Origin of the sequence: Psychrobacter sp. M13, assembly GCF_030718935.1 — a bacterium.
Taxonomy (GTDB): domain Bacteria; phylum Pseudomonadota; class Gammaproteobacteria; order Pseudomonadales; family Moraxellaceae; genus Psychrobacter; species Psychrobacter immobilis_G.
This window is the reverse complement of sequence record NZ_CP132194.1, coordinates 921,818-979,488: the sequence shown is the minus strand read 5'-3', so window position 1 is coordinate 979,488 and position 57,671 is coordinate 921,818. Positions and strand designations below refer to the sequence as shown.

28 protein-coding genes and 2 tRNA genes (2 of these 30 running past the window's edge) are annotated in these 57,671 nt (G+C 43.6%); 5 read left to right on the top strand and 25 right to left on the bottom strand.

Features of this window, described 5'->3' with window-relative positions; all coding sequences use genetic code 11:
• The 3 genes from Q9G97_RS04160 to Q9G97_RS04150 all read left to right on the top strand — a co-directional run.
• Positions 1-19,856 carry the 3' portion of an ESPR-type extended signal peptide-containing protein gene (locus tag Q9G97_RS04160; protein ID WP_305899832.1) on the top strand. Its footprint begins 2,521 nt before the window's first position, so only the last 19,856 of its 22,377 coding nucleotides appear in the window; its start codon lies beyond the left edge, outside the window; its stop codon occupies positions 19,854-19,856.
• Positions 19,857-19,971: 115 nt separating this feature from the next.
• Positions 19,972-20,862 (top strand): OmpA family protein, encoded by an 891-nt coding sequence (locus tag Q9G97_RS04155; protein ID WP_305899831.1) that lies wholly within the window; start codon positions 19,972-19,974, stop codon positions 20,860-20,862.
• A 239-nt stretch (positions 20,863-21,101) separates the two neighbouring features.
• A complete protein-coding gene (locus Q9G97_RS04150) occupies positions 21,102-22,421 on the top strand; it encodes a lytic murein transglycosylase (RefSeq protein ID WP_371747905.1) in 1,320 nt (439 codons plus the stop codon).
• Positions 22,422-22,579: 158 nt separating this feature from the next.
• Here Q9G97_RS04150 and Q9G97_RS04145 read toward each other — a convergent pair whose 3' ends face one another.
• A complete protein-coding gene (locus tag Q9G97_RS04145; protein ID WP_305899830.1) occupies positions 22,580-23,317 on the bottom strand; it encodes a hypothetical protein in 738 nt (245 codons plus the stop codon).
• Positions 23,318-23,565: 248 nt separating this feature from the next.
• Between Q9G97_RS04145 and Q9G97_RS04140 the strand changes: the two genes are divergently transcribed.
• Positions 23,566-23,835, top strand: coding sequence for a DUF4031 domain-containing protein (locus tag Q9G97_RS04140; RefSeq protein WP_305899829.1), 270 nt, complete (start codon positions 23,566-23,568; stop codon positions 23,833-23,835).
• Between the two features lie 111 nt (positions 23,836-23,946).
• Here Q9G97_RS04140 and Q9G97_RS04135 read toward each other — a convergent pair whose 3' ends face one another.
• From Q9G97_RS04135 to Q9G97_RS04060, 15 genes are all read right to left on the bottom strand, one after another.
• Positions 23,947-24,621: a DsbA family oxidoreductase gene (locus tag Q9G97_RS04135; protein ID WP_305899828.1), complete on the bottom strand. Its 675-nt coding sequence runs from the start codon at positions 24,619-24,621 to the stop codon at positions 23,947-23,949.
• Positions 24,622-24,849: 228 nt separating this feature from the next.
• On the bottom strand, positions 24,850-25,533 hold the full coding sequence (locus Q9G97_RS04130) for an Imm49 family immunity protein (protein ID WP_305899827.1): 684 nt from the start codon (positions 25,531-25,533) through the stop codon (positions 24,850-24,852).
• Positions 25,534-25,615: 82 nt separating this feature from the next.
• A protein-coding gene (locus Q9G97_RS04125) for an IS3 family transposase (RefSeq protein ID WP_371747904.1) occupies positions 25,616-26,805 on the bottom strand; the annotation gives its coding sequence in 2 pieces (ribosomal slippage) (positions 25,616-26,535 and positions 26,535-26,805; 1,191 coding nt in all).
• Between the two features lie 106 nt (positions 26,806-26,911).
• Complete coding sequence (locus tag Q9G97_RS04115) at positions 26,912-27,274, bottom strand: hypothetical protein (protein WP_305899825.1); 363 nt, start codon at positions 27,272-27,274, stop codon at positions 26,912-26,914.
• A 164-nt stretch (positions 27,275-27,438) separates the two neighbouring features.
• On the bottom strand, positions 27,439-27,726 hold the full coding sequence (locus Q9G97_RS04110) for a hypothetical protein (protein WP_305899824.1): 288 nt from the start codon (positions 27,724-27,726) through the stop codon (positions 27,439-27,441).
• A 16-nt stretch (positions 27,727-27,742) separates the two neighbouring features.
• On the bottom strand, positions 27,743-28,234 hold the full coding sequence (locus tag Q9G97_RS04105; protein WP_305899823.1) for a hypothetical protein: 492 nt from the start codon (positions 28,232-28,234) through the stop codon (positions 27,743-27,745).
• Positions 28,231-29,910: a hypothetical protein gene (locus Q9G97_RS04100; RefSeq protein ID WP_305899822.1), complete on the bottom strand. Its 1,680-nt coding sequence runs from the start codon at positions 29,908-29,910 to the stop codon at positions 28,231-28,233. The genes Q9G97_RS04105 and Q9G97_RS04100 overlap by 4 nt, the downstream gene beginning before the upstream one ends.
• A gap of 227 nt (positions 29,911-30,137) precedes the next feature.
• Positions 30,138-30,827 carry a hypothetical protein gene (locus tag Q9G97_RS04095; protein WP_305899821.1) on the bottom strand — a complete coding sequence of 230 codons (690 nt, stop codon included), beginning with the start codon at positions 30,825-30,827 and terminating at the stop codon, positions 30,138-30,140.
• A 188-nt stretch (positions 30,828-31,015) separates the two neighbouring features.
• On the bottom strand, positions 31,016-32,629 hold the full coding sequence (locus tag Q9G97_RS04090) for a polymorphic toxin-type HINT domain-containing protein (protein WP_305899820.1): 1,614 nt from the start codon (positions 32,627-32,629) through the stop codon (positions 31,016-31,018).
• 102 nt (positions 32,630-32,731) lie between these two features.
• On the bottom strand, positions 32,732-33,370 hold the full coding sequence (locus tag Q9G97_RS04085) for a hypothetical protein (RefSeq protein ID WP_305899819.1): 639 nt from the start codon (positions 33,368-33,370) through the stop codon (positions 32,732-32,734).
• Positions 33,357-33,818 (bottom strand): glycohydrolase toxin TNT-related protein, encoded by a 462-nt coding sequence (locus tag Q9G97_RS04080; protein ID WP_305899818.1) that lies wholly within the window; start codon positions 33,816-33,818, stop codon positions 33,357-33,359. Before Q9G97_RS04080 ends, Q9G97_RS04085 begins: the two co-directional genes overlap by 14 nt.
• Before the next feature lie 126 nt (positions 33,819-33,944).
• Positions 33,945-34,589 carry a hypothetical protein gene (locus Q9G97_RS04075; RefSeq protein WP_305899817.1) on the bottom strand — a complete coding sequence of 215 codons (645 nt, stop codon included), beginning with the start codon at positions 34,587-34,589 and terminating at the stop codon, positions 33,945-33,947.
• Between the two features lie 165 nt (positions 34,590-34,754).
• Positions 34,755-38,603 carry a beta strand repeat-containing protein gene (locus Q9G97_RS04070; RefSeq protein WP_371747927.1) on the bottom strand — a complete coding sequence of 1,283 codons (3,849 nt, stop codon included), beginning with the start codon at positions 38,601-38,603 and terminating at the stop codon, positions 34,755-34,757.
• A 370-nt stretch (positions 38,604-38,973) separates the two neighbouring features.
• Positions 38,974-39,831, bottom strand: a complete 858-nt coding sequence (locus Q9G97_RS04065) for a hypothetical protein (protein WP_305899816.1) — start codon at positions 39,829-39,831, stop codon at positions 38,974-38,976.
• 1 nt (position 39,832) lies between these two features.
• Positions 39,833-41,332, bottom strand: a complete 1,500-nt coding sequence (locus tag Q9G97_RS04060) for a polymorphic toxin-type HINT domain-containing protein (RefSeq protein WP_305899815.1) — start codon at positions 41,330-41,332, stop codon at positions 39,833-39,835.
• On the opposite strand from Q9G97_RS04060, the gene Q9G97_RS04055 reads away from it, so the two are divergent.
• On the top strand, positions 41,324-41,590 hold the full coding sequence (locus Q9G97_RS04055; RefSeq protein WP_305899814.1) for a hypothetical protein: 267 nt from the start codon (positions 41,324-41,326) through the stop codon (positions 41,588-41,590). The genes Q9G97_RS04060 and Q9G97_RS04055 overlap by 9 nt on opposite strands.
• 213 nt (positions 41,591-41,803) lie before the next feature.
• Here the strand turns inward: Q9G97_RS04055 and Q9G97_RS04050 are convergent, their stop codons facing one another.
• The 9 genes from Q9G97_RS04050 to msrB all read right to left on the bottom strand — a co-directional run.
• The gene (locus Q9G97_RS04050; protein WP_305899813.1) at positions 41,804-42,310 is read right to left on the bottom strand and encodes a hypothetical protein; all 507 of its coding nucleotides are present in this window, start codon (positions 42,308-42,310) and stop codon (positions 41,804-41,806) included.
• A gap of 12 nt (positions 42,311-42,322) precedes the next feature.
• Positions 42,323-44,131: a putative adhesin gene (locus Q9G97_RS04045; protein WP_305899812.1), complete on the bottom strand. Its 1,809-nt coding sequence runs from the start codon at positions 44,129-44,131 to the stop codon at positions 42,323-42,325.
• Positions 44,132-44,793: 662 nt separating this feature from the next.
• Entirely contained in the window at positions 44,794-45,279 is a 486-nt protein-coding gene (locus Q9G97_RS04040; RefSeq protein WP_305899811.1) for a hypothetical protein, read from the bottom strand.
• Positions 45,266-53,770, bottom strand: coding sequence for a filamentous hemagglutinin N-terminal domain-containing protein (locus tag Q9G97_RS04035; RefSeq protein WP_305899810.1), 8,505 nt, complete (start codon positions 53,768-53,770; stop codon positions 45,266-45,268). The genes Q9G97_RS04040 and Q9G97_RS04035 overlap by 14 nt, the downstream gene beginning before the upstream one ends.
• 143 nt (positions 53,771-53,913) lie before the next feature.
• Positions 53,914-55,647, bottom strand: coding sequence for a ShlB/FhaC/HecB family hemolysin secretion/activation protein (locus tag Q9G97_RS04030; RefSeq protein ID WP_305899809.1), 1,734 nt, complete (start codon positions 55,645-55,647; stop codon positions 53,914-53,916).
• Positions 55,648-56,040: 393 nt separating this feature from the next.
• Positions 56,041-56,117: transfer RNA gene (locus tag Q9G97_RS04025), tRNA-Asp, on the bottom strand.
• Between the two features lie 61 nt (positions 56,118-56,178).
• A tRNA-Val gene (locus Q9G97_RS04020) sits at positions 56,179-56,254 on the bottom strand.
• A gap of 466 nt (positions 56,255-56,720) precedes the next feature.
• Positions 56,721-57,206, bottom strand: coding sequence for a glutathione peroxidase (locus tag Q9G97_RS04015; protein WP_305899808.1), 486 nt, complete (start codon positions 57,204-57,206; stop codon positions 56,721-56,723).
• A gap of 140 nt (positions 57,207-57,346) precedes the next feature.
• Positions 57,347-57,671: the 3' portion of a peptide-methionine (R)-S-oxide reductase MsrB gene (gene msrB, locus Q9G97_RS04010; RefSeq protein WP_305899807.1), read on the bottom strand. 101 nt of this gene lie beyond the right edge of the window; 325 of the gene's 426 nt are visible here — the last part of the coding sequence; its start codon lies beyond the right edge, outside the window; its stop codon occupies positions 57,347-57,349.

Here is a 57,671-nt window from a genome sequence, read left to right as displayed (position 1 = left end):
CTTATTTGACTAAAAACGGCTTGCCTACTGGTGGTATCCCAGGAAGCAGTGAGCCTAACGCTGTCGTATATGATGGACCTAGTCAAGAAAGCATTACTTTAGCAAACACACAAATTCGCAGAGTCGCTGATGGCATTAGTGATACTGATGCCGTCAACGTCAGACAGCTCAAAGAAGCTGGTCCACATTTTATTAGCGTCAATACAACAGAAAATGATACTAACTACACTAATAACGGTGCCAGCGGTACGGATGCTATTGCTATTGGTCCAACGCAAGGAGCGATTGGTGATTATAGTCTAGCCATTGGTCGACTATCCGTTGCAGAAGGGAACGATAGCTTAGCGATAGGTAGACAGTCTAGAAGTTTAAGCGAAAGCGCAACTGCCATCGGTCTAAAAGCACAAGCTGATGCTAAGCAGTCTATTGCTATTGGTCAGGACTCAAGAGTTGAGAGTCAAGCAGGTAACCCTGAAGCTAATAGTGGTATTGCTATTGGCTATGGAGCTCGAGTAACTAGAGAGCACGGCACTTCTATCGGACAGAATGCACTAAGTGAATCTGCGCAAGGACAGGCGTTTGGTTACCAATCCTACGTGCATCAAAATTCTAAGAACTCTAATGCTATTGGCAACCTTGCCGAGGTTGAAGAGGGTTCAGAAAGTGCCAACGCCATTGGTAATAATGCCAAGGTTAATAAAAACGCACAAAGTGCCAACGCTTTCGGTGATCGTGCGACAGTCAATGCGGGCGCTACTAGCTCTACGGCGATCGGTACTGGGGCAACGACTAGCGCTTCCAATGCCTATGCATTAGGTACAAACGCTCAGTCTAGTGGCACTAATGCTTATGCTCAAGGTAGTCAAGCAAAAGCCTTTGCAACCGATGCCTATGCTATAGGTAATAGCACGGAGTCTAGCGCAAACAGAGCTTATGCTATTGGCTCTGGTGCTAGAGCGACTCAAGCAACACCTGTTAGCGGTAAAGATGCTTTTGCCATTGGTACACAAGCTTCTGTCAATGAAGACAGTGCCTATGCTATAGGTAAAAATGCGACCTCTACCGCTGACAGCGGTTATGCTATCGGTAACACGGCGGCTTCTAGAAAGGCGAATTCGTTCGCTATTGGTTCAAATGCTAATACGAATGGCATCAATGCTTACGCGCTGGGTAATACGGCAAGTGCTACCGATGAAAGCGCAGTTGCTATAGGAACCAGTGCTGCTGCTAGTAAGCAAGATACCACCGCGATTGGTAGTAACGCTGCTGCTAGTGCACAAGATGCTATAGCTTTTGGCCGTGGATCAATAGCTAGCGAACAAGGTGCCATAGCATTTGGCCAGGGCGCTAAAGCCACTGCCAATGCCAATGATGTCGCACTAGGCACAGGGTCAAGAACTGATGCGGTAGTCAATACTGCAAATGCTACGATAGACAAAAATACCTATATCTACGCAGGCACTAATGCGAGTAGCACTGTTAGCGTAGGCACAGCAACAAATAAACGTACTGTTACTAATGTCGCAGCTGGTCGTGTGTCGGTAGATAGTACCGATGCTATCAATGGCTCTCAGCTCTTTGGCACGAATCAAGCAGTCAACGCACTGGCTAACAATCTAGACACTGCAGGACAAAGCGTTGCTAACTCTCTAGGTGGTACTTCAGCCTATAATGCAACTACTCATCAAGTCACTGCAGGTTTGAGAGCTAATGGTAATACTTATACTACCGTCGAAAGTGCCGTCCAATATGCCGCACAAGGTTGGGGAGTAAAAGTTAACACTAGCGCAGCGGATACCGTTTTACCGGGTGAAACGGTTCAGTTTGTTGATGGCAAAAACATCAAAGTCACTCGTGACAGTGACCAAGTCATTAAGGTTTCTACTGGTGATGAAGTTGAATTTACTAAGGTTACACTAGGTAGTGCTGTTCTGAACAATGCCGGCCTAACCTTAGGTACTGGCAACCCAAGCATCACCACATCTGGCATCAATGCCGGTAATAAAGTCATCTCAGGTGTCCTTGCAGGTGTTAATGCAACAGATGGGGTCAACGTCTCTCAGTTGAATGCAACTAATGCCGCTACTAGAACCATCGTAGCCGCAGGTACTAACGTTGCTAGTGTTACCGAAGCCACAAATACAACGACTGGTCAGAAGACTTATACCGTCAATGCTAATGGCGCTAAAACAGTTGCAGGCTCTGCTGCGCTTACCGTAGCTGAGACAGCACTTGCAGGTAACGTCACTCAAGCCTCTGTTGATCTAAGCGCTGCTACTAAAGCAAGCTTAGTCAAAGCAGATAACGCTGTACTGTATGACACTGCTGCTAAAGACCGTGTCACCCTTGGCAACGCTGGTACACCTGTCACTATCACTAACGTCGCGGCAGGTGCATTAAATACGACCTCTAAAGATGCGGTGAATGGTAGTCAGTTAAACGCTACTAACGATAATGTCACGACTAACGCGGGTAATATCACAACCCTACAGGGCGGCTTCACCTTACAAAGTAATGGTGCTAACGGCGCCGCTATCAAAGCAGGTGATACGGTTGATATTGGTACTGCGACCGGTGAAACTAACATCACTGTTAGCAAGATAGACAACGTCGTTGACTTTGCCTTAAATAAAAACCTAGATCTGAGTAATACAGGTAGCGTCACCGTAGGCAACAGCTTACTGAACACCAATGGACTGACCATCGCTGGTGGTCCAAGTATTACTACAGCGGGCATCAACGCAGGTGGCAAACAAATCACAGGCGTAGCCAGTGGTATTGGTAGCGACACTAACGCGGCAAACATTGGTGACCTAAATAACGCCGTGACAGGCGTCACCAACGCCGGCCTCAACTTCAAAGGTGACCGTGGCACTGCCATCAACCGTAAACTAGGTGACACTCTCAACATCACAGGCGGTGCAGCAACAGGAGCTGCCCTGACAACAGGTAACATCGGTATTCGTAACGATGGTAGCGAGGGTCTGATTGTCGAGCTAGCTCAAAAGCTCGATCTTGGCACAGATGGTAGCGTCAAAACTGGCAACAGCTTACTGAACAACATAGGCCTCACCATCGCTGGTGGTCCAAGTGTGACCACAGCGGGCATCAACGCAGGTAATCAAGTCATTACCGGTGTCGCAAATGGATCAGTGGCTGCCAACAGCAAAGAAGCCATCAATGGTGGACAGCTCAGTAGTGCAGCAGCAGCTGCCAAAACAGAAGTGGCTGCAGGGACTAATGTTGTTAATGCAGTCAAAACGACAGGCACTAACGGACAAGATATCTATACGATCAATGCTAAAGGTGCTAGCACCACAGCAGGATCAGGCGCAGTAACCGTCATCAACACGACAGACTCCGCTACTAACGTGACTAATGCAGCCGTCGACTTAAGTGACGCCAGTAAAGCAAGCTTAGTCAAAGCAGATAACGCTGTACTGTATGACACTGCTACTAAAGACCGTGTCACCCTTGGCAACGCTGGTACACCTGTCACTATCACTAACGTCGCGGCAGGTGCATTAAATACGACCTCTAAAGATGCGGTGAATGGTAGTCAGTTAAACGCTACTAACGATAATGTCACGACTAACGCAGGTAATATCACAACCCTACAGGGCGGCTTCACCTTACAAAGTAATGGTGCTAACGGCGCCGCTATCAAAGCAGGTGATACGGTTGATATTGGTACTGCGACAGGTGAAACTAACCTTACCGTTGCTAAAAACGGCAATGTCGTTGACTTTGCTCTCAACCCCGTTCTTACCGGTTTAACAAGCGTTACTGCTGGTAACAGCGTATTGAACACCAATGGCCTAACCTTAGGTACTGGCAACCCAAGCATCACCACATCTGGCATCAATGCCGGTAATAAAGTCATCACAGGTGTCCTTGCAGGTGTTAATGATACTGATGCGGTCAACGTCAACCAGCTAAGCGCTGCTAATACCGTTAATGCTGCAGCAAGAACCGCCGTAGCCGCAGGTACTAACGTTGCTAGTGTTACCGAAGCCACAAATACAACGACTGGTCAGAAGACTTATACCGTCAATGCTAATGGCGCTAAAACAGTTGCAGGCTCTGCTGCGCTTACCGTAGCTGAGACAGCACTTGCAGGTAACGTCACTCAAGCCTCTGTTGATCTAAGCGCTGCTACTAAAGCAAGCTTAGTCAAAGCAGATAACGCTGTACTGTATGACACTGCTGCTAAAGACCGTGTCACCCTTGGCAACGCTGGTACACCTGTCACTATCACTAACGTCGCGGCAGGTGCATTAAATACGACCTCTAAAGATGCGGTGAATGGTAGTCAGTTAAACGCTACTAACGATAATGTCACGACTAACGCAGGTAATATCACAACCCTACAGGGCGGCTTCACCTTACAAAGTAATGGTGCTAACGGCGCCGCTATCAAAGCAGGTGATACGGTTGATATTGGTACTGCGACAGGTGAAACTAACCTTACCGTTGCTAAAAACGGCAATGTCGTTGACTTTGCTCTCAACCCCGTTCTTACCGGTTTAACAAGCGTTACTGCTGGTAACAGCGTATTGAACACCAATGGCCTAACCTTAGGTACTGGCAACCCAAGCATCACCACATCTGGCATCAATGCCGGTAATAAAGTCATCTCAGGTGTCCTTGCAGGTGTTAATGCAACAGATGGGGTCAACGTCTCTCAGTTGAATGCAACTAATGCCGCTACTAGAACCATCGTAGCCGCAGGTACTAACGTTGCTAGTGTTACCGAAGCCACAAATACAACGACTGGTCAGAAGACTTATACCGTCAATGCTAATGGCGCTAAAACAGTTGCAGGCTCTGCTGCGCTTACCGTAGCTGAGACAGCACTTGCAGGTAACGTCACTCAAGCCTCTGTTGATCTAAGCGCTGCTACTAAAGCAAGCTTAGTCAAAGCAGATAACGCTGTACTGTATGACACTGCTGCTAAAGACCGTGTCACCCTTGGCAACGCTGGTACACCTGTCACTATCACTAACGTCGCGGCTGGCACCACTCCTACAGATGCAGTGAACTTTGGGCAGCTGACCACAACTAACAATAATGTCACGACTAACGCAGGTAATATCACAACCTTACAGGGCGGCTTCACCTTACAAAGTAATGGTGCTAACGGCGCCGCTATCAAAGCAGGTGATACGGTTGATATTGGTACTGCGACCGGTGAAACTAACATCACTGTTAGCAAGATAGACAACGTCGTTGACTTTGCCTTAAATAAAAACCTAGATCTGAGTAATACAGGTAGCGTCACCGTAGGCAACAGCTTACTGAACACCAATGGACTGACCATCGCTGGTGGTCCAAGTATTACTACAGCGGGCATCAACGCAGGTGGCAAACAAATCACAGGCGTAGCCAGTGGTATTGGTAGCGACACTAACGCGGCAAACATTGGTGACCTAAATAACGCCGTGACAGGCGTCACCAACGCCGGCCTCAACTTCAAAGGTGACCGTGGCACTGCCATCAACCGTAAACTAGGTGACACTCTCAACATCACAGGCGGTGCAGCAACAGGAGCTGCCCTGACAACAGGTAACATCGGTATTCGTAACGATGGTAGCGAGGGTCTGATTGTCGAGCTAGCTCAAAAGCTCGATCTTGGCACAGATGGTAGCGTCAAAACTGGCAACAGCTTACTGAACAACATAGGCCTCACCATCGCTGGTGGTCCAAGTGTGACCACAGCGGGCATCAACGCAGGTAATCAAGTCATTACCGGTGTCGCAAATGGATCAGTGGCTGCCAACAGCAAAGAAGCCATCAATGGTGGACAGCTCAGTAGTGCAGCAGCAGCTGCCAAAACAGAAGTGGCTGCAGGGACTAATGTTGTTAATGCAGTCAAAACGACAGGCACTAACGGACAAGATATCTATACGATCAATGCTAAAGGTGCTAGCACCACAGCAGGATCAGGTGCAGTAACCGTCATCAACACGACAGACTCCGCTACTAACGTGACTAATGCAGCCGTCGACTTAAGTGACGCCAGTAAAGCAAGCTTAGTCAAAGCAGATAACGCTGTACTGTATGACACTGCTACTAAAGACCGTGTCACCCTTGGCAACGCTGGTACACCTGTCACTATCACTAACGTCGCGGCAGGTGCATTAAATACGACCTCTAAAGATGCGGTGAATGGTAGTCAGTTAAACGCTACTAACGATAATGTCACGACTAACGCAGGTAATATCACAACCCTACAGGGCGGCTTCACCTTACAAAGTAATGGTGCTAACGGCGCCGCTATCAAAGCAGGTGATACGGTTGATATTGGTACTGCGACAGGTGAAACTAACCTTACCGTTGCTAAAAACGGCAATGTCGTTGACTTTGCTCTCAACCCCGTTCTTACCGGTTTAACAAGCGTTACTGCTGGTAACAGCGTATTGAACACCAATGGCCTAACCTTAGGTACTGGCAACCCAAGCATCACCACATCTGGCATCAATGCCGGTAATAAAGTCATCTCAGGTGTCCTTGCAGGTGTTAATGCAACAGATGGGGTCAACGTCTCTCAGTTGAATGCAACTAATGCCGCTACTAGAACCATCGTAGCCGCAGGTACTAACGTTGCTAGTGTTACCGAAGCCACAAATACAACGACTGGTCAGAAGACTTATACCGTCAATGCTAATGGCGCTAAAACAGTTGCAGGCTCTGCTGCGCTTACCGTAGCTGAGACAGCACTTGCAGGTAACGTCACTCAAGCCTCTGTTGATCTAAGCGCTGCTACTAAAGCAAGCTTAGTCAAAGCAGATAACGCTGTACTGTATGACACTGCTGCTAAAGACCGTGTCACCCTTGGCAACGCTGGTACACCTGTCACTATCACTAACGTCGCGGCAGGTGCATTAAATACGACCTCTAAAGATGCGGTGAATGGTAGTCAGTTAAACGCTACTAACGATAATGTCACGACTAACGCAGGTAATATCACAACCTTACAGGGCGGCTTCACCTTACAAAGTAATGGTGCTAACGGCGCCGCTATCAAAGCAGGTGATACGGTTGATATTGGTACTGCGACAGGTGAAACTAACCTTACCGTTGCTAAAAACGGCAATGTCGTTGACTTTGCTCTCAACCCCGTTCTTACCGGTTTAACAAGCGTTACTGCTGGTAACAGCGTATTGAACACCAATGGCCTAACCTTAGGTACTGGCAACCCAAGCATCACCACATCTGGCATCAATGCCGGTAATAAAGTCATCACAGGTGTCCTTGCAGGTGTTAATGATACTGATGCGGTCAACGTCAACCAGCTAAGCGCTGCTAATACCGCTAATGCTGCAGCAAGAACCGCCGTAGCCGCAGGTACTAACGTTGCTAGTGTTACCGAAGCCACAAATACAACGACTGGTCAGAAGACTTATACCGTCAATGCTAATGGCGCTAAAACAGTTGCAGGCTCTGCTGCGCTTACCGTAGCTGAGACAGCACTTGCAGGTAACGTCACTCAAGCCTCTGTTGATCTAAGCGCTGCTACTAAAGCAAGCTTAGTCAAAGCAGATAACGCTGTACTGTATGACACTGCTACTAAAGACCGTGTCACCCTTGGCAACGCTGGTACACCTGTCACTATCACTAACGTCGCGGCAGGTGCATTAAATACGACCTCTAAAGATGCGGTGAATGGTAGTCAGTTAAACGCTACTAACGATAATGTCACGACTAACGCAGGTAATATCACAACCCTACAGGGCGGCTTCACCTTACAAAGTAATGGTGCTAACGGCGCCGCTATCAAAGCAGGTGATACGGTTGATATTGGTACTGCGACAGGTGAAACTAACCTTACCGTTGCTAAAAACGGCAATGTCGTTGACTTTGCTCTCAACCCCGTTCTTACCGGTTTAACAAGCGTTACTGCTGGTAACAGCGTATTGAACACCAATGGCCTAACCTTAGGTACTGGCAACCCAAGCATCACCACATCTGGCATCAATGCCGGTAATAAAGTCATCTCAGGTGTCCTTGCAGGTGTTAATGCAACAGATGGGGTCAACGTCTCTCAGTTGAATGCAACTAATGCCGCTACTAGAACCATCGTAGCCGCAGGTACTAACGTTGCTAGTGTTACCGAAGCCACAAATACAACGACTGGTCAGAAGACTTATACCGTCAATGCTAATGGCGCTAAAACAGTTGCAGGCTCTGCTGCGCTTACCGTAGCTGAGACAGCACTTGCAGGTAACGTCACTCAAGCCTCTGTTGATCTAAGCGCTGCTACTAAAGCAAGCTTAGTCAAAGCAGATAACGCTGTACTGTATGACACTGCTGCTAAAGACCGTGTCACCCTTGGCAACGCTGGTACACCTGTCACTATCACTAACGTCGCGGCAGGTGCATTAAATACGACCTCTAAAGATGCGGTGAATGGTAGTCAGTTAAACGCTACTAACGATAATGTCACGACTAACGCAGGTAATATCACAACCCTACAGGGCGGCTTCACCTTACAAAGTAATGGTGCTAACGGCGCCGCTATCAAAGCAGGTGATACGGTTGATATTGGTACTGCGACAGGTGAAACTAACCTTACCGTTGCTAAAAACGGCAATGTCGTTGACTTTGCTCTCAACCCCGTTCTTACCGGTTTAACAAGCGTTACTGCTGGTAACAGCGTATTGAACACCAATGGCCTAACCTTAGGTACTGGCAACCCAAGCATCACCACATCTGGCATCAATGCCGGTAATAAAGTCATCACAGGTGTCCTTGCAGGTGTTAATGATACTGATGCGGTCAACGTCAACCAGCTAAGCGCTGCTAATACCGCTAATGCTGCAGCAAGAACCGCCGTAGCCGCAGGTACTAACGTTGCTAGTGTTACCGAAGCCACAAATACAACGACTGGTCAGAAGACTTATACCGTCAATGCTAATGGCGCTAAAACAGTTGCAGGCTCTGCTGCGCTTACCGTAGCTGAGACAGCACTTGCAGGTAACGTCACTCAAGCCTCTGTTGATCTAAGCGCTGCTACTAAAGCAAGCTTAGTCAAAGCAGATAACGCTGTACTGTATGACACTGCTGCTAAAGACCGTGTCACCCTTGGCAACGCTGGTACACCTGTCACTATCACTAACGTCGCGGCAGGTGCATTAAATACGACCTCTAAAGATGCGGTGAATGGTAGTCAGTTAAACGCTACTAACGATAATGTCACGACTAACGCAGGTAATATCACAACCCTACAGGGCGGCTTCACCTTACAAAGTAATGGTGCTAACGGCGCCGCTATCAAAGCAGGTGATACGGTTGATATTGGTACTGCGACAGGTGAAACTAACCTTACCGTTGCTAAAAACGGCAATGTCGTTGACTTTGCTCTCAACCCCGTTCTTACCGGTTTAACAAGCGTTACTGCTGGTAACAGCGTATTGAACACCAATGGCCTAACCTTAGGTACTGGCAACCCAAGCATCACCACATCTGGCATCAATGCCGGTAATAAAGTCATCTCAGGTGTCCTTGCAGGTGTTAATGCAACAGATGGGGTCAACGTCTCTCAGTTGAATGCAACTAATGCCGCTACTAGAACCATCGTAGCCGCAGGTACTAACGTTGCTAGTGTTACCGAAGCCACAAATACAACGACTGGTCAGAAGACTTATACCGTCAATGCTAATGGCGCTAAAACAGTTGCAGGCTCTGCTGCGCTTACCGTAGCTGAGACAGCACTTGCAGGTAACGTCACTCAAGCCTCTGTTGATCTAAGCGCTGCTACTAAAGCAAGCTTAGTCAAAGCAGATAACGCTGTACTGTATGACACTGCTGCTAAAGACCGTGTCACCCTTGGCAACGCTGGTACACCTGTCACTATCACTAACGTCGCGGCAGGTGCATTAAATACGACCTCTAAAGATGCGGTGAATGGTAGTCAGTTAAACGCTACTAACGATAATGTCACGACTAACGCGGGTAATATCACAACCCTACAGGGCGGCTTCACCTTACAAAGTAATGGTGCTAACGGCGCCGCTATCAAAGCAGGTGATACGGTTGATATTGGTACTGCGACCGGTGAAACTAACATCACTGTTAGCAAGATAGACAACGTCGTTGACTTTGCCTTAAATAAAAACCTAGATCTGAGTAATACAGGTAGCGTCACCGTAGGCAACAGCTTACTGAACACCAATGGACTGACCATCGCTGGTGGTCCAAGTATTACTACAGCGGGCATCAACGCAGGTGGCAAACAAATCACAGGCGTAGCCAGTGGTATTGGTAGCGACACTAACGCGGCAAACATTGGTGACCTAAATAACGCCGTGACAGGCGTCACCAACGCCGGCCTCAACTTCAAAGGTGACCGTGGCACTGCCATCAACCGTAAACTAGGTGACACTCTCAACATCACAGGCGGTGCAGCAACAGGAGCTGCCCTGACAACAGGTAACATCGGTATTCGTAACGATGGTAGCGAGGGTCTGATTGTCGAGCTAGCTCAAAAGCTCGATCTTGGCACAGATGGTAGCGTCAAAACTGGCAACAGCTTACTGAACAACATAGGCCTCACCATCGCTGGTGGTCCAAGTGTGACCACAGCGGGCATCAACGCAGGTAATCAAGTCATTACCGGTGTCGCAAATGGATCAGTGGCTGCCAACAGCAAAGAAGCCATCAATGGTGGACAGCTCAGTAGTGCAGCAGCAGCTGCCAAAACAGAAGTGGCTGCAGGGACTAATGTTGTTAATGCAGTCAAAACGACAGGCACTAACGGACAAGATATCTATACGATCAATGCTAAAGGTGCTAGCACCACAGCAGGATCAGGCGCAGTAACCGTCATCAACACGACAGACTCCGCTACTAACGTGACTAATGCAGCCGTCGACTTAAGTGACGCCAGTAAAGCAAGCTTAGTCAAAGCAGATAACGCTGTACTGTATGACACTGCTACTAAAGACCGTGTCACCCTTGGCAACGCTGGTACACCTGTCACTATCACTAACGTCGCGGCAGGTGCATTAAATACGACCTCTAAAGATGCGGTGAATGGTAGTCAGTTAAACGCTACTAACGATAATGTCACGACTAACGCAGGTAATATCACAACCCTACAGGGCGGCTTCACCTTACAAAGTAATGGTGCTAACGGCGCCGCTATCAAAGCAGGTGATACGGTTGATATTGGTACTGCGACAGGTGAAACTAACCTTACCGTTGCTAAAAACGGCAATGTCGTTGACTTTGCTCTCAACCCCGTTCTTACCGGTTTAACAAGCGTTACTGCTGGTAACAGCGTATTGAACACCAATGGCCTAACCTTAGGTACTGGCAACCCAAGCATCACCACATCTGGCATCAATGCCGGTAATAAAGTCATCACAGGTGTCCTTGCAGGTGTTAATGATACTGATGCGGTCAACGTCAACCAGCTAAGCGCTGCTAATACCGCTAATGCTGCAGCAAGAACCGCCGTAGCCGCAGGTACTAACGTTGCTAGTGTTACCGAAGCCACAAATACAACGACTGGTCAGAAGACTTATACCGTCAATGCTAATGGCGCTAAAACAGTTGCAGGCTCTGCTGCGCTTACCGTAGCTGAGACAGCACTTGCAGGTAACGTCACTCAAGCCTCTGTTGATCTAAGCGCTGCTACTAAAGCAAGCTTAGTCAAAGCAGATAACGCTGTACTGTATGACACTGCTGCTAAAGACCGTGTCACCCTTGGCAACGCTGGTACACCTGTCACTATCACTAACGTCGCGGCTGGCACCACTCCTACAGATGCAGTGAACTTTGGGCAGCTGACCACAACTAACAATAATGTCACGACTAACGCAGGTAATATCACAACCTTACAGGGCGGCTTCACCTTACAAAGTAATGGTGCTAACGGCGCCGCTATCAAAGCAGGTGATACGGTTGATATTGGTACTGCGACCGGTGAAACTAACATCACTGTTAGCAAGATAGACAACGTCGTTGACTTTGCCTTAAATAAAAACCTAGATCTGAGTAATACAGGTAGCGTCACCGTAGGCAACAGCTTACTGAACACCAATGGACTGACCATCGCTGGTGGTCCAAGTATTACTACAGCGGGCATCAACGCAGGTGGCAAACAAATCACAGGCGTAGCCAGTGGTATTGGTAGCGACACTAACGCGGCAAACATTGGTGACCTAAATAACGCCGTGACAGGCGTCACCAACGCCGGCCTCAACTTCAAAGGTGACCGTGGCACTGCCATCAACCGTAAACTAGGTGACACTCTCAACATCACAGGCGGTGCAGCAACAGGAGCTGCCCTGACAACAGGTAACATCGGTATTCGTAACGATGGTAGCGAGGGTCTGATTGTCGAGCTAGCTCAAAAGCTCGATCTTGGCACAGATGGTAGCGTCAAAACTGGCAACAGCTTACTGAACAACATAGGCCTCACCATCGCTGGTGGTCCAAGTGTGACCACAGCGGGCATCAACGCAGGTAATCAAGTCATTACCGGTGTCGCAAATGGATCAGTGGCTGCCAACAGCAAAGAAGCCATCAATGGTGGACAGCTCAGTAGTGCAGCAGCAGCTGCCAAAACAGAAGTGGCTGCAGGGACTAATGTTGTTAATGCAGTCAAAACGACAGGCACTAACGGACAAGATATCTATACGATCAATGCTAAAGGTGCTAGCACCACAGCAGGATCAGGTGCAGTAACCGTCATCAACACGACAGACTCCGCTACTAACGTGACTAATGCAGCCGTCGACTTAAGTGACGCCAGTAAAGCAAGCTTAGTCAAAGCAGATAACGCTGTACTGTATGACACTGCTACTAAAGACCGTGTCACCCTTGGCAACGCTGGTACACCTGTCACTATCACTAACGTCGCGGCAGGTGCATTAAATACGACCTCTAAAGATGCGGTGAATGGTAGTCAGTTAAACGCTACTAACGATAATGTCACGACTAACGCAGGTAATATCACAACCCTACAGGGCGGCTTCACCTTACAAAGTAATGGTGCTAACGGCGCCGCTATCAAAGCAGGTGATACGGTTGATATTGGTACTGCGACAGGTGAAACTAACCTTACCGTTGCTAAAAACGGCAATGTCGTTGACTTTGCTCTCAACCCCGTTCTTACCGGTTTAACAAGCGTTACTGCTGGTAACAGCGTATTGAACACCAATGGCCTAACCTTAGGTACTGGCAACCCAAGCATCACCACATCTGGCATCAATGCCGGTAATAAAGTCATCTCAGGTGTCCTTGCAGGTGTTAATGCAACAGATGGGGTCAACGTCTCTCAGTTGAATGCAACTAATGCCGCTACTAGAACCATCGTAGCCGCAGGTACTAACGTTGCTAGTGTTACCGAAGCCACAAATACAACGACTGGTCAGAAGACTTATACCGTCAATGCTAATGGCGCTAAAACAGTTGCAGGCTCTGCTGCGCTTACCGTAGCTGAGACAGCACTTGCAGGTAACGTCACTCAAGCCTCTGTTGATCTAAGCGCTGCTACTAAAGCAAGCTTAGTCAAAGCAGATAACGCTGTACTGTATGACACTGCTGCTAAAGACCGTGTCACCCTTGGCAACGCTGGTACACCTGTCACTATCACTAACGTCGCGGCAGGTGCATTAAATACGACCTCTAAAGATGCGGTGAATGGTAGTCAGTTAAACGCTACTAACGATAATGTCACGACTAACGCGGGTAATATCACAACCCTACAGGGCGGCTTCACCTTACAAAGTAATGGTGCTAACGGCGCCGCTATCAAAGCAGGTGATACGGTTGATATTGGTACTGCGACCGGTGAAACTAACATCACTGTTAGCAAGATAGACAACGTCGTTGACTTTGCCTTAAATAAAAACCTAGATCTGAGTAATACAGGTAGCGTCACCGTAGGCAACAGCTTACTGAACACCAATGGACTGACCATCGCTGGTGGTCCAAGTATTACTACAGCGGGCATCAACGCAGGTGGCAAACAAATCACAGGCGTAGCCAGTGGTATTGGTAGCGACACTAACGCGGCAAACATTGGTGACCTAAATAACGCCGTGACAGGCGTCACCAACGCCGGCCTCAACTTCAAAGGTGACCGTGGCACTGCCATCAACCGTAAACTAGGTGACACTCTCAACATCACAGGCGGTGCAGCAACAGGAGCTGCCCTGACAACAGGTAACATCGGTATTCGTAACGATGGTAGCGAGGGTCTGATTGTCGAGCTAGCTCAAAAGCTCGATCTTGGCACAGATGGTAGCGTCAAAACTGGCAACAGCTTACTGAACAACATAGGCCTCACCATCGCTGGTGGTCCAAGTGTGACCACAGCGGGCATCAACGCAGGTAATCAAGTCATTACCGGTGTCGCAAATGGATCAGTGGCTGCCAACAGCAAAGAAGCCATCAATGGTGGACAGCTCAGTAGTGCAGCAGCAGCTGCCAAAACAGAAGTGGCTGCAGGGACTAATGTTGTTAATGCAGTCAAAACGACAGGCACTAACGGACAAGATATCTATACGATCAATGCTAAAGGTGCTAGCACCACAGCAGGATCAGGCGCAGTAACCGTCATCAACACGACAGACTCCGCTACTAACGTGACTAATGCAGCCGTCGACTTAAGTGACGCCAGTAAAGCAAGCTTAGTCAAAGCAGATAACGCTGTACTGTATGACACTGCTACTAAAGACCGTGTCACCCTTGGCAACGCTGGTACACCTGTCACTATCACTAACGTCGCGGCAGGTGCATTAAATACGACCTCTAAAGATGCGGTGAATGGTAGTCAGTTAAACGCTACTAACGATAATGTCACGACTAACGCAGGTAATATCACAACCCTACAGGGCGGCTTCACCTTACAAAGTAATGGTGCTAACGGCGCCGCTATCAAAGCAGGTGATACGGTTGATATTGGTACTGCGACAGGTGAAACTAACCTTACCGTTGCTAAAAACGGCAATGTCGTTGACTTTGCTCTCAACCCCGTTCTTACCGGTTTAACAAGCGTTACTGCTGGTAACAGCGTATTGAACACCAATGGCCTAACCTTAGGTACTGGCAACCCAAGCATCACCACATCTGGCATCAATGCCGGTAATAAAGTCATCACAGGTGTCCTTGCAGGTGTTAATGATACTGATGCGGTCAACGTCAACCAGCTAAGCGCTGCTAATACCGCTAATGCTGCAGCAAGAACCGCCGTAGCCGCAGGTACTAACGTTGCTAGTGTTACCGAAGCCACAAATACAACGACTGGTCAGAAGACTTATACCGTCAATGCTAATGGCGCTAAAACAGTTGCAGGCTCTGCTGCGCTTACCGTAGCTGAGACAGCACTTGCAGGTAACGTCACTCAAGCCTCTGTTGATCTAAGCGCTGCTACTAAAGCAAGCTTAGTCAAAGCAGATAACGCTGTACTGTATGACACTGCTGCTAAAGACCGTGTCACCCTTGGCAACGCTGGTACACCTGTCACTATCACTAACGTCGCGGCTGGCACCACTCCTACAGATGCAGTGAACTTTGGGCAGCTGACCACAACTAACAATAATGTCACGACTAACGCAGGTAATATCACAACCTTACAGGGCGGCTTCACCTTACAAAGTAATGGTGCTAACGGCGCCGCTATCAAAGCAGGTGATACGGTTGATATTGGTACTGCGACCGGTGAAACTAACATCACTGTTAGCAAGATAGACAACGTCGTTGACTTTGCCTTAAATAAAAACCTAGATCTGAGTAATACAGGTAGCGTCACCGTAGGCAACAGCTTACTGAACACCAATGGACTGACCATCGCTGGTGGTCCAAGTATTACTACAGCGGGCATCAACGCAGGTGGCAAACAAATCACAGGCGTAGCCAGTGGTATTGGTAGCGACACTAACGCGGCAAACATTGGTGACCTAAATAACGCCGTGACAGGCGTCACCAACGCCGGCCTCAACTTCAAAGGTGACCGTGGCACTGCCATCAACCGTAAACTAGGTGACACTCTCAACATCACAGGCGGTGCAGCAACAGGAGCTGCCCTGACAACAGGTAACATCGGTATTCGTAACGATGGTAGCGAGGGTCTGATTGTCGAGCTAGCTCAAAAGCTCGATCTTGGCACAGATGGTAGCGTCAAAACTGGCAACAGCTTACTGAACAACATAGGCCTCACCATCGCTGGTGGTCCAAGTGTGACCACAGCGGGCATCAACGCAGGTAATCAAGTCATTACCGGTGTCGCAAATGGATCAGTGGCTGCCAACAGCAAAGAAGCCATCAATGGTGGACAGCTCAGTAGTGCAGCAGCAGCTGCCAAAACAGAAGTGGCTGCAGGGACTAATGTTGTTAATGCAGTCAAAACGACAGGCACTAACGGACAAGATATCTATACGATCAATGCTAAAGGTGCTAGCACCACAGCAGGATCAGGTGCAGTAACCGTCATCAACACGACAGACTCCGCTACTAACGTGACTAATGCAGCCGTCGACTTAAGTGACGCCAGTAAAGCAAGCTTAGTCAAAGCAGATAACGCTGTACTGTATGACACTGCTACTAAAGACCGTGTCACCCTTGGCAACGCTGGTACACCTGTCACTATCACTAACGTCGCGGCAGGTGCATTAAATACGACCTCTAAAGATGCGGTGAATGGTAGTCAGTTAAACGCTACTAACGATAATGTCACGACTAACGCAGGTAATATCACAACCCTACAGGGCGGCTTCACCTTACAAAGTAATGGTGCTAACGGCGCCGCTATCAAAGCAGGTGATACGGTTGATATTGGTACTGCGACAGGTGAAACTAACCTTACCGTTGCTAAAAACGGCAATGTCGTTGACTTTGCTCTCAACCCCGTTCTTACCGGTTTAACAAGCGTTACTGCTGGTAACAGCGTATTGAACACCAATGGCCTAACCTTAGGTACTGGCAACCCAAGCATCACCACATCTGGCATCAATGCCGGTAATAAAGTCATCTCAGGTGTCCTTGCAGGTGTTAATGCAACAGATGGGGTCAACGTCTCTCAGTTGAATGCAACTAATGCCGCTACTAGAACCATCGTAGCCGCAGGTACTAACGTTGCTAGTGTTACCGAAGCCACAAATACAACGACTGGTCAGAAGACTTATACTGTCAATGCTGATGCTACGACAGTATCTAGTACCACGCCTAGCGCTATCACAGTCACCCCTGGCACCAAAAGTACTGCCAATGTGACAGACTTCGCGGTTGATCTAAGCGCTGCTACTAAAGCAAGCTTAGTCAAAGCAGATAACGCTGTACTGTATGACACTGCTGCTAAAGACCGTGTCACCCTTGGCAACGCTGGTACACCTGTCACTATCACTAACGTCGCGGCTGGCACCACTCCTACAGATGCAGTGAACTTTGGGCAGCTGACCACAACTAACAATAATGTCACGACTAACGCAGGTAATATCACAACCTTACAGGGCGGCTTCACCTTACAAAGTAATGGTGCTAACGGCGCCGCTATCAAAGCAGGTGATACGGTTGATATTGGTACTGCGACCGGTGAAACTAACATCACTGTTAGCAAGATAGACAACGTCGTTGACTTTGCCTTAAATAAAAACCTAGATCTGAGTAATACAGGTAGCGTCACCGTAGGCAACAGCTTACTGAACACCAATGGACTGACCATCGCTGGTGGTCCAAGTATTACTACAGCGGGCATCAACGCAGGTGGCAAACAAATCACAGGCGTAGCCAGTGGTATTGGTAGCGACACTAACGCGGCAAACATTGGTGACCTAAATAACGCCGTGACAGGCGTCACCAACGCCGGCCTCAACTTCAAAGGTGACCGTGGCACTGCCATCAACCGTAAACTAGGTGACACTCTCAACATCACAGGCGGTGCAGCAACAGGAGCTGCCCTGACAACAGGTAACATCGGTATTCGTAACGATGGTAGCGAGGGTCTGATTGTCGAGCTAGCTCAAAAGCTCGATCTTGGCACAGATGGTAGCGTCAAAACTGGCAACAGCTTACTGAACAACATAGGCCTCACCATCGCTGGTGGTCCAAGTGTGACCACAGCGGGCATCAACGCAGGTAATCAAGTCATTACCGGTGTCGCAAATGGATCAGTGGCTGCCAACAGCAAAGAAGCCATCAATGGTGGACAGCTGTTTAATCAAGGTACAGGCGTCAACACTATTATTGGTGGCGATACCATCTATGACCCAACGACTGGTACATTTACCAATAAAAATATTGGCAACACTGGTAAAAATAACATCAATGATGCTATTCAATCTGTCGGACAAGCGGCTACTGCTGCCAAAACCACAGTGACTCAAGGTAAAAACATCACTGTTACTAAGACCACAGATTTAACTACTGGTGCCGACAACTATGAAGTGACGACTGCTAAAGACCTTGTTGTCGATAGCGTCACTACAGGTAATACAGTGACTAATAATAATGGTGTCAAAGTTAACGATGGTGCAGGTAATAGCAGCACTATGACTACTGCAGGTACTACCGTTACTAATGCTGCTGGCAATTCTGCTAACTATGGTGCAAATGGTATCGTTGCTGGCAACAATAACGATCGCAAGAGCACTATCGTCAACCAAGATGGCATAAGTTTTACAGATGCCAATGGCGATGCGACTGGACCGACGATCACTACAGGTGGGATCAATGCAGGCAACACCGTTATCACTAATATTGCAAAAGGTACCGTTGCTAATAACAGCAAAGACGCGGTGAACGGTGGTCAGCTCAATGCTACCGCAGGCTCTATTACCAACGTCATTGGCGGTAATGCAACCAATGTAGGTGGTATCGTAACCACTACTGACATTGGCGGTACAGGTAAAGACACCATCGATGACGCTATCAAAGCTATTAACACCAAAGCCGCTCAAGCCAAATCAACCGTGACCGAAGGTGACAATATTCTTGTCACTAAGTCTACTAATGCAGATGGCTCTACTGACTATAAGGTTGCAACATCAAAAGACCTTAACGTTGATAGCGTGACCGCAGGCGATAACGTGCTAAATGGTGACGGCCTAACCGTAGGTGACACCACAGTCAAGAAGGACGGTCTAACCATCACCGGCGGTGACAAAGGTGATGTGACTCTAGGCAATGCAGGTCTTAATAATGGCGGCAATGTCATCACAGGTGTCGGTGCTGGTAAAAATGACACCGATGCCGTTAACGTCGGTCAGCTAAATAATGTCGTTGCAGGCGCTAACAAAGGCTTCAATGTCACCGTTCAAGGGGACAACTCCTCGAATGTGGCCAATGGCGGCACCGTTGACTTTAACAATCAAGATGGCAACATCAAAGTCACAAAACCTGCTAATGGTAATGAGATCAGCTTTGACTTAAATGGCGATATCAAAGTAGACAGCGTCACAACGGGTAATACAGTCGTTAATAACGACGGTGTGACTATCAAAGACGGTCCAAGCATCACTGCTACTAATGGCATTAATGCAGGTGGTAAAGTGGTGACTGGCGTTGCTGATGGTATCGCACCCACAGATGCTGTTAACGTTGGTCAGTTAACGACTCTAGGTAATAATCTTGGCGGCGCAATCAACGATTTAGGTAATAGAATTGGCGAAGTAGAAGATGACGCTAATGCTGGTACATCAGCTGCTATGGCAATGTCGTCAATACCTCAAGCATTCTTACCAGGTCGCTCCATGATTGGTGGTGGTATTGCAACCTACAACGGTCAAAGCGCAGTCGCTGTGGGTCTATCGAAAGTCTCTGACAACGGTCGTTGGGTGATGAAATTGAATGGTACAGCAGATACCCAAGGTAATGCTGGCGGCTCAGTAGGCGCAGGCTTCCACTTCTAAGATCAGTATTAATGCTCTGCTAAACCTCTTCATCTTGTATTCATATGAGATGAAGAGCCATTTTAATAACTGATGTACTTACATTGAACTTAAATTGCATCTAAAAGGAAGTCACATGAAGAATCACATAAGTAAAGTTGCTAGTATTAGCGCCTTGGGTTTAGCAGTACTTGGCATGAGCGGCTGTCTAGGTACCACCCATCTAAGCGATGGCATCACCGATCAGGGTCAAGTGCAGGTGCAAGACATCGTCTTTCCAGATCTAGACAAAGCTTGGCAGGATCAAGGCCAGTTCCCTAATAGAGAGAACTTATCAAAGATGCGTCCTGGCGTTGGTAAGGATGATGTCTATCAGCTGCTTGGTCGTCCCCATTTTAGCGAAGGGCAGTATGCCCGCGAATGGGACTATATTATGAAATTCTATATGCCAGATAACTCAGTCAAAATCTGCCAATACAAAATAATCTTCGATAAGCAGTTTAAGGGTCAAGAGTTCTATTGGAGTCCTGCTGATTGTCCGCCGCCAGTGGCAGAGCCGCAAGTGGTGACGCAAACCATCATCCAGCAGATGCCTGCTCCTGCCCCAGTTGCAGTTCCAGCTCCGCCAGCGCCTATCAAAGAGCGCATTAACTTAGGCGCTGATGCGCTGTTTAGATTTGATAAGTCAGATACCCAAGATATGCTGGATCAAGGTCGCCGAGAGCTTGACGAGCTGGCTTCAAAGCTTAGACAGTATCAAGATATGGGTGATAGCAGAATCATTGTGACCGGTCATACCGATCGCAAAGGCGATGATGGCTATAACATGAACTTATCCATCAAACGCGCGCAAACAGTACGCAGCTATCTGATCAATCAAGGCGTGAATGCCAATACTATCATTGCAACAGGGGCAGGTGAGACTCAGCCTGTCCAGCAGTGTTCAACCACACTACCTCGCCAACAAGAGATTGACTGCTTGCAGCCAAACCGCCGTGTCACGCTTGATGTGACGGTTATTCAATAAAACACTACAAACCTATCGTTATCAAAAGCTGCTAATTATTGATTGGCAGCTTTTTTGTTAGGTCTATTGTGAGCTAAGATAGTTAGTTATCGACTTTATAGATATTTATTGCTACCCTAATTTTAACTTTGCTAGATGGCAGAGCCTAATGTTAAATCTTTACCTTTACCTTGCTGTAAATCTGATCGACTTCTATAGCGCCTAGCTTATAGTCCTTATTGATATCTGAGACCTTCATTATGTTAAAAAAGCAATACATCGCTATTTTCCCTGTTTTGCTAGCTGCTGGTTGTACCGGTCAGCAGGCAATGCAACAGACCAATAAACCTATACGTCAGGGTAATGTTGACATTACTCAAACCCAAACCATCACCGTCAAACCTCAGCCAGCGCCTATCATCGTAAAGCCTACTGTCGTTACGCCAGTGCCCGCGCCGCAACCAAGTTATCGCAGCTTTAATGATTGGAAATCGGACTTTTCTATGCGCGCGATCGCCACTGGTAAGAGCAGCTATGATGTTCGGCGTTTGCTTGATTCAACTTATCTGAATCAGCAAGTTATCTCTTTAGACTCAAGTCAGCCTGAATTCTCAAAAATGCCTTGGGATTATGCAGACTCCGCCGTATCGAGTGGTCGAGTCAGTACAGGCAAAAGCAAATACTCCGAGCAGCGCTCTTACTTATCTGGGCTACAGTCGCAGTATGGCGTTAATAGTGAAATCATCGCCGCGATTTGGGGTATGGAGTCCTCTTTTGGCGCGGTAACGGGTAATAGCTATATTCCAAGCTCGCTTGCCAGCCTTGCCTTTGATGGTCGCCGTCAAGAGTTCGCTGAGACTCAACTGCTCTCCTTAGTTGAGCTATTGCAGCGCGGCGATTTGTCTTGGTCACAGCTCGACGGCTCTTGGGCAGGTGGTATGGGACAAACGCAATTTATCCCTGACACTTGGATGAAGTTTGGCGTTGATGGCGATGGTAACGGTCATCGCAACCCTTGGGCGACCGCGGATGCCCTCGCCTCTACCGCCAATTATCTGAGCCAATCAGGTTGGGTACGTGGTCTTGCACCCTTTTATGAGGCCACTTTGCCAAGCTCTTTTGATTACTCAACCGTCGGTAGCAAGCAGTCTGCTGCGCGCTGGGCGGCTATGGGTGTCGATACTATTGAAGATGTGTTTTTGGATGCTAATACTCAAATGGAGCTGTGGCTACCTGCAGGTAAAGACGGTCCAGTGCTATTACTAAGCCCTAACTTTGATGTGATTAAGATCTATAACAATTCATCAAGCTACGCGCTTGGCGTGAGCTTATTGGGCAAAGCTATCGCAGGACAGAGCGGTCTACGTAAGTCTTGGCCGCGCTATGAGCGTCCGCTATCGACCTCACAAGTGACGCGCTTGCAACAGCGCTTAACTAGCTCAGGCTACGATACTAAAGGCGCTGATGGCATTATCGGTACTAACACTCGTAAAGCGTTCCAGCTATGGCAGGCTAACAATGGTCAGACACCAGATGGCTTTATCACTCAGAACAGTGCCTCATCCTTAGCGTCGTGGTGAGACGCGTGGACAAAGCCGTTTTTTGGAAGTAAATACTGGCAGCAGGTTTTGAATAACGGTTACTAATTAACTTTTATCAGAAATCGAAAAATAAAAAGCACTCAATATTGAGTGCTTTTTTTTAGTCATAAACTTATCTATGGATTGTATATCTTTACTTAATTGGCGACCGTGCCTAATATTTGCAAAGGCAAGGTTACTACATCAAAGGCTAAAGCAAACGGTAATAATACTAGCTTTTGACCTGTGCTCGCACCACTAGTTGTCGTTTGAGTTTGCTGGGTTTTACCATAAAAAGTCACAGTATAAGGCTTGCTTAGCGCTTTGTACTGCGACTGAATCATACTAAGATTGCTAACTTGTGGATAGATAGCGCCTTGTACGGGCACATCAAAACAAAAGCGCTGAGCGTTAATACGTAAGTCACTATCTGAGCTACAGTCTTGACCACCGTTTTGTAAAAAGAACTGGTAGTCACTACGCGCAAATTCATCTTTGAGCTTGGCATAAGACATTTTCATCCGTCCCTGAAAGTAGCCATCATTGTTTGGCACCGTAAAGCTCATAGCATTTTCAACGTTGATATTTTTTGGATCGAGTTTAGTCAATAGGCTTATCATTTCAGTACCACCTTGGGTGAGCACGTAGCTATTCTTTTCCCCAACGATGACCATAGTGGCATTAGGCGTTTTTGGCAAAGCACTTGCAGGACGACCAAAGGCGACAATTTGATCTTGCGAGAGGACACTATTGACCGTGTTGGTAGTCGTTCTAGTATTACTCTCTAGTAGCTCATTGGTGGCACAACCAGAGCTTGCCAATAGTGCGCTGAGTGCTGCTCCAGCTATTAAGGTTTTGGTAGCGCTAATAGAGATTTTTTGACTATTGATACTCATGATGCTAATCCTTGTTTGACTATAATTAAATATGATTAAAAGGAATTAACCCTTAAAATGACTATTTTTGCTAGTGTCCTATAACGGTCAGCTTTAGTCCATCTTTTTATCATTTTAATGATCGACTTTAACTAACTTATACGATTGTAGTCGAGTAAAATATTTAATTGTCGCCTATAATCGTAGCGTGGCCACTTGTAGAAATTATAATTGTATTAAGTCAATAGACTGAGAAAGGGTGCGAAAACATGGCGATATACGTGGATTTTATGTGTATAGAGCATAGAGGCTATAAATGGTGTCATATGCTTGCTGATAGCTTGCAAGAGCTGCATGATTTTGCGGAGCTTATCGACGTTGATAAACGCTTATTTCATCGTAATGCCAGCTACCCCCATTATGATATTACAGTCGCGATGCGCTTGATAGCGCTCGATAATGGCGCTATCGCTGCCGATAGAAGAACTATTATTAGCTGTGCCAAGAAGTTAAAAGTTGAATTAAATCGTTTTGAGTAGTAATCCTTTGGTTTAGCCTATTGCATCTCAATTTGTATAAAAAAGAAGAGACTCTATTTAGAGTCTCTTCTTTTTTATAGTTTCATAATATATCATTTAAATACAACTGATCTACTGCTGTAACTGCTGTAACTGCTGTAACTGCTGCAAAATACTTTTAAAATTATCCACCCCTTGTGCACCAGTGACTAGATGACGATCATTAAATATCACCGCTGGTACACCCTGTATGCCTTGTTGTTGCGCCCACTGTTCAGCGGCACGCACCTCATTAGCAAAACGCTGATCCTTCAGCACTGCTACTGCCTCTTCACGATCTAAACCAATTTGGGCAGCAATATCTGCCAATACTGCACTATCAGAGATATTACGATTATTAGTGAAATGCGCTGTAAATAAAGCCTGCTTCAGATCATGCATACGCCCTTGACCATTGGCCCAGTGCAATAGTTGATGCAAGTCAAAAGTATTGTGCATGCGAGTGTCATCGCTAAAATTGAAGTCAAAGCCGACCGCCTCTCCCGCTTCAGTCATACGGACTCTACTCTCCTTCGACTCTTGCTCACTGCTGCCATATTTTTGCGCCACATGCTCGCGCAAGTTTTGACCTTCTGCTGGCATGTTAGGGTTTAATTCAAATGGGTGCCAGTGAATCTCATACTCAGTATTAGTTTCTGCTAATGCTTGTGCCAATTGTCTATAGCCAATGACGCACCAAGGACAAACAACATCTGATACGATGTCGATTTTTAACGGTTGTTGCGGTGTTTGATTTAGCTCACTCATAATAGGTCTCATTATTAATTAATCTATGTTTTTGACAATCATACCTATATTAGCTGTGGCTTATGTTATTGACTGGTTATTATTTTATATAGATTTGAGTTTTTTAATGGTTGTGAAATATACGGGGCATGGGCTAGATATCTTTAATAGTTAGCTTCGTGCTTCGTCCCTCGGCAGGGGCATACTAAATAGTTTGACAAGATAGTCCCTACGCTTGTTATAAACAAGCTATTTATTTAGCCAAGAAAAAAGTCCTTTTTTCTTCTTTTTCTCGCTAGCTACTGTCATACGTTTCTGCCACATATTAATCCAGTCTTGTTGCGGTTGTTTATAATCAAACTCTGTCATAAAATCATAAGGTTCAGAGTAGTTTGATAAAGGCTTAAATTCTATAAGTTCTTTGGGTGCAATTGGACTGTTTATATCTAAATCATAGCCATGTATTGCTGCGATTTTGGCATACAGTATCACCTGCATCTGAAGATAAAAATCAAACCAATTATTACCATCATAAGCTGCCTTTTTTGCTAGTTTAGGTTCAAGTAGTTTGGTTAGTGCCGTTTGCATTGCTTCTACGTCTTTATCACATAAAGCAATATAAAACTCATGGTCAGGTATACGTATAATATCTCGTTTATCCTTGTTATTATCTTCTAAAAAAAACAAGCTACGTTCTTTTAATGCAGTCCAGTCTCCTGCTAATGCCAGCAGGGTATTTTTGTTGAAGAAAGAACGGGTATCTTTTCTATCATAAGGCTCATTGATTTCTACTATTTTATCGCGATGATTTATTAAGTAGTTTATTAAATCAAGATTATCAGACATGATAGCAGCAAAGAAGTTATCGGTATTATAGCCATTGTATGCCCAATAAATTTCTTCCTTACCCATTATTTGTAGTTTGGCTGCCACATAAGCATCTTGTTTAAAAGCATTAATATCAGCGTGTAATAATAAGTCAGAGGAGGCCTTTGCTTCGTAGTGTAGTGGTCAACTAATTTAGGACACCTGATAAGAGGTTTTGATTAAAGTAACGTCTCTCTTTTTCAGCTGGTGGCAAATAATCATTAAAGCGGTGCGGTCTTACGATTTGATAATAACCCCAGATGTAATCAACAATGGCGTTTTTAGCCTCAGCGATATTCTCATAACCGCCCTTTGGCATCCACTCTGTTTTAAAGCTTCTGAAGAAGCGTTCAGTTGGCGCATTATCCCAACAGTTACCTTTTCGGCTCATACTCTGCTTCATATCCTTACAGCCGGCTACTGCGTCAGCGAATTTCTTACTGGTGTAATGCGTGCCTTGATCAGAGTGAAACAGCACCCCACTGGGTTTGAGTCTCGTCTGATACGCCATCTGTAGTGCTTTAGCGGTCAAAGTACTATTGGGTGAGTCTGAGACACTAAAGCTCACCACACGCCGTGCAAACAAATCTAACACTACCGCTAAATAACACCAGCCGCCTTTGATACGAATATAAGTCACATCCCCTGTCCAGACTTGGTTAGGCGCTATCGGGCTAAAATTACGTTCTAAGATGTTGTTAAGCACTCTATGCTCTTGATCAGCGTACTTGTACTTATGTGTCTTAAGTTGGCAACTGACCAACCCCATTTGCTCCATGAGCTTAGCAGCTAAGTAACGCGTCAGTCTAATACTGTGCTCATTCGACAGGATAGCGATAATGGTGCGAGCACCAGCCGAATGCTTTGAATCATTGAATATCTGACGTATCAAGGCTTTGAGTTTGACCCGCTCTATATCAATGGGCTTAGTCTGTATGCCATAGTAATAGCTGCTTCTAATGACACCAAACAAGTCACATAGCTTACGCTTACTCAGTCGTTTGTCCTGCTCTGCAAGCTTGCTTATCAGCGATAGCCGTTCAGGCTGTCCAAGGCTAGCAGAGCTGAGGCCTTTTTTAAGATGTCGCGCTCTATAGTCAGTCGTTTAACTTGTTTGCGAAGCTCTTGTAGCTCTCGTTGTTCATCGGTAAGTGCTAAACCAGTAGCTGGTGCAATGCCTTGCTGCTCTTTATGATACTTGCGTACCCAGTTGTCTAAGGTGGATACACCAACTCCTAAAGACTCTGCTACTTCTGCAACTTTGCGCTCGTGATCAACGACTAAGCTGACGGCTTCTAATTTGAATTCTCGGGTGTATTCGCGGCGTTTGCTGGTCATACTAGTTATCCTATTTGGGGTAGTATAAACCTCTTATACGCTGTCCAGTTTTATTATGCCACTACAAACAAGTTAGAGAAGCCTGATTTTTTATAAGAAATTAGACTTAGTACGCTTTACCTTGAACTGTATATATACGTTTCGTTAAATCAAATTCATGCCAAAAGTCATCTATGATTATGCCAGTAGTATTAAATACCAATCTAACTCCTTTCTCAACTTCCCAATTCCATTTATATACAACATTTATTTCTTTATGATTTATTTCTACATGAGGAAACGGAATAGTTAGAGTGTTAACTCCTTCATTGTTGTATACTTTTGCTAAAAAACTCGTATTGTCTGAATGTCTTTCTTTATTAAAAACAATAAAACAATTAAAATTTTCGAGATAGTCAACTTCATCATATTCAAAATCAATTTTAAAGTTTCTGAGCAGAGCTGCTTTTTCAGAGTTATTAAGTTCCATATTGATTTCCTTATTTCTGTTTAGGCAAAGGTGTCGCAATTCCTATTGGAGTCATAACTTTAGATCTATCTACATCTTCAACCAAAGGCACTACTTGATTACCACCTCCTACGTAAACTTTACCATCACTACCTGTCTGAGGTCCGACTACACTTTCTTGAACTCTAGTACCAGGCTGAATTTGCATTTTTTGAAAAGTCAATTCCAACTTCTTGCACAATATTTATTAACGATAAATACTCGTTGACATCTTCTTCGAAAGTATCTTCATGATAAAAGTTATGTACAATCCAATCTTTTAAGCATGATAGAAAAAAATCATCTATACTAAGGCTAATGCTACGATATATACAGTTTATAAGTGATTCACCGTAATATTCTTCAAGTCGAATGACTGGTAGCATTTCACTAACTTTTTCAAAATTTTCGTAACTAAGGTTGTTATTATTCATAATAAAACCTATTAACCTAATCTTCTCTGTATTTAGGAGTTTTCCATTTTTCTGGCAAATGAGGAAAGTTTACAAACTCCTCATCTATTCTCTCTATATACGTTAATCCATTTATAGCAACATAATCTTCATCAAATAAGTAACTCCATAAATTTAATAAAAATTCTTTATATGCAATACGCTGGTCATTTAAGATTTCTATTTCTTCAATTCCTGGAAGATGAGCATTAATCGGTATAGCTCTATTTGATTCAATTATTTGTCTTAAGCTTGTTTTGTATAGCTCATATCCCTCGTTGTAAATTCTTTCTTTCTTGATGATTAATTTGCACAGCCATTTTTCTAATTGATCCTTATCTGTGAAGTCTGCATCATAGTAGTTTTCATATTCTTCTGCGCTCAAGTAATGCTCTAATGCATCATCTGTAAGGTCAAAAAGTTTATTTGCTATGTGGCGAGGTGAGTACTCTTTGATAACTTTTTCGCTATCTAATGTTAAATTATTCATTTTTTAATGTAACCTTCGTTTAAATTAGGATATGCCGTATATGACTTTCCTGTTTTATCTATACCCACTGTAGCAACATTACTCCATCTATATTGACCAGCAGGGACTCTATTAATGGCATTGGTGGTATTTTTACCCATATACCCTTCTCCAACAGACTTATTAAAAGTAATATCTACTAGTCGATCTGGATAATCATTAGGATTAGCAGCATACAACCTTTCAGCCTTCTCAATTGCTGTTTTCATATCAGCTGAGTTAAAGAATCTAGAGGCATTAGCAAAAATTGGTTTTCTGCCAGTTGTACCAGTCTCAGGATTAATACCTTTCATTGCGCGATCATATTGCTGTTGTAGAGTTGTATAGGGCCCATGTTTTGTATCATAATGCGGATTATAAGTTCCATTAGCTATATCCGTTTTTTTCTTTTGAGCAACCCATGCATCAGATTTACTATTTGGATTCCCACCTAGTACATTGGGTAGATCAGTATTTTGATTATTTTCTATTCTTTGAGCATCAATTTTCTTTTGTTCTACAGCTTTTAATTTACCCGTTTTTTGCATCGCCTTTAGAGCATTAGCAGAGGTGCCTCCTATTACTGTAGTTGTGACGCCCATTCCTACAGCATCCTCAAGCTCACCTCTCATTTGACCTGCAAGTCTTGGATTATTTTTTATCGCGTTGTTATAGTCACTTTTCCATTGAATGATAGCTGCTCTCATATCTTGACCCGCTTTATTCGGATCGGTTAAGACGTTTATCATACCTCTAAAGGAATTAGTAATTGCATTTTTTGGATCAGCAGCGAATTCTGCTAACGATTCACCTGTCTTAACAATGCTAGATCCTACAGAGTCTCCCTTACCTTTTATAAAAGCTGCTTGATCTGCGGTGCTATTCGGAAAAATCGCTTTTGCTTGACTTGCTAAAGCTCTCATTTCAGCATTAGTAGAGGCTGCTTTATTCCCATTATAAGTCCAATTATCCGTATCATAATCAAAACTCTCAGGATTTTTGACATAAGCCTCTATCAGCGTATCATCATTGGTATCAATCAGCTCCTTATTCTCAGCTTGAGTGATAGCATCTTTGCCATCGCCCAAAGCAGGCTTATACTTATCTATCTCATCTTGATTGGCATCCATACTGGCTGAGACGTTTAGGTCAGCAGCGATACCTGCTAGATTAGCTAGTGTCTCACTACTACCGCCTCGTACATGATCAAGCTCATGGGCTGTGGTTTTGATGACGTCTTCTCTATTACTAATATCACCATCTATAGCAACCAGTTGACCATCGGTTGCACCTTTGGCACGTAGTTCTTGAGTAATTCTTGTGATAATAACATCGACACTGACGCCCGTGCTGTCAGCCAATGCTTGTAGAGCAGCTTGACTGTTCAGTAGTCCGTCATAATCGCCTTGTTGATAGCCTTGTAAGACTGCGCCAATCTCAGGGTTATTTTGAATGGCTTGTGCCATTTTAGCAGGGGCTTTTAGGCCTTGAATGGCTTGAGAGAGGGTTTGGTTTTGGCTTAGAATATTACCTGCGGTAGCAACCCCTTGTACACCAGCTGCGGCAGTTATTTTGCCCGTGGTTTTAATATTCTTTCCAAGCTCTCTTTGCTCTTTGGCAATCTCAGCTCGACCTGCACTTTGGTTTTGAAACGACAAAGCAAAACAGATAAGAAAGTATGGCCTGTAGATTTATGTTTTTTAGTAGTCATGAAATATGCGGGGCATGGGTTATTGTTCTACAAGAGTTAGATTTGTACCTCGTCCCTCGGTGAGAGCCTTGTTTTGCGCTTAAACAAAGTAGTATTCTGCTATTTTATATTCTTGAGACGCTAATTGTCGCAAGCTCTGCCTAGCTTATAGGTCTCAAATTACAAAATTAAACATTAAAAATATTCCAATAGTTTATTAATGTCTTTAGAGAAAATATTACCTTTATAGTTTCTCATAAGAGTATTTATTTCTTTCAAATTTTGCTCTTCTTCATTTTTAAGCCAGTTTTCTTTACTAATCAATTTGAGATAGTTTTTTATAAAATTAAACTCATAAACATTCCACTTCTCAAGATAAAAAGTACGCAAATCTATAACTATGCCTTCCACAATTCCGTTAAGCAATATAAAAGAAAAATTAGAGTTTATTAACAACTTACTAAACTTAACTTCCTTGAACCTAAGATTTCTACAGAAAAAAATCTCCTCTGTTTCATCACTAATTAAACACTCTTTCCAAGAGAACGTATTACTAATATTTTTTCGAAAACAAAGATTTCCCCTCAAAAATTTACTAGGTTCTTTTATTTTAAACAAACTAACGCTATCAATGTTTTCAGCATATATAAAATATATTAGTCTTTTAGATAGAGAATCAAATCTGATGAATGTTTCCGATCCATATAGATCAGGTATATTACCTATTGTCTTATCAAGGAAACTGACGAAAGGTAACTCTACAACTTTTGAATTCAACTCTATTACTAATCCTGAAGTATCTAAAGTTATGGAAGTATCTAGATTATCGTAAACTTCCTTTTCTACAGTAGCTTTTATATCAAAAATATTTATTACTTCACACATAAAACCACCTTTTTCTAAAAAAATCTAAACAACATACATTCTATGTATAAAACACTTAACATTAATAAATTTTCACATTAATGTAATATTGATGTAAATTTTTTAATGCTGTATATTTCATTAGTCAAAATACTAATATAAATTCATCTAAATAATATTAAATACAGACTGATCAAAATTCTATTAACTTACCTCACTTTAATTGCAGGTGGCAAGTTTGAACCGTTTGGTCTAGGAATTTTACCTTGAATAATCATTTCTTCAGTTACAGAGACTCCAGGATCATCAGCTTTACCACCAAATATAGCTTTTCCACTTTCACCTCTTGGTCCACTTTTTCCGTAACTGGTAATTAACTTGCCTCTACTAGAACCATTACCAGCCGTTACTACTACATTACCATCTTTTAAAAAAATTAAATTACCATTGGTAGCAAGAAAAACGCTATCTGGTTTGCTAATTATATCTTTCTCTAATGAGTTTTCTAAACGACCATGGTAGGTTCTGGCGTAGTTGACTTTGTCGTTAGTAGCTTCAGAAATGGTCTTATTCACACTTTTTTGAGTTCTTTCATCAACTTCACAACAATCTGCATTGTGAACCCAAATGCCCATCTCACCGATATGGTAAGTAGAGAAATCTTGTACTTCAAAGTTATAAACCGTATCAGTCTTCTCTAAAGCCATTTGACCAATAACGGTAGCTGTCACCTTGCCACGCTTATCTAACAGCTTCATCCCTGACTCTAGGATAGATGCCTTACGCCAGCCTTGACCGTCAATCCAGAACGGATGCTCTTCTGTTGTGTTGATGGTTTCCTCTAAACCACTATCATGCTTTATCTTAACTTCAAAGATAGCAGCATCAGGTGTGACTTTAGTTGCAACTACAGGACGATAATCGTATTTATCACCAAACTCTTCTCTTGACCAAACCAGTTCGCCACGGTCTATTGTTTCGATTGGTTTTGTACCGTGAATTGTGTGAATTAAAGTACCTGCGGTAAAGCAAACCCCTCCAGTACAGTTTTGAGCAGCTTTCTGAGCATCTACTTGTTGTGCTGCTATGACGAAAGATTTAATAAAATTATCATCATCATCCTCGATAGTTTTATTTTTATCACTTTTAGATAGATCCCAACTTCCACCAGCACCACCGCCCCCGAATCTACCATCCTCAAACGCATCCCCAGCATCCTGCTGAGCCTCTAACTTCTCTTTATTGTTGGCTAGTTGCTCTTGCTGCGCTTTGGCATCATTAGTAGCAGTAATTGGTCTTGGTGTGATAGTCGTGCGCTCTTCTGCAATCGCGTCACTGTTTGCCCATTTTCCAAGGTTAAAGGCGCTGTTACCTGTTTGACCCATGACATCAGCTGCAAATTCTCCTTGACCGTTTTGATGAGCACCTTCATGATTAATGAGTTCAACCACATTACCCATACTATCGGTAGCAATATAAGTATCTGTACCGTTGATAACGTTGGTTGTGCCTCGAACACTATCGCCATTTACGTTGCGCAGATCATCTACTAGACTGATTTGCGTACCGTCAGCATCAGTGCCTTTAGTGATAGCGGTATTGAAGTTATTAAGCGTATCTTGGTTATCAATGCTATTAGTCAGCTCGCCTTCTTGTATGGCTTCAACCGTAGCAGCAAGGTTAACAGTATTATCGCTTATACCTGTTTCTAGATTGTTGATGAGTTGGGTGACGTTGTTTTGGGCTTTATCAATGCCTGATTTATTAAGACTATCAGGGTTGCTATTGCCTTTGTCTAGTAAGCCCACTGCGATAGAGGGCACGGCAAGCCCAGATATGACGACAAAAAAAGCTACGATACATGAAGTATCGTAGCTTTTTACGTTATTAGAATATTTGGTTCTTATCAGTCGTTTTCTATAAGCTTAAACTACATTTAAATATTCGTTCATAAAAAACTCATAAACGTGTTTTTCAGCAAATACTGTTAAAATGACTTTAGAGCTACCTCTTTCCCAATAAAGTATTTGCCATTCATCGTTTCCTAATAAATTAACAGTAATGCAATTATCTCTTGCTTTAGTATCTCCCAATGACCATGTAGCTATACTACCTAACTCCATCTCGGGATAAATGATCGTCCTATCAAAAGTCTCTTCAACTAATTTCACATTAGCTATAAAGTCTGTATAACTTTCTAAAGGCATCAACATAATTTGCATCGCTTTTTTTAGTTTTTCAGCGCTGGTATACCAATGGTTTCGTAGGGGGTGCGTACTCGGATTGATAGTAGGCAAGGGTTTACCTATATTTCTATATTGATCTAGAAATATTTGTACTAAAAAAAATCCAGGTTCATACGTAGATATTAATTTCAATTTGTTATTATCAATTTTACAGATATACGTCTTCTGATCAATTTTTGGTACTGCTACACCGTTTATAATCGAAGTACCAAAAACTCCAACTCTCAGGAAATCAATTTCATAGTTTTTAAAGAAAAAACTATTTTGAATATTTGGTCCATTTTGTAATTGATCCTTAATTTCTTCATTTGATTTCATTTATATATCCTAGTCTTTGTAAGTTTACAATATTACTTTCAAGTCTATCTCCAGTTAATGGATCTACTAATTCTTGCGTGATTTTATCTTGTTTTCCTGTACCAGGATTATCAAACCACTCACTTGCATTACTTCTATTAGTATCAAAAGGTTTTAAAACTTCAAACTTAACTTCTATATAATCACTTTCGTTATAAGGTATTGCTCGACCCCCAAAAGATACACCATCTGGCGACGTATAGCCGCCTCTATCTTTCGAAGGATCATAGCTGCCGACATCGGTAGATTCACCTTCCTTAAAGTAGTTATTAGCATCGCCAATACTGTTGGTTTGGTAGCCTACATTAATGGCATTTAAAGCGACATCGCCTTTGGTATCGATACCCGTATCAACGGCGAGGCCACCCGTCTGCATGTCTTTGAGAAGAGCTTCTAAGATTTGAGGCAATATAAATATCTCGTAAAATATTAAACCAAGCTCATGGCTAGGTCTAAGTGTATAATTTAACCTTACAATTACTTTACATAACTACTATTTCATAACTTCGTTTGATCGTACTGTTATTAACTCTATTTATTTTTTGCCATCGACATACTTTTTGACCATTTCGGGTAAAAGAAAATAATAATATTCTTTAAAAAACATAGGCATACTCACATAACTTCCATATCTCTCAAATATCGTTTGCCAACCTTCAGCACCGATATTGTCACGAACATAGTTGTGACTATCTACAATATCTCGTTTATACCCAACAATTTGAAGCGGTAAATCAAAATCAATTAATAAAAAGAAATTCTGAGTATTATCAAAGATAATAAAAGGGGTATTTATATGAATTTGACCCAAATGATATATCACATCTTCATTTACAGTAGGACACTTTATAAAACAGCATTTATCCCTATCTGTTGAAGCTACAAAAATATTACCCTCTAAGTTTTCTTCTATAATTTTCATGCAAATGTCACCGGCTTCTAAACCATTATCTAAATCGTCTCCTAACTCATAAGGTAATGTAAAGTAATTAAAATCTTGATTAAGTGTAGGCTTGACATCTTTATCACCTTTAACAAAATAATGTTCTAAATTAAATTGGTTTGCATTTGTTACGTTAAGTAACTCACAGTCCTCATTTGTTATCATTTTTCTATCTGTTGCCCAGTAATCAGACTCAAGATAGTATTTATCACTGCCTAATTCATAAAATCCCATCATGTACACCTCATTCATATACAACTATTTGTAAGTAAGTTCGATTACTATTAGATCTCTTGCAAAAGTACCAGTTTGTTTACTTCCACTAACGCAGTCACAAGGGCTAGCAATGGCTTATGCAAGAGGTCTATTTAACTAAGCTTATGACTGCCACTTTTTAAACCTTTAATTAGGAGTATCTCCTTTAATTTTTGGATTTTTCGCATCAGGTTTAATTACTGCCCAACCCGGTCTCTTTGTACTTCCCCTAGCAGGATAAGTTTGTACTACAGTTCTGTCGGGTAAAGTAATTATTACAATACCATTGCCTTTATCATCAACTTTAGCTCCTTCAATATTACTTATATTTTCAACTAACTCTTCTTGTGTGCCCGGAAGTTGATAGCCCTTAGTTCCCTCATCACTTGGGACGGCATCTGCTAACACCTCATCTAATTCATCATTACCCGTTTTTGGACTATCATCAGACTTAAATATACCTACTACTTTATCCACCGTATAAGCATTAATCATTTTCTGGGCAATTATAACAGCTGCTAAAGCCTTACCAGTTGAATCAACAGCTTCACTCACTCCATTAACGAGCTTTTCAGGGCAACTTACTGCTACACAAGCGGCTCCAGCTGCAGCCGCCCCACCAGCGGCAACAGCTTTTCCGCCAAGGATAATTGGCAGAGCAACTTCTTGCTTAGGAACAGCATTAGACTCAAGTGAATTCTCAACCTGTAATCTTTTAAGCTCATTATCAAAGATAATCTGCTCTGCAGGTGTGAGAGTATCTCTTAGCTTATCAATTTCTTTAGCGATTTGAATGGCATTATAAACCTCTTTACCTGTCTCATAACCTAGTGCCGCTGCACCTGCTATGTCTTTGCCTGTTTGTTTAACATTTCCAGCCAACCCCTTTTGCTCATCGATAATCTCAGCTCGACCCGCATTGGTAAACACTCTCGTATCGATACCCGTATCAACATCAAGGCCACCAGTCTGGATGTCTTTGATCACAGTTTCAGCGTTAAAGGCATCACGGTTGACACCTGCTAAGCTGTCATTGCCTGTGCTGGCGTCACTAGTAACAACAGCCCCTTGTCCGATAGTGGCACGAGTTTTACTTTCAAACTCTTGACCAGTATTACCGAGCTGGAGACCGACATTGTTCAGACTCTTACCTGTAGCCGTGCTACCTATGCTTAGACTGCCGCCGATGCTGGTCTGTTCTCGAGTTGCGGTGTTGATAATATCTTTGGTGACTAGAGTCCCTGTGGTGAAGTTCAGATTGCTGTTAGTTTGGGTGCCATCGCTATCGGTGTTTATATTAGCGATGATGCCACCGATGTTAGTGGTGCTGCCTGCGGTTAGGCTGTGATTGTCATCATTGTAGACGATACCGCTTTGCTCGGCGGCGGTTATGCTTTGACTGCTACCACTGGCTTTATTGGCACCGATACTGCCACCGCTTGGAATACCGTTGTTAAAGTTGATGCCTAGGTTGCCCCCTGAACTTTTATTGCTTTGACTTTCGCTGTTTTGCACGGTCTCGATGTATAGGTTGTCTGTAGCGTAGCTGCCGCCATTTGCATTGATGCGTCCGCCTGTTAAGTTGGTGGTATCGGCATAGCCATTAAGCTCACCTACGTTTAGCTCGCTGTTGGTAAAGGTAGTGCCTTGGGCTTGGGATTGGCTTTGTTGGGTGCTGATGCCAAGGCTTGCACTGCCTGTGGTGCTGATACTGCCCGTTTGGCTATTGGTTTTGCTGGTACTGGTACTGCTACTGGTGTTGGTACCTGCACTAAGGTTGAGGCTGCCAAGGTTGTCGATGTTGAGCTGTCCGATATTGCCTTGGAGTCCGACGCCAGTAAAGTTATCACCAACAAAGGTAGCATTAGCGCCATTGACTTCTGTACCCTGCCATTTGCCTTGGGTTTGGGTGTCGTTACTAGTAGTTTGGGTGTTCTCAACGTTAGCTGAAGCACTAAAGCCTAGGGTGCCCGCAGTATTAGCAGCACCAGCGGCGACACTACCTAGATTAATTTGTGCGTTAGCTAGGTTAAGGGTGGCAGCAGCTAGGTTGATCTCATAGTCTTTGATGGCATCTTGACTTAGCTCACCACGTGATACTCTGTCTTTGGCGTCACGAAGGTTGTTCTTAGCAGCGGCGAGGGCAGAGCCTGCTTCTTTGACTTGTTCGCCCGCGCTTACTAAATCTGCTGCTATATGATGGACTGACGCACTGATTCGGGTAGTATCGGTTTTATTGCTTTGGGTGACGGTTTGGGTGTTTTCGATACCGCTTAAGACGGTGGTTTTAGCGCCGATCAGTAATTTGCCCGTCTCTTCATTAGCATTGAAGGTGGCATTGATGGTGTTGAGGCTACCCTCTGTCATATCCCCAAGGACGATGATGTTGTCGCTGTCAATGGTGACGCCTTGATGAGTAGTGGTGGTGGTGACGGTTTTATCATCGCCATCGGTACGAACGACTGCACTAAGCTGTAGACTGTCGCTGTTAAGCTTAATACCTTCACCGCCAATGGTTTCTTCTTGACGTCGTTGGGTGGTCGTGTTTGTACTTGTCGCCACCCCTAACTCAACATTATTTCCCAGTACATAGGTGCTGCCACCTGCTTGAGTCGCTTTAAACGAGGTGCCATCAGCTTTGACATTGTTACCACCGGCAAGGATGTTACTGCCTTCAAGCTTTGATGCCGCCTCGGTAGTATGATTGCTAGTGTCTTCACTACTTTTACTAATCGTCATACCGTCAGTAATACCTAACGCGCCGCCGACGACACCTACGGCTTGCATGCCAATCTTGGCAATGCCTTTATAGGACTTTTGCTTATTATCCCATGTTTTCTCTTCAAGCTTTATCTTGCCAAAGGTGAGATTGTCGATAGAACCTGATTCGATGATAGGTTTGCCGTTGTCATCTAATCTTAAGTTGCCTTGAGTGTCAGTTGCGAGGGTAGCGTCGCCTACTTGTAGGTTGCCCTCTCTTGCTTGTAGGCTTGCTGCATTCACATCGACGTTTTGACCATTGATATAGACGCTACCACCACTGATGCCAGTCTCATTGAGCGTCTCGCGCTCGTAGCCTTTTTGTTGCCCAGTACCTTTATAGAAATTACTAGTAGTGCGATTGGTGTTTTTGGCTGATTTGTCGACAGCGGATTGAACCGTGACCGCCCCTTTCATTGCAGTCACTTCTGCCGCTTGTGCCGCGTTTACATTAGCACCTATGAGACTGACATTACCTTTATTGGAGCTAATAACGACATTATCGCCTGTGATATTACTGGTCACTGCAGTATCACTAAATTTACTCTCATGCTCAGTATATGTCTTTTTTCCATACCATCTTTTTTTCGTCCAACTACGAGTACCCTCACTACTTGTCTCGTCTCGCCCTTCATTAAAGATGACATCATTGCCAGCACCAATAATAGTGTTACCTGTCTCATTTATGATTTGCGTGACCGTGCCAGTAACGTTATTACCTGCTGTAATACGAACTTCGCCTGATTGATTGTGTAACTGCGTACCGACATCAACCCTACGCCCAGAATTATTGATCCCATTATGATCGGTAAAGTCGCTCACATTGGTGTTTTTTACGGCGTTGAAGGCGATGTTATTACCGGCCCCAAGCTCGATGCCTGTCTTTGCATTGACGCTTGCATTAGTCAGCGTGATATCATTGCCCGCTTGCATCTCAATACGGTCAGCATCTAAGCGGCTGCCTATGCTGGTACTACGCTCAGAGTGGCTGTCTCTTTGGGCAGATGTACTATAAGAGTCATTTTTATCCTGCTCTGTACCGTTAAGTAGGCTGATGTCTTGTCTGGCATCAAGAGTAGCAAGTCCACCAGCTTCGATATCTGCTGCAACACCGCTGATATTATTAGCTGACATGGTCAGATTACCCGCGCTAACAAGCTTGCTGCCTGTATCTTTTGAATGGCTGGTATTTCGATAGTCACGATCACTGTACTGATGGGTTTCACTGCTACCAATATTAAGGGCATTTAGATTAATGTTTTCTCCAGCAACGTATTCAGAGCTGCCAATATAGTTATTAACCTTGGCACCCGTTATATTGATATCTTTGCCTGCAATGATACTTAAGGTATCATCACCTAGGATAGCTGAGTCTTTATTGCCTACGGTTAAAAAGCATGGCCTAGAGATTTGAGTGCTTTAATGAGCTGGAAATATGCAGGGCATGGGCTATTTTTCTTTAATAGTTAGCTTTGTGCCTCGTCCCTCGGCAGGGGCAAGTACAGTTTTGCAGTTAGATAAAGAAATCTTATTAAATATGTTTAAGATTCTGTATGTAGCAAGCTCCATTCAGCCTAAATGCTTCATAAAATGCATAATACTTATTTTAATACTGAAAAGCCTCTCCATAATCTCTAAAATCAAAAAAGCCTTCCTGCCTTGACAATAAATGAGCTGCGTATTTATCTATTGCTTCTGCTGGGTTGATAAGTTTCTTAATACTATAAACATCTTGGTCTTGGATAAAAAACATATGCTTTTGAATATGATTACTGATAGAGAATAATTGAAAGTTCTTCTCTTGCTCTAAACCATTAAACCTAGTATCGATTAAAGCACGAAGTTGAAAATGAGTTTCATAACTATCATCATCTTCATAATCTACTAAAAATGGCTGTTGAAACTTTTCTTCTAAAAAGGCTACTTTTTCACGAGCTTTCTTACTCTTTCCTTCAATATCTGGACAGAGTGATACTAACGGTGGGTTATTACTTGATGGTAAAGCACTTGCGGCTAATGGCCCATAGTTTACTCCGTCGGAAATATACCAACCTGCGCTATGCCACAGCCACGAATGAATAATCTCTATGGGGAAATTGAACTCATTTCTTTGAGCATGCTTATCAATGTAAGGCGTATATCCTAAAAATACAATAATGCCATTGATATTGACCCCAAACGCTGTAATATCTGAAAATATTTCTGGAATATCTGTTCTTTGGATAGCATAAAAGAACTTTTCTTTAACCTGAGATAACACTGCATAAGTATTAGGTTGAGTGTCCTTAAATGGCTTAAAGAAATAGTCATGAAAGCTTAAATTCTTAGGTTTAGCATTCTTAAAGTTGAGTGAATTAAATTCAATTTTTGTTTCATCTCTGTTTTTGATATAAACATCATCGATACTCAATTTCTCTAGATCATAGTAAATCTCATCAAACTCATTAAGAATATGTGTATTCATTTTATTTACCTTCTTTAACTTCGATAGCTTTTAAAATTTTGAGTCGAATATCTTTTTGAATTTCTAGAATATGTGCTTTGTATTCTGCATTAATCGGTATTGGCGTACCTCCTTTATTTCCATATTGTACCCAACCGCCATTTGAGTATTCTACTTTACTGCCTTTGGATCCATTCAAATAACCAGGTATAGGCATTAAATTATCACTAGAATTGATGATATTATTTAATTCAGAAGTGGTTAAGTCTTTACCTGCTAATCTTTTAGCTTCAGCTCTTGGCAATACATGATCAACCTGTGGTTTTACATCATCAGGAAAGTTCTTTAATTTACCATCAAATGGATCTAGATATCTGACCTTGTTTGTTTTTGAATCAACCCAACCTGCTGCTTTGAATTTTGGTTCAATGGCACCCCAGTTGTCAGTGAAGTCACAACAATTTGCATTGTGCACCCAAAGGCCTATTTCACCAATATGATAAGTATGGAAGTCCTGCACTTCAAAATTATAAACCGTTTCATTCTTATCTAAAGCAGTTTGGCTAATTATTGTCGCAGTAGCTTTACCATTTTTATCTAACAGCTTCATCCCTGCTTCTAAGACAGACGCTTTACGCCAGCCTTCACCGTCAATCCAAAACGGATGCTCTTCTGTGGTATTAAATGTTTCTTCTAAGCCGTTGTCGTGTTTTATCTTAACTTCAAAGATAGCAACGTTAGGTGTAACCTTAGTGTCAATGACAGGTCGATAATCATATTTGTCACCAAACTCTTCTCTTGACCAAACCAGTTCGCTACGTTCAATTGTTTCGATTGGTTTTGTACCATGAATAGTATGAATTAATGTACCTGCGGTGAAGCATACTGTACCACTACATACCTTGCTAAAGTCTAAATTTTTAGTTGCCCCTGCTTGCTTAATAGAAGTACCTTTGATTACAGGAAGATTTGAACCTATATTTGTAGAAGGCAAGTCAGAAGCTGCACTTTTGCTAGCCTTTCTACTAGCAGCTAGTTTAGCAAGATAAGCAGAACTATACTGCTTGACTACTCTACCTTTATTTGAAATTATAATACCACTTTTGCCTATACTAACGACCATATTGGCAGTTGAACCCGACCCAGCCATCAAAGGCGTAAAAATATGGATTGCAGCATCTTCTACATCAAATCCTAATGTCTTAGACATACTTTTTACGAATTTATCAAAATCTTTCTCTGTTATAGGTCGAGTTTTAGTTCCCCATACATTTTTCATATCCTCCCACTCACCAGAGTAACCAGGTACAGTACCGTCGTAGATTCCACCATCCTCAAACGCATCCCCAGCTTCCTGCTGAGCCTCTAACTTCTCTTTATTGCTTGCTAATTGCTCTTGCTGCGCTTTAGCATCATTAGTAGAAGTAATTGGTCTTGGCGTGATCGTCGTGCGCTCCTCCGCGATAGCGCCACTGTTTGCCCATTTACCAAGGTTAAAGGCACGGTTGCCTGTTTGACCCATGACATCAGCCGCCGCTTCTCCTTGTCCGTTTTGATGAGCCGCGTCATGGTTGATGACTTCAACCACACTACTCATGCTACTAGTATCAATAAAGGTGTCTTGTCCTGTATCAACGTTGGTGGTACCTCGTACTCGTATGCCGTCTACATTACGAGGGTCATCGACAAGACTAATTTTCGTCCCATCAGCATCAGTGCCTTCGGTAATGGCGGTATTGAAGTTGTTGAGGGTGTCTTGGTTGTCAATACTATTAGTTAGCTCACCTTCTTGTATGGCTTCTACAGTCGCGGTAAGAATAATAAATTAAGAATAAAAAAAGCTACGACATAAATTCTTATGTGGTAGCCTTTGAATAAATTCTGAATTTTGGAAAATGTTTGATGCGCTGGACAAATTAGAGACCAGACTCAATACGTGAAAATAATATTTTCAAATTATCTTATAATATAAATTTCAATTCAAATTAACTGATCATTCTCCAAAACTTTCATAGACATTGTCATCTAAGTCGTTACAGTTGAAAGGTTTGGTTAAATCAAAAGCCTCTAAAGCTAATAAAAATTCGTTTGGTGGACGATAATTATGTTCAGTAATATAGTGATAGAGTAAAGTGGGGAATATGTAGATGAAATTTCCGTCAATACTTGGTATTTCCATAGTATTTAATCCTAATTGAACACCCTTTGGGTTATCAGACTGATCATTCTCATCGAACAGACCGATTTTTTCTCCACAATAAGGACATTCGAATATTGGTCCTCGAACTAATCCACTGTGAACAACAATGCCACTCGGATGTGTGTAATGAAACATATCTTGCTCTCTCGCAAGTAATGTTAGATATCGAAGTTTTTCCACTAAATTTTGGCTAACCTCACCTTTTGTGAAATCATAAGACTTATCCAACCAACCAATGTTAAACATATTCGAGTAGTTATCATCGTACATATAATAGTTTTCTAAATCAGGATAATACATAATTTGCCTCTGTTAGCGTTTAATAGTTTCAGTACAGGTAGCTAAAGGAATACAACCTTTATTAGGCTTTAGTATCTGATCAAGATTTGTCGTCACTCCTACTGTAGTAGAGTTTTTATGGATCGTTAGTCTTTCAGGTGGGCTGATACTATAATTAGGCATAGTAGATCCAGGCTTATAAACCTGTAGCTCTTTAACTTCATTTTTTAGTCTAGTCAGAGCTCGTCCAGTTATGTTATTTTGTTTAGCCCAATCCTTTGCCATTTGTACTCTCTGATTAGCATTAACTCGACCTAATTTATCAGCATTAACGCCTTCCATAAAACGTCCAGTAGTATCACTAATTTTTGTATTAAATGGCGCAGTTATAACAGTAGTACCTTCAGGTACAATTAACTCTCTATTAGCAGTCATTCTAAAATCATAATATCCATGACCTGATATTGCCTGACCATTTCCTCCATGAATAACTTCTTTAGCATTTCCTGAACCATTATTATCTCCTAATACACCTCTTGATTCAAACTTACCCGTTTGTTGCAATGTTTTTAGAGCATTAGCTGAACCTCCAGTTAATACCGTACTAACCACTCCAAATCCTACAGCATCCTCAAGCTCACCTCTCATTTTACCGGCAAGTTTTGGGTTGTCTTTCAAAGCTTTGTTGTAGTCGTCTTTCCATTGAATTATGGCTGCTCTCATCTCTTGACCCGCTTTATTCGGATCAGTTAATACGTTTATCATACCTCTAAACGAATTAGTAATCGCACTTTTTGGATCTCTAGCAATTTCTACTAATCCTTGCCCTGCATTAACAACACTAGAGCCAAAAGCAGACTCTTTCCCCGCCTTATAAGCTTCTTGATCAGCAGTACTGTTCGGAAACAACCTTTTTGCTTCATTATTTAAAGCTCTCATTTCAGCGTTAGTAGAGGGCGCAGAATTTCCATTATAAGTCCAAGTATCCGTATCATCCTCAAACGCATCCCCAGCTTCCTGCTGAGCCTCTAACTTCTCTTTATTGCTTGCTAATTGCTCTTGCTGCGCTTTAGCATCATTAGTAGAAGTAATTGGTCTTGGCGTGATCGTCGTGCGCTCCTCCGCGATAGCGCCACTGTTTGCCCATTTACCAAGGTTAAAGGCACGGTTACCTGTTTGACCCATGACATCAGCCGCCGCTTCTCCTTGTCCGTTTTGATGAGCCGCGTCATGGTTGATGACTTCAACCACACTACTCATGCTACTAGTATCAATAAAGGTGTCTTGTCCTGTATCAACGTTGGTGGTACCTCGTACTCGTATGCCGTCTACATTACGAGGGTCATCGACAAGACTAATTTTCGTCCCATCAGCATCAGTGCCTTCGGTAATGGCGGTATTGAAGTTGTTGAGGGTGTCTTGGTTGTCAATACTATTAGTTAGCTCACCTTCTTGTATGGCTTCTACAGTCGCGGTAAGATTAACAGTATCATCACTCATACCTGTTTCTAGATTGTTGACGAGCTGAGTAACGTTGTCTTTGGCTTTATCAATGCCTGATTTATTAAGACTATCAGGGTTGCTATTGCCGTTGTCTAAGAGTCCCGCTGCGATGGAGGGAACGGCTAGTCCCGCAGTGCCAGTAATAGCAACAACGCCTTTAACATTCTTCCCAAGCTCTCTTTGTTCTTTGACAATCTCCTCTCGACCTGCACTGGTAAACACTCGGGTATCAATACCCGTATCTACCGCAAGACCACCCGTCTGCCTATCTGTAATGATGGTTTCAGTGTTGAAGGCATCACGATTGACACCTGCTAAGCTATCTTGTCCTGTGATCATGTCACCCGTGACCACAGCGCCTTGTCCAATAGTAGCAAGCGTTTTACTTTTAAACTCTTGACCTGTATTACCAAGCTGAAGACCGATGTTATTGAGACTAACGCCCGTTGCGGTTTTACCTGTGCTAATACTGCCACCGATGCTCTTTTGTTCTTGGGTTGCGGTGTTGATAAGATCTTTGGTGACTAGAGTGCCTGTGGTGAAGTTGAGCGTGTCATTGGTTTAGTTAAGCCAAATAAAAAAGCTACGATACATGATGCATCGTAGTTTTCTGATCTAATTGCGCTTAACTTTTATGTGTTACGACACTTACTCACAGACTCATTCGCTTATCTACTAACTGTTCACAAAATATAGGGTTTAATTTAGTCGTAATCAAAAAATGACTGTCTTTAGATAAAGAATAAAACATATCTTCTTTTAAGTAATATGTCATATAAGAGGATGGCACATCTAAGGTGTAAGCTTCGTTTTTTCTTAAAAATTCAATATTTTCTTATTGACTAAATTTTCTTTTGTATAAATCCTATTACCTATTTTTTCTAAACAATACAAAGACGACATAAATAGTAGGCTTTTGATATCATGCCAAACTAATGAAAGTAATAACCTGCCCTATACTTATTGCCATCCCATTTAGTCTGCTTATCAGCTTTTATATCTCAAGGGAAAAGTAGATAGTCGCAATAGTGATTTAAAGAATTACCTGATAACTCTTCTAAATCAAATACAATCTTTCTTTTATCATTATCTATACACCACGTTTTAATATTACCTAAGCTAGGTAATACTTTTTCTACGTCTTCGATAGGCACATAAATCTTTGTATTAAACTTCTTAGAAATTGTTTGTAAAAAGTTCATTATGTCAAAAGAGCTAATTTGAAGTTCAGTCCCTACGTATAGCAATGCTCTAATCTTTACATCTTTAAAATCATAAACATCATCTGTTTTCATATAAAAAATAGACATGGATATATCAAATTTATCATCATTATGACGATGCTCTATGGCTCCATATTCATCATCGATATCAAAAATTATATTCGAGGTGGGAAACCTTTCTATCATCAAGTCTTTTAACTCATTAATATTAAATTCATTTTCAAATAAAATATTATAGTATCCATCCAGTTCATCTTGTTGCATTGTATACCTCTGCCGCTCTATTAAAATCATTCTGATTGAAGTCTGGACGACCAGACAGATTAGTACGTGTTTGATTGATATTGCCCTTATTCCTGACAATTTGTTGTAAATTCTTATACTCTCCTCGAGATAATCTAAACATTTCATTTGGATTACGTGATGATACAGGAATTAGACTGTCCGATGTGTTCGGACCTCCTCCGGCGTGTGTCTGATATGTTCTGCCATTTATCTCAATTTGCCTTTCACCGCTTGGTCCTCTTGATGGTTGACCTCCACCTAGCCTTATTTGGATAATATCATGTTCCATATTGACACGGCTACTGACCACTGTATTAACGTCTCTAACTAGTACATTTTTACCACCAACACTATCTACCTTATGTCTTTTGTTAGGATTCTGGACATTAGGTCTTATAGCCTCCCATGCATTTGCGTCTGGGTTAGAAGAAGAGTTGGTTCTCTGTCCTCCACTACCACCAAGTTCTATGTTTAACTGGACAGGACGCTGTGCTGTTTCTCGCTGAAATGCTCGATAAGCAGCTTCAGGATTAGGATATGTTCTTCCTGACGATTGCAGGAATCTACTTAATGCCTGATATTCTAATACCTCAGCTTGAGAAATTTGATTGTTTGGACGTGCTGTAGAAATCCCTCTGAAATTAGGTAAATGTCTACGTATTGCCAATGTTTCAAAAGCAATAATATCTCGTCTTTGTTGTTGTTGCGGACTTCTAACTGTTATCCCTCTGCGATTATCCTCAAACGCATCGCCAGCGTTCTGCTGAGTCTCTAACTTCTCTTTATCATTTGCGAGTTGCTCCTGCTGAGCTTTAGCATCATTAGTAGCCGTGATTGGTCTTGGCGTAATGGTCGTGCGTTCTTCCGCGATTGCGCCACTGTTCGCCCATTTGCCAAGGTTAAAGGCGCTGTTACCTGTTTGACCCATGACATCAGCCGCGAACTCTCCTTGACCGTTTTGATGGGCACCTTCATGATTAATGAGTTCAACCACATTACCCATACTATCGGTAGCAATATAAGTATCTGTACCATTGATAACGTTGGTTGTGCCTCGAACACTATCTCCATTTACGTTACGCAGGTCATCAACGAGACTGATTTGAGTGCCACTAGCATCAGTACCTTGAGTGATAGCAGCATTAAGCTGATTGAGGGTGTCTTTGTTATCAACACTGTTAGTCAGCTCGCCCTCTTGTATGGCTTCTACAGTCGCGGTAAGATTAACAGTATCATCACTCATACCTGTTTCTAGATTGTTGACGAGCTGAGTAACGTTGTCTTTGGCTTTATCAATGCCTGATTTATTAAGACTATCAGGGTTGCTATTGCCGTTGTCTAAGAGTCCCGCTGCGATGGAGGGAACGGCTAGTCCCGCAGTGCCAGTAATAGCAACAACGCCTTTAACATTCTTCCCAAGCTCTCTTTGTTCTTTGACAATCTCCTCTCGACCTGCACTGGTGAACACTCTTGCATCAATACCCGCATCAATATCAAGACCACCGGTTTGTATATCTTTGATGATGATCTCAGTATTCAAAGCATCACGGTTGACTCCTGCTAAGCTGTCATTGCCTGTGAGAGCGTCGCCTGTGACAATCGCCCCTTGTCCAATAGTAGCAAGCGTTTTACTTTCAAACTCTTGACCAGTATTACCGAGCTGGAGACCGACATTGTTCAGACTCTTACCTGTAGCCGTGCTACCTATGCTTAGACTGCCGCCGATGCTCTTTTGTTCTTGGGTTGCGGTGTTGATAAGATCTTTGGTGACTAGAGTGCCTGTGGTGAAGTTGAGGTTGCCGTTAGTTTGGTTGCCATCGCTATCGGTGTTGATATTAGCGATGATGCCACCGATGTTAGTGGTGCTGCCTGCGGTTAGGCTGTAATTGTCACCGCTATAGATGATACCGCTTTGCTCAGCGACGGTTATGCTTTGACTGCTACCACTGGCTTTATTGGCTCCGATACTGCCACCGCTTGGAATACCGCCTGCGAAGTTGATGCCTAGGTTGCCCCCTGAGCTTTTATTACTGCTGCTGGCACTGTCTTGGACAGTTTCGATATTTAATGTGTCCGTGGCATAACTGCCACCACCAGCATTGATCCGACCACCAGTTAAATCAGTAGTACCTGCATAGCCATTAAACTCTCCTATGTTAAGCTCGCTGTTGGTATAGGTAGTGCCTTGAGCTTGTGACTGACTCTGCTGGGTACTGACACCAAGGCTGGCACTGCCTGTGGTGCTGATGCTGCCGGTTTGGCTATTGGTTTTACTAGTGCTGCTACCACTACTCGTGTTGGTACCTGCGTTGAGAGTAAAACTGCCAAGGTTATCAATGTTCAGCTGTCCGATATTGCCTTTGAGTCCAACCCCTGTAAAGTCATCTCCGACAAAGGTAGCATTAGCGCCGTTAAGCTCAGTGCCTTGCCATTTGCCTTGGGTTTGCGTATCGGTAGTTTTAGTTTGGGTATTCTCAACGTTAGCTGAAGCACTAAAGCCTAGGGTGCCCGCAGTATTAGCAGCACCAGCGGCGACACTACCGAGATTAATTTGGGCATTGGCAAGATTGAGGGTGGCAGCAGCTAGGTTGATCTCATAGTCTTTGATGGCATCTTGACTTAGCTCACCACGTGATACTCTGTCTTTGGCGTCACGAAGGTTGTTCTTAGCAGCGGCGAGGGCAGAGCCTGCTTCTTTGACTTGTTCAGCGGCGCTAATGGTATCTACTGCCGCGTGATGTACGTCAACACTGATGCGAGTGGTGTCTGTTTTATTGCTTTGGGTGACAGTTTCAGTATCTTCAATACCTCCTAAGACAGTAGTCTTAGCGCCAATCAATAAGCTACCTGTCTGTTGATTGGCATTGAGCTTAGCGGCAGTGGTGGTGAGGCTACCATCAGTCATATCACCTAAGACGACGATGTTGTCACTGTTGACGACGACGCCTTGATTCGTCCCCGTTGTGGTGGTCTTGGTATCTTCAGTCTCGGTGCGAACGACTGCTCCTAACTGTAAGCTGTCGCTGTTCAGCTTGATGCCTTCGCCACCAATGGTTTCTTTTTGGGCAGTGGTAGTGGCAGTGGTAGTACTAGTTGCTACCCCTAAGTCAATATCTTTACCTAGTACGTATGTGCTGCCGCCCGCTTGAGTGGCGGTGAACTGGGTGCCATTGGCTTGAACGGTTTTACCACCGACTAGTATGTTTTGTCCTTCTAGGCGACTGACGGCTTCGTCTTTGCTAGTGGTAGTCGTGCCGCTGCTTTCGCTAATAGTAATGCCATCGGTGATACCTAGTGCACCACCGACGACACCTGCGACTTGCATTCCTACTTTGGCAATTCCTTTATAGGCCTTTTGCTTTTCATCCCACTCACGGCTATTAAGCTCAATAGTGCCAAAGCTTAGGTTGTCTATAGACCCTGATTCAATGATAGGTTTGCCGTTGTCATCTAATCTTAAGTTGCCTTGGCTATCAGTGGCAAGGGTGGCATCGCCTACTTGCAGGATACCGTCTCTGGCCTGCAAACTAGCGCCGTTGATAGCGACATTTTTGCCATTAATATAGACAGTGCCACCACTGATGCCCGTCTCATTAAGCGTCTCGCGCTCGTAGCCTTTTTGTGCGCCTGTTTCTTTGTAGAAGTTGCTGGTGCTGCGGGTTTCACTCAAGGCGGCTTTATCTACGGCTGATTGAACGGTGACCTTGCCGTTCATAGCGGTGACTTTAGCAGCGCCAACGGCTTTTACGTTTGAGCCTATTAAATTGACGTTACCGTTCTCTGAGTCGATTGAAACGCTGTTACCATTGATATTAGTGATCAACGCATTATCTTCATAAAAGTCAACACTTTCTGAAATTCGTTTACTTCCATACCAGTTGCTTTCTTTTGATTTTGAGGCAGTACTAAGATTGTTTGTACTACGACCCTCGATGAAGTCGACGTTGCCATCGGCAAGGATACCAACATTGCCAGTAGTGCTACTGATTTGAGCCGCGGTGCCACTGATGTTGTTGCCGGTTAAGAGGATGTCGTTGTTACCTGTGATTTGGCTACCAATATCGGCTGATGCGCCTTGGTTATAGTAGTTATTACTATCAAGAATGCTGTTGGACTGATAGCTGACATTGACCGCATCAAGAGTGACATCGCCTGTGGCGTTGATGACGCTGCTACCGCCTTGGTTGTCAAGACGACCTGCTGCGAAAGTAGTGTTACCGCCAACGCTTGCGACAAAGGTAGTTAAGGGGTTGCCATTAGCATCTGTCTGACCTTTCAAATCATCACCAACATAGATGCTGGCGACTTGGGTGATGCCGGTGCGGGTGGCATTACTAGCACCATCGACTGCATCACTAGTATAGGTGAGGCTTTTATTATTTAGATCACCGCCGACATTGAGCTGCATAGCACTGTCCGCTGCAATAGTGCCGCTTAGATTGTTTAGGTCGTTTGTGGTGCTGATTTGAACAAAGCTGCCTTTGATGACACCGCCATTGGCATTAGTGATGTTATTGGCACTAATGGTGATGCTTTGATGACCGATGATGTTGCTTTGGCTGGTAAGATCGCCTGTTAGATTGACGTCGATATTGTTAGCAGCAATTAAGTTGCCAGTACCGTCAATCTGACCAGCCGCTTGGCGGGTATAGACTTTAGGGACGAGCACAGACTGCGTACTACCATCTGCTAGGGTGATACTTTGTTCTACGAGCCATACCATATCAGTGGTGAGGTTAGCGACCTGCGCGGCACTTAGGGCAATACCTGGGCGTAAGTTAAGGGTTTGGGCTGCAGTGATCCCTGCATCCATTAGTCCTTTATACTGAGCATCTTGATCAGCGTAGTTGGCAAGGTAGTAGCGACCTGTGAGCATCATGATCTGATCACGAATATACTGCTGCTCATAGTAGCCATCACCTAGACGCTTTTGAGTGATAGTGGGATCCAGCTTTAGGCGCTCTAGCATGTAGCTTGATGACAGCCAGTTTTTATAATTAGCAAATTCAGAGTCAGTTTCAATCAGATAATCGGCATCGCTATCAGGATTAATACCAAACAAACTACTATCAGGTAAGCTTGGCGCAGTGCCACTACTACGAATCTCATCGGTTGGGGTGCTAGTAACAGTGAGGCCATCAGCATTCGTGACGTTTTGAGCCACGACCACTTTATCGATGTCTTGCTTTAGAATAGGGAGCTGATAAGACTCTAATTTTTCAGGCGCTTGAGTGTAGGCCCCTTTATTATCTTTCTCAATTTTATGACCGCTACCAAAAAATCCTGAGGACTCCACATGCCTATAGATCACTTTACCGTTTTCGATGTATTTGGTCTTAAAGCCTTGTAAATCGACATCGCCAACATTGGTGATATTATCGCCTGTGACAAGAAATCCTTCTCCTAAGCCTAACTGGCTTTTGTCGTTATTAAGCTGATCGCCTTGCAAGGTGATCACGCCACCTGAGATGATTCTAGAAGGGTCTGAGACAACGGTTCTATCCTCAGTGATGCGCTCATCGAAGTTAAAGATGTAAAAGTTTTCGCCACCACTTGAGCCTAGTGGCTCATCGGTTGCGATAACATAGAGATCTTCATCGTCAAGCTTACTGTCATCCCGTAGCTCTACTTCCTCTTCATCATATTTACGTCCATCTTCTGTGCCTGCATACTGGTTCTTATCTTTGACCTCACTGATAGTAAAGGCCTCTTTTTTAAAGTCAGCATTGACGTTGTTAAGCAAATTAGTGCTAATCGTCATATTACCGACTGACTCGATAGAAGCACCTTTATTGTTCACGGTCGTCGCGCGACCTACCGCTTGCTGATTGGCATCTAGGCTGCCACCGATATATAGCGCACCATTACTAATGAGACGAGCTTGACCACTAAAGTCCTCATTGAATTTTCCGCTACGGGCTTGGTTGGAATTATTATTTAACGTTGTAACCCCTATATCCAAGCGATTACGCGCGGCAATGACAGGTGCTGGATCTGAGCTATCAGTACCCGCATCAGGCGTATTGTTTAAAGTATTAGCCGCTATCGCTACTTGATCACCATAAATGCGACCACCACTATAATTATTAACGCTATCAGTAGCGTTTAGATAGGTATTAATCCCATTGATTAATCCGCGATTATCGATATCAGTGGCTGCATTGAGTTGAGTGGTGCCACTACTGGTCAGCTCGCCGTCTTGTTGGTTATCAATACGGTTGGCGGTGATCGTTAGTGCATTTTGTCCAGCAACTTTAGTAGTGTTAGTAAAGACCCCTTGAGTAGTAAGCGCTAAATTGCCTGCTTGGATATTATTATTGTTGTTATTAATAGTAATGTCATCAAGAGTGTTAATAGCGGCGCGTTGCACACCGATGATAGTGCCATCAGTATTACTATAACCTTTGGTATTAAGAGTTAGGTCTTGATCGCTTTGCAAACGACCTTGGTTATTGATTAAATTGCCACGGTTATCAATACTTAAATTACCTTGGCTACTAATGCTACCTTTAGTATTGTTGAAATCGTCGCTGTTGGTGATTACATTAGCGTTACTCTGAATAACACCTTGATTATTATTGATCTGATTTTTTGCACTTAGACTGATGTCACCAATAGCCCCGATTGTACCTTGAGTATTATTAATCTGATTGGCTGTGCGAATGTTAATGCTATTCGTCGCGGTAATTTGACTATTACTATTATCAAAGCTTGCTAGTTGCCAGTCGATATTCTCAAGCTGCACGCGACTATCGGTATTGATTAAGCTACCACTATTGGCAATATCTAAGCGACCCAGCGCGAGACTCGACTTACCTTGATTATTAACACTATCGGCGGTGGTATTAATCTTGCTATTGCTATAGATACTGCCGCTGTTAGTAATGTTGCTAACGGTGATAGTACCGTCACGAGAAACAGGGGGTAGGATGACAGGGGTAGGCTCTGAAGGGTTCGTCGTACCACTATTCTCTTGTACTGTACTGCCATTATTAGCCGTTGTTGGCGGATTAGTTGTTGGGGCGGTAGCAGGCGGCGTACTAGCATCAGCATACAAGTCTTGACCAATGATGCCGCCTTCTTTGTTAATTAGTGAACTTGTAGTAACACCTAGCTGACCACTACCCGTTTGCAATAATTTACCAGTATTGTTTAAGCTACTGGCGTCAATATCGAAGCTACCCGCAGCGATCTCACCTGAGTTAGCAATAGCGCCTGTCTGCTGCAAGCTTGCCGTATCATAACTGCTGATCACACCACTATTATCAAGCGAGCTACTAATGAGAGTAGTAGTATCTTGACTGCTGGCAATCGTGCCTGAGTTATTTACAGAGTTGCCACTAGTATTAATAGCTACTTTGCCTTTGTTCGCAATTAGACTGCCCATGTTAATCAAGTTACCACTAACATCAAGCTGTAAACCACCAGCGTTTGAGGCAATAATGCTACCCGCATTAGTGACGCCCATACCTTTTTCAGTACCGATCAGACGGATTTTACCTGCATACATTGCACCCAGCGCTGACACATCAAGCGCCACGCCTGTCGCTTGATTGCTACTAGCAGAACTTTTAGGCGTAATGATTGAGTCTGCGCCATCAGCCTCGTAGCTAACGGTATTATTACCGGTAATGACGTCTAAGTTTTTGGCATAAACCGCGGCATTAATCTCCGTGGTTTTCGCTAAAATCTGTGTATAGTCTGATGTACTGCTATCTAAGCCATCGCCATCAACCCGAATATTACCCTCTTTTATATCAAAGCCGGTCACGCGGCCTTGATCCATCAGTGCCTCACCTGTCGTAAGCGTCGTGCGCGCGGCATTAATAAAGCCGCAACCTGCGCAGGTAATGCCAGCAGGGTTAGCAATGATAAGCTCAGCTCTCCCCCCTGCAATCTCAGTGAAACCTGTCAAACGACTTGGATCACTTGAGTTGACCTCATTTAAGATGACGCGAGCCTCACCGCGGGCGAGATACGGATTACCTTCAACCCAGCCAGCGAGCTGGGTCTGCGCATTGACGCGGCTATTATTTAAGATAGCGCCATCAGCACCAACATCGAACTGACTAAAGACGTTGCGTGAGACCCCAGCGGCACTTGGGCTTTGGATATTGACTTGCGTCGTGCCACTTGCCGTCGCAAGTATCGTGGCTTGTTGATTCGCCGCTGCATTACGATCGGCGATGATAGCAGTATTGTCAGCATGAGCAGTGAAACTAGCGCCTGCTACGATAGTCGCAATGCCTAGTGATAACAAGACTTGGGCGCGTAGACTATTTAACCTGCCACCCTGATAGCCACCGCTATTGCTAGAACCGCTAATCTGAGAGGTACTAGCGACTTGACTAATATCGCTGCCACCCTCACCTGCATTACTGGTTTTGCCTTGTGAGCGTGCAGCTTCGGACACCACCATGAGCATACCACGGGCTTTGTTAAAGATAACTCGATAGCATTGTGCGTTCATAAAGATGTCCTTGGATGTAGATAATTTAATATCAAATTAGGTCGTGCAAATGTTTTTAGATTCTAAGCGATTTAAATAGTAGAGCTTGAATGGTGCTTAACTTTAAAGCTTGAGTTGTACAGCTAAGCTATCAGAGCTTTAGCTTAATACTGCCAACCTAAGCTAAAGCCAGTTACCCAGTCTTTATCACTAAAGTTATCCGGCTGCGCGAGCGGATATCCTGCAAATAAGTCATAGCTTGTGCGTAGTGGCGTCACATAACCTTTGACCCCGACCACACCGCCAATCAGATGATGACCTAGTAGCAAGTCATCTTGCTCACTATTATCGAGCTTGACGTATCCTGCATCGACGCCTACATAAATTGCGTGCGGTCTATCACCGATATAAGCGCTGAGCTCTTGTCTAAGCAGTGCGCCATGATCACCGCTAAGACTACGATCACCATCGAAGCCGCGTACTGTGTAGCGCCCGCCAATGATTAAGCGCTCATTGGGTACGAGTGCTTCGGTGGCATATTGACCCCTAAAGGTCGCGCGGTAATTGAGCGCTTGGTCAGCGACGCTTAGCGGACGGCTCATATCGATGTTGGTCTTGATAATACCGGCGCGCGCACTACCTTCATTAAAGAGGGCTTCTGGCGGAGTAATCGCATTAAAAGCACCGGTGCCACGCTGATAGAGGATGTCACCTAACCACTGCGTCTTTCCAATAACCGTCTCATAGCCGACACCGACTCTATAGCCTGCCGTACGGCGGCGCTGTACTTCAACCTCAGTATCATCAATAAAGTTGCTTTGCTGTCTGGCAAAGCCGCCTGCTTTAAGGAAAGTCTTACTATGATTGTCACGATGGACGAGTTGTGAGACTAATAGATCAGTGTTATAGGACTCACCGCTATAGACGTAATCTTGATTGATACCGGCAATGGTTTGATCATAGTTATAACCGCTATGGGTTAGCGTGATTAGAGTATTATCTATAGGTAGGACATAACCGACGTTATAGCCGTCGCTACCATCGCTATCCTCATTACCACCATCGAGATCACGGTTATAGGACACATACAGTAGATCATTATTCCAGGTCGGATTATCCAGCGACAAGGTTACGTTAGCTTGATAAACTCCCGTACTATCTTGCCCTGAGTCATCGACGCTCGCTGATAGACGAAAGCGGCGATCCTGCTGCCATTTCACTCGAATATCACTGTAGCCAGGGGTACTCATACGGCTACTTGGAATAATAGAGAAATCCGCATCAGCGGTTGGTACACGTTTAAAGTTCTCAAGGGCTTGCTCGATATCACGTACATTTAGCAGATCACCGGACGTCATCGGCATGGCAGGGGCAAAGTTGGCAGGGTTGCCCGTATTGTCAATATAAATAGGACGACTGGCCTTAATATCGATAGGCGCTATCTGATCGATACGACCAGGAATAAGGGTTAAAAATAAGTTGCCCGTTTTAAGATTTTGATTCTCAACTAAGACGCGAGTGGTGACATAACCTTTTTCAATGATACGGTTCTGCACGTTAGTAACCAGCCCATTGATATCGTTAACCGATAGACAACGACCGAGCATCGACTCAGAACCTGTAGTAAACGGGCGCAAAGCAAAGTTGAACTGATCGCTAAGCTCGCCAGTGAGATAGATGTTGTTGATGTCAAAGCATGGAGTTGATGCAGGATCAGTATCTGGACTAGCAGAGGATGGCGTAACTTGAAATTCAGTGGTGTCAATGTTGACGTTGGGTCTAGTCAGCTGTTGTTGTTTTAAGGCCTCGGTGCGCTGTTGTTGAAATTGATCAGGGGTAATCGTATTAACGCCAATGGCAGTGGGCAGAATATCCTCTGCGGTAGCTGATTGGCACATTATGATAAATAGTGCAGCTATGCTAATTGGTAAAAGTCGATGAGTAAAACGGGGTTGATTAGCACTAGCAAGATATGTATACATAAGTTCACCATAAATATAGTCAACGAAGTATGATATCAACAAGTGTTCAAAGCAAGCCTTATTTATAGTTATTTTAAGCCTATATTATTGTTTTATATACCTAATACATTTCATATTTGTAGAATACGACGATTACTTAATCATACTTCATACCTCAATTGATACTTATTATTTTACTACACAAATACTCTATATTATTTTTGAAGTGAATAAAATATATCAAAAGCCAGACACAAAAAAACCTCAAGTAAACTAATACTTGAGGTTGAAACTTTGCTTAAACTTAAAAAGTTAACTAAGTTTTAAATATGGCGCAGCGGACGGGACTCGAACCCGCGACCCCCGGCGTGACAGGCCGGTATTCTAACCAACTGAACTACCGCTGCTAAGGTCGTACTAGCTTTTGTCCTTTCTTCTATAAGAAGATCAGACCCACTTGCTAATAAGTGGTGGGTGATGACGGATTCGAACCGCCGACATTCTGCGTGTAAGGCAGACGCTCTACCAACTGAGCTAATCACCCTGAGCGCCGTTAAAAAATTGCACTGCAATTTTAGGCGCGCAAGAGAAATTCTTTAAATAGAATTTCTAAAAACTCTGCATTAAACTAAATCTAAAAAGCACTGCTTTTTTAGGTTCGCAAGAGAATTTTCCTTAAAGGGAAAATTCTAGAATATGCAAAACATCTCTGCTTTCTCAATTCTATTCGAAATTCTCTACTAAGAATCTCTAAAAGTCATAACGTCTAAAGTTGTCACCCTCTAAACTTGCCTTTAACAACTTAGAACCAATTAAAGCCCCTTGCTGTGGGTGTGTATTATATAGATTTACACTTGGCTGTCAAACACTATTTCAACATTTATGACGTATTTTTGCCTATTTTATTACCTATAACTATAAGCATCTGTTTTTGTTGATTTTATAATTTTCCAAAATATAAAATTCTTTCGTATAGGCTGCATTCTTCTGTATAGCTTCTGTATAGAGGATTACTTCGCAGCGAGCGCTTGTTCTATATCCGCTTTAATAGCATCAGGTTTAGTCGTTGGTGCATACCGATCAATCACTTGTCCATCACGACCAATCAAAAACTTAGTAAAATTCCATTTTATGCCATCAGTCAATAGGCCACCCTTTTGATCCTTTAGCCAATTGAAAATAGGATCGGCATCTTTTCCATTGACATCGACTTTGCCCATCATTGGGAAACTGACACCATAGTTTTTTTGACAAAATGCGCCAATTTCATTGTTACTACCAGGGTCTTGACTGCCGAACTGATTGCACGGGAAACCAATCACTGTTAGTCCCTGATCTTTGTACTGCTGGTATAGCGTCTCTAACCCTTCAAACTGCGGGGTAAAGCCACATTTGCTAGCGGTATTGACCACCAATAACACTTGCCCTTCGTAACCAGCGAAAGACTGCGTGGTGCCCTCCATAGTTTCAGCGCTAAAATCGTAAATATTACTCATTATATATCCTTAATTTTCATTAAATTTTTGCGTACGTGAGACTTAGTAGTAGTCATGGCCAATAAAAATAAGGGCGCTAGTATTAGCTCCCCTACTAAATATCAATAAATTGCTAAACCGTAGCCGCTAATACAAGCGTATCAGTGCTCGTTTTTGTCCAAGTCAATAGATACGGAGTTAATGCAGTAGCGCATACCTGTGGTCTCACGCGGCCCATCAGGGAAGACATGACCCAAATGTGCCCCGCAGTTGCTACAAGTGACCTCAGTACGACGCATACCTAGCGAGTCATCGACATGCTCATCAATCGCGGCATTGTCGACACCTTGATCGAAGCTTGGCCAGCCGCAACCTGCATCAAACTTATTATCTGAGTTGAATAAGCTAGCACCGCAGCCTTTGCAGCGATAAACCCCTTTATCATCGATATCATTATAGACGCCAGTAAAAGGGCGCTCAGTGCCC

Coding starts and splice junctions, on each gene's coding strand:
- Q9G97_RS04115 (WP_305899825.1), bottom strand. CDS start 27,274: ATGGAACTTAATAACTCTGAAAAAGCAGCTCTGCTCAGAAACTTTAAA.
- Q9G97_RS04015 (WP_305899808.1), bottom strand. CDS start 57,206: ATGAGTAATATTTACGATTTTAGCGCTGAAACTATGGAGGGCACCACG.
- Q9G97_RS04065 (WP_305899816.1), bottom strand. CDS start 39,831: ATGAATACACATATTCTTAATGAGTTTGATGAGATTTACTATGATCTA.
- Q9G97_RS04045 (WP_305899812.1), bottom strand. CDS start 44,131: ATGATCACAGGACAAGATAGCTTAGCAGGTGTCAATCGTGATGCCTTC.
- Q9G97_RS04155 (WP_305899831.1), top strand. CDS start 19,972: ATGAAGAATCACATAAGTAAAGTTGCTAGTATTAGCGCCTTGGGTTTA.
- Q9G97_RS04095 (WP_305899821.1), bottom strand. CDS start 30,827: ATGTGTGAAGTAATAAATATTTTTGATATAAAAGCTACTGTAGAAAAG.
- Q9G97_RS04035 (WP_305899810.1), bottom strand. CDS start 53,770: ATGAACGCACAATGCTATCGAGTTATCTTTAACAAAGCCCGTGGTATG.
- Q9G97_RS04050 (WP_305899813.1), bottom strand. CDS start 42,310: ATGTATTATCCTGATTTAGAAAACTATTATATGTACGATGATAACTAC.
- Q9G97_RS04150 (WP_371747905.1), top strand. CDS start 21,102: ATGTTAAAAAAGCAATACATCGCTATTTTCCCTGTTTTGCTAGCTGCT.
- Q9G97_RS04105 (WP_305899823.1), bottom strand. CDS start 28,234: ATGAATAATTTAACATTAGATAGCGAAAAAGTTATCAAAGAGTACTCA.
- Q9G97_RS04135 (WP_305899828.1), bottom strand. CDS start 24,621: ATGAGTGAGCTAAATCAAACACCGCAACAACCGTTAAAAATCGACATC.
- Q9G97_RS04140 (WP_305899829.1), top strand. CDS start 23,566: ATGGCGATATACGTGGATTTTATGTGTATAGAGCATAGAGGCTATAAA.
- Q9G97_RS04040 (WP_305899811.1), bottom strand. CDS start 45,279: ATGCAACAAGATGAACTGGATGGATACTATAATATTTTATTTGAAAAT.
- Q9G97_RS04145 (WP_305899830.1), bottom strand. CDS start 23,317: ATGAGTATCAATAGTCAAAAAATCTCTATTAGCGCTACCAAAACCTTA.
- Q9G97_RS04030 (WP_305899809.1), bottom strand. CDS start 55,647: ATGTGCCAATCAGCTACCGCAGAGGATATTCTGCCCACTGCCATTGGC.
- Q9G97_RS04085 (WP_305899819.1), bottom strand. CDS start 33,370: ATGAAATCAAATGAAGAAATTAAGGATCAATTACAAAATGGACCAAAT.
- Q9G97_RS04110 (WP_305899824.1), bottom strand. CDS start 27,726: ATGAATAATAACAACCTTAGTTACGAAAATTTTGAAAAAGTTAGTGAA.
- Q9G97_RS04060 (WP_305899815.1), bottom strand. CDS start 41,332: ATGGGTCAAACAGGCAACCGTGCCTTTAACCTTGGTAAATGGGCAAAC.
- Q9G97_RS04075 (WP_305899817.1), bottom strand. CDS start 34,589: ATGATGGGATTTTATGAATTAGGCAGTGATAAATACTATCTTGAGTCT.